Source organism: Bacillus sp. FSL W8-0183 (assembly GCF_038006825.1).
GTDB lineage: Bacteria > Bacillota > Bacilli > Bacillales > Bacillaceae > Bacillus > Bacillus altitudinis.
Genome location: NZ_JBBOVY010000001.1, coordinates 921,070 through 977,909, shown reverse-complemented (window position 1 = coordinate 977,909; position 56,840 = coordinate 921,070). Strand labels below are relative to the sequence as shown.

56 protein-coding genes, 16 tRNA genes, 3 rRNA genes, 1 pseudogene and 2 CRISPR repeat arrays (2 of these 78 only partly in view) are annotated in these 56,840 nt (G+C 42.0%); of the genes and pseudogenes, 15 read left to right on the top strand and 61 right to left on the bottom strand.

The features are described from left to right. From NSQ64_RS05100 to NSQ64_RS04985, 24 genes are all read right to left on the bottom strand, one after another. Positions 1-157: the 5' end (the start) of a hypothetical protein gene (locus NSQ64_RS05100; RefSeq protein ID WP_125589207.1), read on the bottom strand. 548 nt of this gene lie to the left of the window's left edge; only the first 157 of its 705 coding nucleotides appear in the window; it begins with the start codon at positions 155-157; its stop codon lies beyond the left edge, outside the window. Between the two features lie 119 nt (positions 158-276). Further along, positions 277-1,071 (bottom strand): phosphotransferase, encoded by a 795-nt coding sequence (locus NSQ64_RS05095; protein ID WP_341015391.1) that lies wholly within the window; start codon positions 1,069-1,071, stop codon positions 277-279. A 428-nt stretch (positions 1,072-1,499) separates the two neighbouring features. Continuing rightward, complete coding sequence (locus NSQ64_RS05090) at positions 1,500-1,925, bottom strand: hypothetical protein (RefSeq protein WP_048001794.1); 426 nt, start codon at positions 1,923-1,925, stop codon at positions 1,500-1,502. Positions 1,926-2,587: 662 nt separating this feature from the next. Beyond that, positions 2,588-3,058 (bottom strand): GNAT family N-acetyltransferase, encoded by a 471-nt coding sequence (locus NSQ64_RS05085; protein WP_024719919.1) that lies wholly within the window; start codon positions 3,056-3,058, stop codon positions 2,588-2,590. Positions 3,059-3,204: 146 nt separating this feature from the next. Beyond that, positions 3,205-3,286 (bottom strand) — tRNA-Leu (locus NSQ64_RS05080). Positions 3,287-3,324: 38 nt separating this feature from the next. Further along, a tRNA-Leu gene (locus NSQ64_RS05075) sits at positions 3,325-3,413 on the bottom strand. 14 nt (positions 3,414-3,427) lie between these two features. Next, positions 3,428-3,498 (bottom strand) — tRNA-Cys (locus NSQ64_RS05070). A 5-nt stretch (positions 3,499-3,503) separates the two neighbouring features. After that, a tRNA-Gly gene (locus NSQ64_RS05065) sits at positions 3,504-3,578 on the bottom strand. Positions 3,579-3,585: 7 nt separating this feature from the next. Continuing rightward, positions 3,586-3,657 (bottom strand) — tRNA-Gln (locus tag NSQ64_RS05060). A 9-nt stretch (positions 3,658-3,666) separates the two neighbouring features. Then, positions 3,667-3,742, bottom strand: a tRNA-His gene (locus NSQ64_RS05055). A gap of 24 nt (positions 3,743-3,766) precedes the next feature. Then, positions 3,767-3,840 (bottom strand) — tRNA-Trp (locus NSQ64_RS05050). Positions 3,841-3,853: 13 nt separating this feature from the next. After that, positions 3,854-3,938: transfer RNA gene (locus tag NSQ64_RS05045), tRNA-Tyr, on the bottom strand. A 15-nt stretch (positions 3,939-3,953) separates the two neighbouring features. Next, positions 3,954-4,026, bottom strand: a tRNA-Thr gene (locus tag NSQ64_RS05040). A gap of 6 nt (positions 4,027-4,032) precedes the next feature. Beyond that, positions 4,033-4,108, bottom strand: a tRNA-Phe gene (locus NSQ64_RS05035). 19 nt (positions 4,109-4,127) lie between these two features. Further along, positions 4,128-4,204, bottom strand: a tRNA-Asp gene (locus NSQ64_RS05030). 14 nt (positions 4,205-4,218) lie between these two features. Beyond that, a tRNA-Met gene (locus NSQ64_RS05025) sits at positions 4,219-4,295 on the bottom strand. Between the two features lie 15 nt (positions 4,296-4,310). Next, positions 4,311-4,386 (bottom strand) — tRNA-Val (locus tag NSQ64_RS05020). 32 nt (positions 4,387-4,418) lie between these two features. Then, positions 4,419-4,493 (bottom strand) — tRNA-Glu (locus NSQ64_RS05015). Between the two features lie 17 nt (positions 4,494-4,510). Continuing rightward, a tRNA-Ser gene (locus NSQ64_RS05010) sits at positions 4,511-4,601 on the bottom strand. A 4-nt stretch (positions 4,602-4,605) separates the two neighbouring features. Further along, positions 4,606-4,680: transfer RNA gene (locus tag NSQ64_RS05005), tRNA-Asn, on the bottom strand. A gap of 9 nt (positions 4,681-4,689) precedes the next feature. Then, positions 4,690-4,805: ribosomal RNA gene (gene rrf / locus NSQ64_RS05000) — 5S ribosomal RNA — on the bottom strand. A 109-nt stretch (positions 4,806-4,914) separates the two neighbouring features. Beyond that, positions 4,915-7,845: ribosomal RNA gene (locus NSQ64_RS04995) — 23S ribosomal RNA — on the bottom strand. 183 nt (positions 7,846-8,028) lie between these two features. Next, positions 8,029-9,577 (bottom strand): 16S ribosomal RNA (locus NSQ64_RS04990). Together the 16S, 23S and 5S rRNA genes with 16 tRNA genes alongside form the textbook arrangement of a ribosomal RNA operon. Before the next feature lie 316 nt (positions 9,578-9,893). Then, entirely contained in the window at positions 9,894-10,772 is an 879-nt protein-coding gene (locus NSQ64_RS04985; RefSeq protein WP_025206981.1) for a nucleotidyltransferase-like protein, read from the bottom strand. 189 nt (positions 10,773-10,961) lie between these two features. Between NSQ64_RS04985 and NSQ64_RS04980 the strand changes: the two genes are divergently transcribed. Further along, positions 10,962-11,309, top strand: coding sequence for a YgzB family protein (locus tag NSQ64_RS04980; protein ID WP_007496750.1), 348 nt, complete (start codon positions 10,962-10,964; stop codon positions 11,307-11,309). A gap of 35 nt (positions 11,310-11,344) precedes the next feature. Here the strand turns inward: NSQ64_RS04980 and perR are convergent, their stop codons facing one another. Continuing rightward, on the bottom strand, positions 11,345-11,782 hold the full coding sequence (gene perR / locus NSQ64_RS04975; RefSeq protein ID WP_003217782.1) for a peroxide-responsive transcriptional repressor PerR: 438 nt from the start codon (positions 11,780-11,782) through the stop codon (positions 11,345-11,347). A gap of 159 nt (positions 11,783-11,941) precedes the next feature. After that, on the bottom strand, positions 11,942-12,409 hold the full coding sequence (gene bcp, locus NSQ64_RS04970) for a thioredoxin-dependent thiol peroxidase (protein ID WP_007496746.1): 468 nt from the start codon (positions 12,407-12,409) through the stop codon (positions 11,942-11,944). Positions 12,410-12,538: 129 nt separating this feature from the next. Here bcp and NSQ64_RS04965 point away from each other — a divergent pair, with 129 nt between their 5' ends. Then, positions 12,539-13,834 carry a glutamate-1-semialdehyde 2,1-aminomutase gene (locus NSQ64_RS04965; RefSeq protein ID WP_008341922.1) on the top strand — a complete coding sequence of 432 codons (1,296 nt, stop codon included), beginning with the start codon at positions 12,539-12,541 and terminating at the stop codon, positions 13,832-13,834. Between the two features lie 247 nt (positions 13,835-14,081). Then, on the top strand, positions 14,082-15,155 hold the full coding sequence (locus NSQ64_RS04960) for an FUSC family protein (protein WP_025206980.1): 1,074 nt from the start codon (positions 14,082-14,084) through the stop codon (positions 15,153-15,155). A 226-nt stretch (positions 15,156-15,381) separates the two neighbouring features. Here NSQ64_RS04960 and NSQ64_RS04955 read toward each other — a convergent pair whose 3' ends face one another. The 10 genes and pseudogenes from NSQ64_RS04955 to fabL form a co-directional block, all read right to left on the bottom strand. Continuing rightward, entirely contained in the window at positions 15,382-16,278 is an 897-nt protein-coding gene (locus NSQ64_RS04955; RefSeq protein WP_008341942.1) for an ABC transporter permease, read from the bottom strand. Positions 16,279-16,296: 18 nt separating this feature from the next. After that, positions 16,297-17,298 carry an ABC transporter permease gene (locus NSQ64_RS04950; RefSeq protein WP_007496737.1) on the bottom strand — a complete coding sequence of 334 codons (1,002 nt, stop codon included), beginning with the start codon at positions 17,296-17,298 and terminating at the stop codon, positions 16,297-16,299. Positions 17,299-17,359: 61 nt separating this feature from the next. Continuing rightward, positions 17,360-18,946 (bottom strand): ABC transporter substrate-binding protein, encoded by a 1,587-nt coding sequence (locus tag NSQ64_RS04945; protein ID WP_017358851.1) that lies wholly within the window; start codon positions 18,944-18,946, stop codon positions 17,360-17,362. After that, positions 18,921-19,898 carry an ABC transporter ATP-binding protein gene (locus NSQ64_RS04940; RefSeq protein WP_082181635.1) on the bottom strand — a complete coding sequence of 326 codons (978 nt, stop codon included), beginning with the start codon at positions 19,896-19,898 and terminating at the stop codon, positions 18,921-18,923. The genes NSQ64_RS04945 and NSQ64_RS04940 overlap by 26 nt, the downstream gene beginning before the upstream one ends. Continuing rightward, on the bottom strand, positions 19,867-20,889 hold the full coding sequence (locus NSQ64_RS04935) for an ABC transporter ATP-binding protein (RefSeq protein ID WP_341015383.1): 1,023 nt from the start codon (positions 20,887-20,889) through the stop codon (positions 19,867-19,869). The genes NSQ64_RS04940 and NSQ64_RS04935 overlap by 32 nt, the downstream gene beginning before the upstream one ends. A gap of 112 nt (positions 20,890-21,001) precedes the next feature. Continuing rightward, positions 21,002-22,744 (bottom strand): ABC transporter ATP-binding protein, encoded by a 1,743-nt coding sequence (locus NSQ64_RS04930; RefSeq protein ID WP_008341950.1) that lies wholly within the window; start codon positions 22,742-22,744, stop codon positions 21,002-21,004. 95 nt (positions 22,745-22,839) lie between these two features. Further along, the gene (ntdP, locus tag NSQ64_RS04925) at positions 22,840-23,370 is read right to left on the bottom strand and encodes a nucleoside tri-diphosphate phosphatase (protein WP_008341956.1); all 531 of its coding nucleotides are present in this window, start codon (positions 23,368-23,370) and stop codon (positions 22,840-22,842) included. Between the two features lie 147 nt (positions 23,371-23,517). Next, a complete protein-coding gene (locus NSQ64_RS04920; protein WP_045034510.1) occupies positions 23,518-23,778 on the bottom strand; it encodes a YgaB family protein in 261 nt (86 codons plus the stop codon). Positions 23,779-23,952: 174 nt separating this feature from the next. Further along, positions 23,953-24,102: pseudogene (locus tag NSQ64_RS04915) on the bottom strand (gamma-type small acid-soluble spore protein); the annotation flags it as partial. Between the two features lie 75 nt (positions 24,103-24,177). Then, positions 24,178-24,930 (bottom strand): enoyl-[acyl-carrier-protein] reductase FabL, encoded by a 753-nt coding sequence (gene fabL, locus NSQ64_RS04910; protein ID WP_007496726.1) that lies wholly within the window; start codon positions 24,928-24,930, stop codon positions 24,178-24,180. 81 nt (positions 24,931-25,011) lie between these two features. On the opposite strand from fabL, the gene NSQ64_RS04905 reads away from it, so the two are divergent. Then, complete coding sequence (locus NSQ64_RS04905; RefSeq protein WP_008341962.1) at positions 25,012-25,236, top strand: hypothetical protein; 225 nt, start codon at positions 25,012-25,014, stop codon at positions 25,234-25,236. Here NSQ64_RS04905 and mutY read toward each other — a convergent pair. Next, positions 25,223-26,323, bottom strand: a complete 1,101-nt coding sequence (gene mutY, locus NSQ64_RS04900; protein ID WP_039167932.1) for an A/G-specific adenine glycosylase — start codon at positions 26,321-26,323, stop codon at positions 25,223-25,225. The two genes, NSQ64_RS04905 and mutY, sit on opposite strands and share 14 nt — an antisense overlap. Before the next feature lie 191 nt (positions 26,324-26,514). Here mutY and NSQ64_RS04895 point away from each other — a divergent pair, with 191 nt between their 5' ends. Then, positions 26,515-27,495, top strand: a complete 981-nt coding sequence (locus tag NSQ64_RS04895) for a metal-dependent hydrolase (protein ID WP_039167934.1) — start codon at positions 26,515-26,517, stop codon at positions 27,493-27,495. Positions 27,496-27,592: 97 nt separating this feature from the next. On the opposite strand, the gene NSQ64_RS04890 is transcribed toward NSQ64_RS04895, so the two are convergent. The 10 genes from NSQ64_RS04890 to NSQ64_RS04845 all read right to left on the bottom strand — a co-directional run bounded on the left by NSQ64_RS04890 (position 27,593) and on the right by NSQ64_RS04845 (position 37,920). Next, positions 27,593-27,790 carry a hypothetical protein gene (locus NSQ64_RS04890; RefSeq protein ID WP_341015375.1) on the bottom strand — a complete coding sequence of 66 codons (198 nt, stop codon included), beginning with the start codon at positions 27,788-27,790 and terminating at the stop codon, positions 27,593-27,595. Positions 27,791-28,168: 378 nt separating this feature from the next. Beyond that, positions 28,169-28,664: direct repeats of the CRISPR family, unit length 33 nt; unit sequence ATTTCAATCCACGCACTCATATAGAGTGCGACT. A 174-nt stretch (positions 28,665-28,838) separates the two neighbouring features. Continuing rightward, positions 28,839-29,612: a type III-B CRISPR module RAMP protein Cmr6 gene (gene cmr6 / locus NSQ64_RS04885; RefSeq protein ID WP_253718714.1), complete on the bottom strand. Its 774-nt coding sequence runs from the start codon at positions 29,610-29,612 to the stop codon at positions 28,839-28,841. Then, positions 29,609-29,977: a type III-B CRISPR module-associated protein Cmr5 gene (cmr5, locus tag NSQ64_RS04880; RefSeq protein WP_041106375.1), complete on the bottom strand. Its 369-nt coding sequence runs from the start codon at positions 29,975-29,977 to the stop codon at positions 29,609-29,611. The genes cmr6 and cmr5 overlap by 4 nt, the downstream gene beginning before the upstream one ends. Continuing rightward, positions 29,974-30,843 (bottom strand): type III-B CRISPR module RAMP protein Cmr4, encoded by an 870-nt coding sequence (gene cmr4 / locus NSQ64_RS04875; RefSeq protein WP_341015372.1) that lies wholly within the window; start codon positions 30,841-30,843, stop codon positions 29,974-29,976. Before cmr4 ends, cmr5 begins: the two co-directional genes overlap by 4 nt. 13 nt (positions 30,844-30,856) lie before the next feature. Next, on the bottom strand, positions 30,857-32,089 hold the full coding sequence (gene cmr3 / locus NSQ64_RS04870) for a type III-B CRISPR module-associated protein Cmr3 (RefSeq protein WP_341015370.1): 1,233 nt from the start codon (positions 32,087-32,089) through the stop codon (positions 30,857-30,859). Further along, on the bottom strand, positions 32,082-33,893 hold the full coding sequence (gene cas10 / locus NSQ64_RS04865; protein WP_268373698.1) for a type III-B CRISPR-associated protein Cas10/Cmr2: 1,812 nt from the start codon (positions 33,891-33,893) through the stop codon (positions 32,082-32,084). Before cas10 ends, cmr3 begins: the two co-directional genes overlap by 8 nt. Next, on the bottom strand, positions 33,863-35,158 hold the full coding sequence (gene cmr1 / locus NSQ64_RS04860; protein ID WP_341015366.1) for a type III-B CRISPR module RAMP protein Cmr1: 1,296 nt from the start codon (positions 35,156-35,158) through the stop codon (positions 33,863-33,865). Before cmr1 ends, cas10 begins: the two co-directional genes overlap by 31 nt. A gap of 57 nt (positions 35,159-35,215) precedes the next feature. Next, positions 35,216-36,097, bottom strand: coding sequence for a DUF6602 domain-containing protein (locus NSQ64_RS04855; RefSeq protein WP_034284196.1), 882 nt, complete (start codon positions 36,095-36,097; stop codon positions 35,216-35,218). A 308-nt stretch (positions 36,098-36,405) separates the two neighbouring features. Continuing rightward, positions 36,406-36,967: direct repeats of the CRISPR family, unit length 32 nt; unit sequence ATTTCAATCCACGCACTCATGTAGAGTGCGAC. A gap of 181 nt (positions 36,968-37,148) precedes the next feature. Next, a complete protein-coding gene (gene rsoA / locus NSQ64_RS04850) occupies positions 37,149-37,370 on the bottom strand; it encodes a sigma-O factor regulator RsoA (protein ID WP_061418431.1) in 222 nt (73 codons plus the stop codon). After that, on the bottom strand, positions 37,318-37,920 hold the full coding sequence (locus NSQ64_RS04845; RefSeq protein WP_341015359.1) for a sigma-70 family RNA polymerase sigma factor: 603 nt from the start codon (positions 37,918-37,920) through the stop codon (positions 37,318-37,320). The genes rsoA and NSQ64_RS04845 overlap by 53 nt, the downstream gene beginning before the upstream one ends. Positions 37,921-38,086: 166 nt before the next feature. Between NSQ64_RS04845 and NSQ64_RS04840 the strand changes: the two genes are divergently transcribed. From NSQ64_RS04840 to NSQ64_RS04830, 3 genes are all read left to right on the top strand, one after another. Beyond that, the gene (locus NSQ64_RS04840; RefSeq protein WP_341015356.1) at positions 38,087-38,251 is read left to right on the top strand and encodes a YvrJ family protein; all 165 of its coding nucleotides are present in this window, start codon (positions 38,087-38,089) and stop codon (positions 38,249-38,251) included. 94 nt (positions 38,252-38,345) lie between these two features. Then, a complete protein-coding gene (locus NSQ64_RS04835) occupies positions 38,346-39,509 on the top strand; it encodes an oxalate decarboxylase family bicupin (protein ID WP_034664992.1) in 1,164 nt (387 codons plus the stop codon). Positions 39,510-39,576: 67 nt separating this feature from the next. After that, positions 39,577-39,999, top strand: coding sequence for a regulatory YrvL family protein (locus NSQ64_RS04830; RefSeq protein ID WP_341015353.1), 423 nt, complete (start codon positions 39,577-39,579; stop codon positions 39,997-39,999). Between the two features lie 2 nt (positions 40,000-40,001). Here the strand turns inward: NSQ64_RS04830 and NSQ64_RS04825 are convergent, their stop codons facing one another. The 4 genes from NSQ64_RS04825 to NSQ64_RS04810 form a co-directional block, all read right to left on the bottom strand. Next, positions 40,002-40,475 (bottom strand): DinB family protein, encoded by a 474-nt coding sequence (locus tag NSQ64_RS04825; protein WP_039167943.1) that lies wholly within the window; start codon positions 40,473-40,475, stop codon positions 40,002-40,004. A gap of 61 nt (positions 40,476-40,536) precedes the next feature. Next, positions 40,537-43,131 carry a YfhO family protein gene (locus NSQ64_RS04820; RefSeq protein WP_341015351.1) on the bottom strand — a complete coding sequence of 865 codons (2,595 nt, stop codon included), beginning with the start codon at positions 43,129-43,131 and terminating at the stop codon, positions 40,537-40,539. Positions 43,132-43,218: 87 nt separating this feature from the next. Continuing rightward, on the bottom strand, positions 43,219-44,202 hold the full coding sequence (locus NSQ64_RS04815) for a glycosyltransferase family 2 protein (protein ID WP_008341983.1): 984 nt from the start codon (positions 44,200-44,202) through the stop codon (positions 43,219-43,221). Between the two features lie 301 nt (positions 44,203-44,503). Further along, positions 44,504-44,776, bottom strand: a complete 273-nt coding sequence (locus NSQ64_RS04810; protein ID WP_017366871.1) for a YfhJ family protein — start codon at positions 44,774-44,776, stop codon at positions 44,504-44,506. A 116-nt stretch (positions 44,777-44,892) separates the two neighbouring features. Here NSQ64_RS04810 and NSQ64_RS04805 point away from each other — a divergent pair, with 116 nt between their 5' ends. After that, complete coding sequence (locus NSQ64_RS04805) at positions 44,893-45,042, top strand: small, acid-soluble spore protein K (RefSeq protein ID WP_003217849.1); 150 nt, start codon at positions 44,893-44,895, stop codon at positions 45,040-45,042. A 25-nt stretch (positions 45,043-45,067) separates the two neighbouring features. Then, positions 45,068-45,241: a YpzG family protein gene (locus tag NSQ64_RS04800; protein ID WP_341015348.1), complete on the top strand. Its 174-nt coding sequence runs from the start codon at positions 45,068-45,070 to the stop codon at positions 45,239-45,241. A gap of 23 nt (positions 45,242-45,264) precedes the next feature. Here the strand turns inward: NSQ64_RS04800 and NSQ64_RS04795 are convergent, their stop codons facing one another. After that, positions 45,265-45,579 carry a YfhH family protein gene (locus tag NSQ64_RS04795; protein WP_008341991.1) on the bottom strand — a complete coding sequence of 105 codons (315 nt, stop codon included), beginning with the start codon at positions 45,577-45,579 and terminating at the stop codon, positions 45,265-45,267. Between the two features lie 3 nt (positions 45,580-45,582). Further along, on the bottom strand, positions 45,583-46,374 hold the full coding sequence (recX, locus tag NSQ64_RS04790) for a recombination regulator RecX (RefSeq protein WP_058336507.1): 792 nt from the start codon (positions 46,372-46,374) through the stop codon (positions 45,583-45,585). Between the two features lie 95 nt (positions 46,375-46,469). Here recX and NSQ64_RS04785 point away from each other — a divergent pair, with 95 nt between their 5' ends. From NSQ64_RS04785 to NSQ64_RS04775, 3 genes are all read left to right on the top strand, one after another. Next, positions 46,470-47,366: a TIGR01777 family oxidoreductase gene (locus NSQ64_RS04785; protein WP_341015345.1), complete on the top strand. Its 897-nt coding sequence runs from the start codon at positions 46,470-46,472 to the stop codon at positions 47,364-47,366. Positions 47,367-47,418: 52 nt separating this feature from the next. Beyond that, on the top strand, positions 47,419-47,529 hold the full coding sequence (locus NSQ64_RS04780) for a YfhE family protein (protein WP_017358836.1): 111 nt from the start codon (positions 47,419-47,421) through the stop codon (positions 47,527-47,529). A gap of 61 nt (positions 47,530-47,590) precedes the next feature. Then, entirely contained in the window at positions 47,591-47,746 is a 156-nt protein-coding gene (locus tag NSQ64_RS04775; RefSeq protein ID WP_008341997.1) for a YfhD family protein, read from the top strand. Positions 47,747-47,780: 34 nt separating this feature from the next. Here the strand turns inward: NSQ64_RS04775 and NSQ64_RS04770 are convergent, their stop codons facing one another. Beyond that, positions 47,781-48,368 (bottom strand): nitroreductase family protein, encoded by a 588-nt coding sequence (locus NSQ64_RS04770; RefSeq protein WP_024720283.1) that lies wholly within the window; start codon positions 48,366-48,368, stop codon positions 47,781-47,783. Positions 48,369-48,638: 270 nt separating this feature from the next. Here NSQ64_RS04770 and NSQ64_RS04765 point away from each other — a divergent pair, with 270 nt between their 5' ends. Further along, positions 48,639-49,895, top strand: a complete 1,257-nt coding sequence (locus NSQ64_RS04765; protein ID WP_008341668.1) for a transcriptional regulator — start codon at positions 48,639-48,641, stop codon at positions 49,893-49,895. 35 nt (positions 49,896-49,930) lie between these two features. On the opposite strand, the gene NSQ64_RS04760 is transcribed toward NSQ64_RS04765, so the two are convergent. The 3 genes from NSQ64_RS04760 to mprF form a co-directional block, all read right to left on the bottom strand. Next, positions 49,931-50,398 (bottom strand): thiol-disulfide oxidoreductase DCC family protein, encoded by a 468-nt coding sequence (locus tag NSQ64_RS04760; protein WP_007496690.1) that lies wholly within the window; start codon positions 50,396-50,398, stop codon positions 49,931-49,933. A 338-nt stretch (positions 50,399-50,736) separates the two neighbouring features. Further along, on the bottom strand, positions 50,737-51,285 hold the full coding sequence (locus NSQ64_RS04755) for a thioredoxin family protein (RefSeq protein ID WP_008341670.1): 549 nt from the start codon (positions 51,283-51,285) through the stop codon (positions 50,737-50,739). Positions 51,286-51,378: 93 nt separating this feature from the next. Next, on the bottom strand, positions 51,379-53,949 hold the full coding sequence (gene mprF / locus NSQ64_RS04750; RefSeq protein ID WP_341015341.1) for a bifunctional lysylphosphatidylglycerol flippase/synthetase MprF: 2,571 nt from the start codon (positions 53,947-53,949) through the stop codon (positions 51,379-51,381). Between the two features lie 168 nt (positions 53,950-54,117). Here mprF and NSQ64_RS04745 point away from each other — a divergent pair, with 168 nt between their 5' ends. After that, positions 54,118-54,597, top strand: a complete 480-nt coding sequence (locus NSQ64_RS04745; RefSeq protein WP_008341672.1) for a MarR family transcriptional regulator — start codon at positions 54,118-54,120, stop codon at positions 54,595-54,597. Positions 54,598-54,614: 17 nt separating this feature from the next. Here the strand turns inward: NSQ64_RS04745 and NSQ64_RS04740 are convergent, their stop codons facing one another. The 4 genes from NSQ64_RS04740 to NSQ64_RS04725 all read right to left on the bottom strand — a co-directional run. Then, positions 54,615-54,899, bottom strand: a complete 285-nt coding sequence (locus NSQ64_RS04740) for a hypothetical protein (protein WP_041506577.1) — start codon at positions 54,897-54,899, stop codon at positions 54,615-54,617. A gap of 12 nt (positions 54,900-54,911) precedes the next feature. Then, entirely contained in the window at positions 54,912-55,439 is a 528-nt protein-coding gene (locus tag NSQ64_RS04735; protein ID WP_341015338.1) for a YfiT family bacillithiol transferase, read from the bottom strand. Between the two features lie 13 nt (positions 55,440-55,452). Next, positions 55,453-56,460: a zinc-binding alcohol dehydrogenase family protein gene (locus NSQ64_RS04730; protein ID WP_096881144.1), complete on the bottom strand. Its 1,008-nt coding sequence runs from the start codon at positions 56,458-56,460 to the stop codon at positions 55,453-55,455. A gap of 89 nt (positions 56,461-56,549) precedes the next feature. Further along, positions 56,550-56,840, bottom strand: the 3' portion of a protein-coding gene (locus tag NSQ64_RS04725; protein ID WP_024720278.1) for a hypothetical protein. The gene runs 207 nt beyond the window's last position; the window shows 291 of its 498 coding nt (coding positions 208-498); its start codon lies beyond the right edge, outside the window — the gene reads right to left on this strand; the stop codon is at positions 56,550-56,552.

Here is a 56,840-nt window from a genome sequence, read left to right as displayed (position 1 = left end):
ATTCGTTCTTATTCATCTCTTCAACAAAAGACTGAAGAACCTTTAACGCATCTTTACGCAGACCCTGTTCTTTCCTTACACAGTACTGTCTAAAAAGCGGATAATCATGTGAGCGCTCATCTTCAATCATAGTCTGTAATATCGTCTTCGTTTGCAAGATAACAACTCCGCCTCTTTACATTCATTCTATTGAACTATTATAACCAATTGTAACATCCACATGAAACTAGTAAAAAGATGAATTGTCCTTTGTCTTTTATAAAACCCTTGGCATCCTCAAATCCATTCTTTTCTGTGTTCATAAATGAATTGTATGTCTTTTTGATAATGTTCAAGGTGCCCCTCATGAATCATTTTTTGAAAGGCTCTATCCCCTTCATTCGCTTTTCGCTTCATGTATTGACATAAACCTTCTAAACGCAGCAACACCATGTCCACATAATCTTCTGGTATTTCCTCACCATAAGCTTCAAAAAACAGTTTGACTCTATACTTTATATGGGCTGCATGCTCTAATGAATGATAATTTACGACCTCCCCTGTTTCAGTACGAAAAAACCTACTGAGAGGGACACAAGTATAGAGAGTATATGCAATATCCCAAAGCTTTGGACCAGGGGCAGCTACATCAAAATCAATGATTCCCACTGGCTTTTGATCTTTGAAAATGATGTTGTACATCGCAAAATCATTATGGCACACAACCTCTATGTTGTTAGGCGTATTGTCCATTCGTTCCCAATCGTCTGAAATGGGAAAATCACTAACAGCATCATGATACAGTCTAAGCATTCTCGCTATTTCTTTCAAAACATTGTGAGAGCACATGTATTCTTTTAAGGGATCATGACCGGCCACACCTTCAATGAAGGACAAGATCTCTCTACCTTTTTCATCAACCCCTAAAAACTTTGGAGCATAGGAGAAATTCTTTTTTTCTAAATGCTTTAGCAGCTTTTGTATATTCATATTGTCTGACTTTACCTCTCTGCGAACCGTATCTCCCGAACGATATACGTTGGAGACATTTCCACCTGTCAATAACTCTTCATGATCATTTTGTTTTTTCATAAATTCTCCCCCAAACTGGGTCACAATAATGATGCCAACTAAAGATGCGTATGTACCCACAAATATTCATTTAGTTACACAAAGGTTGTTCACTGTTTTATGTGAATGCGCTACTCCATTTTGTTTCCTTATATGGTTAAATGTATCGTACCAAATGTTGCAAATCATCTAAAGTTTATTCTGTTAAAAGTAGTACATGCTCATTCTCTTCTAATAGGATTCTATTTTCATCTAAATAACTCATTTAAACCACAAAAAAACGTTTCACCACGAGGGTGAAACGTTGGGTTCACGGTAAAAACCGATCATGAAACTTTTAATATTAATAGATACCGGTGGCCGGAGTCGAACCGACACTCCGTGATAAATGATTCCAAAAAGGCAAGGTATACCCTCTGAAAGTAAAGCAGCCGTTAATGAAATAAGAATTAAAGTTCTTCTTGATATATTGCTGATTTTATCGGCTTTAAAGTCAAAGGAATTTTAAACTCATGAATACTTTCAATATGATTAAAAAAATGATCTATATCGTCATAATCCATTGACCATTCTTCTACCACCTTTAACTTTTTTAACTCGCTTGTTGGTTTAAATAAAAATTCACAGTGCAGTTGTTCCATGTGAGAATAATCATCTTCTTCATAAATTGTAAACTGACGTACAAAATCAAGATGAAATAGTTCCTCTCCCGTAAAATCATAGACACCACACTGAAATAAAATTTCTTTATCTTCTTCGCCCTCAACGGTCTCCTTTGAAAAAGCCTTAAATGTTTCCCAAACCTTTTTTATCTCATCGGTCTCTTCACCGATGCTATCTTTAAGATAACTTTCAGCATTTTTAACCGTAATCATTACAACACCTCCTATGTACAATTGATCCAATCCATCTTCAATTGTCCTGCCCCTTTAGTTTAATCATAAGGTAACCATCATTAAAGTAAAAGTCAATCTCCTTTGAACACAATTTGAAGTAATTTTTTCGTGTGAAAAATCAGCTAAACAACAAATAAAAAACGCCCTCCTACAATTTGTAGAAAGACGTTTTAAACGTTAATATTCCTTAATTCTTCTGTAATTGACGATAATAAAGAATATCTTAAACTCGATACCGGTGGCAGGGGTCGAACCGACACTCCAGAGGAACACGATTTTGAGTCGTACGAACGTCTGAACCATTGGTATTATGCTATTTATTCAACATTTCTTAAAATAAAGATGCTAACAAATTAGATTTTTGCATAGCATATTCCTTCTTTATACACTAATACATCCGATGCATTACATGTTACTCGTTTCCCTTGTATATCCCAAGAATGAGATATTTCATCACGAACATACTCATAAGCAAGTTTTGTCTTTTCAATTTCAGTTTGAGCCGGAATAAAAAGTTCATCTGCATTAGACCTAATAATAGGATTAGTATAACTGACTTGGTTTAATTCAAGCAAATAATCTTATGTTTTTTCACTTTCACATATCAAATGCATGAAATTTACCCTCCAATCGATAATTTTTTAACCAAGTTTTTTCATCATTGAAACAATTTTTATACTTAAACCATTTGGCTTATGTACAACTTCCTCATCGTAGATGCTATACCCCACTGAACTATACAATTTTATGTTTCTAATCACGGTCATACGAACTTTGCAAAATATACTAGTTAATTCTTCTTGTACTGCATAATTTTCTAAAAAACTTAATAATTTTTTGGCAATACCATGACCCTGCATTTCTGGAATTACTGATAGTCTATAAAAATATAAACTATCTTCTTTTATTTTAAATCGAACCATTCCAACTGGCTGATTATCAATATAACAAATTAAACTCCTCTCTCCTTCTTTTAAGGCAATTAAAACGGATTGCACAGTTTCCTCCAAAGCACTTGAAGGTGGCACTTCGTCCTTATACTCCATAAATGCCTTTATCATTAAATCATGTATTATCGATGTATCTGATAAATTAGCAAACCTTATCTCCAAATATATGTCCCTCCTTTAACATTCTTGTTTAATGACAGGTACGTACACGATATTTTTATAAGAATCGTATTGAAGATAAATAAAAAACGTTCCTTACAAAGTGTAAGAAACGTTGATTTCATCGTATTTACTACCGATGATATAGATACCGGTGGCCGGGGTCGAACCGGCACTCCGTGAGGAACACGATTTTGAGTCGTGCGCGTCTGCCAATTCCGCCACACCGGCATGATCATTAAAGAGCGCAACTTATAATAAATAAAAAATGGTGCCGAGGGCCGGACTTGAACCGGCACGGTAGTCACCTACCGCAGGATTTTAAGTCCTGTGTGTCTGCCAATTCCACCACCCCGGCAGTCTTTTCAAAAAAGGCGACACCCGGATTTGAACCGGGGATAAAGGTTTTGCAGACCTCTGCCTTACCACTTGGCTATGCCGCCATAATTGGAGCGGAAGACGGGATTCGAACCCGCGACCCCCACCTTGGCAAGGTGGTGTTCTACCACTGAACTACTTCCGCATATCAACTGGGCTAGCTGGATTCGAACCAACGCATGACGGAGTCAAAGTCCGTTGCCTTACCGCTTGGCTATAGCCCAATAATAAAATGGGGCGATTGATGGGAATCGAACCCACGAGTGCCAGAGCCACAATCTGGTGCGTTAACCACTTCGCCACAACCGCCATAGATGTTATGAATCATATAATTGGCAGGGGCAGTAGGAATCGAACCCACACCGGAGGTTTTGGAGACCTCTGTTCTACCGTTAAACTATGCCCCTATGAAAATAAAAATGGTGGAGGGGGGCGGATTCGAACCGCCGAACCCGGAGGGAGCGGATTTACAGTCCGCCGCGTTTAGCCACTTCGCTACCCCTCCACATTTGAAAAACAGTGCCGGCAAGAGGACTTGAACCCCCAACCTACTGATTACAAGTCAGTTGCTCTACCAATTGAGCTACACCGGCAAATAGTGGTGGCTCGGGACGGAATCGAACCGCCGACACACGGATTTTCAGTCCGTTGCTCTACCAACTGAGCTACCGAGCCAAGTATTCTTTTTAAAAAATGGCGGTCCGGACGGGACTCGAACCCGCGACCTCCTGCGTGACAGGCAGGCATTCTAACCAACTGAACTACCGGACCAATAAAGATAAATTTGGTTGCGGGGGCAGGATTTGAACCTGCGACCTTCGGGTTATGAGCCCGACGAGCTACCGAACTGCTCCACCCCGCGACGATATAAAAGATATGGTGGAGGATGACGGGCTCGAACCGCCGACCCTCTGCTTGTAAGGCAGATGCTCTCCCAGCTGAGCTAATCCTCCGAATAAAATGCTGGTATGTATTTCTATAAAAATGGTGACCCGTACGGGATTCGAACCCGTGTTACCGCCGTGAAAGGGCGGTGTCTTAACCGCTTGACCAACGGGCCCTTTATTATGTAAATTGTGGCGGAGAGCAAGGGATTCGAACCCTTGAGACGGGGTTACCGCCTACACGATTTCCAATCGTGCTCCTTCGGCCACTCGGACAGCTCTCCAAATTGGCTCCGCAGGTAGGATTCGAACCTACGACCGATCGGTTAACAGCCGATAGCTCTACCACTGAGCTACTGCGGAATGAAGAAAGCCTGGCGATGTCCTACTCTCACAGGGGGAAACCCCCAACTACCATCGGCGCTGAAGAGCTTAACTTCCGTGTTCGGTATGGGAACGGGTGTGACCTCTTCGCCATCATCACCAGACAATTTAGTGACAAAAGATATTATACTATGTATTACAAATAAATCAAGAGATTTTTGAAAAATGTTCTCTCAAAACTAGATAACAATGTTCATGCTTCACATTAGAATATAGGTTAAGTCCTCGATCTATTAGTATCTGTCAGCTCCACGTGTCACCACGCTTCCACCTCAGACCTATCAACCTGATCATCTTTCAGGGATCTTACTTCCTTGCGGAATGGGAAATCTCATCTTGAGGGGGGCTTCATGCTTAGATGCTTTCAGCACTTATCCCGTCCGCACATAGCTACCCAGCGATGCCCTTGGCAGAACAACTGGTACACCAGCGGTGCGTCCATCCCGGTCCTCTCGTACTAAGGACAGCTCCTCTCAAATTTCCTGCGCCCGCGACGGATAGGGACCGAACTGTCTCACGACGTTCTGAACCCAGCTCGCGTACCGCTTTAATGGGCGAACAGCCCAACCCTTGGGACCGACTACAGCCCCAGGATGCGATGAGCCGACATCGAGGTGCCAAACCTCCCCGTCGATGTGGACTCTTGGGGGAGATAAGCCTGTTATCCCCGGGGTAGCTTTTATCCGTTGAGCGATGGCCCTTCCATGCGGAACCACCGGATCACTAAGCCCGACTTTCGTCCCTGCTCGACTTGTAGGTCTCGCAGTCAAGCTCCCTTGTGCCTTTACACTCTGCGAATGATTTCCAACCATTCTGAGGGAACCTTTGGGCGCCTCCGTTACATTTTAGGAGGCGACCGCCCCAGTCAAACTGCCCACCTGACACTGTCTCCCTGCCCGATAAGGGCAGCGGGTTAGAAGGTCAATACAGCCAGGGTAGTATCCCACCGATGCCTCCACCGAAGCTAGCGCTCCGGTTTCCAAGGCTCCTACCTATCCTGTACAAGCTGTACCAACATTCAATATCAGGCTGCAGTAAAGCTCCACGGGGTCTTTCCGTCCTGTCGCGGGTAACCTGCATCTTCACAGGTACTATAATTTCACCGAGTCTCTCGTTGAGACAGTGCCCAGATCGTTGCGCCTTTCGTGCGGGTCGGAACTTACCCGACAAGGAATTTCGCTACCTTAGGACCGTTATAGTTACGGCCGCCGTTTACTGGGGCTTCAATTCGCACCTTCGCTTACGCTAAGCGCTCCTCTTAACCTTCCAGCACCGGGCAGGCGTCAGCCCCTATACTTCGCCTTACGGCTTCGCAGAGACCTGTGTTTTTGCTAAACAGTCGCCTGGGCCTATTCACTGCGGCTTCTCGGGGCTTTAACACCCTAAGAAGCACCCCTTCTCCCGAAGTTACGGGGTCATTTTGCCGAGTTCCTTAACGAGAGTTCTCTCGATCACCTTAGGATTCTCTCCTCGCCTACCTGTGTCGGTTTGCGGTACGGGCACCTCTCACCTCGCTAGAGGCTTTTCTTGGCAGTGTGGAATCAGGAACTTCGCTACTAAATTTCGCTCGCCATCACAGCTCAGCCTTCACGGGAAACGGATTTGCCTATTTCCCAGCCTAACTGCTTGGACGCGGATATCCAATACCGCGCTTACCCTATCCTCCTGCGTCCCCCCATTGCTCAAATGGTGAGGAGGTGGTACAGGAATATCAACCTGTTGTCCATCGCCTACGCCTTTCGGCCTCGGCTTAGGTCCCGACTAACCCTGAGCGGACGAGCCTTCCTCAGGAAACCTTAGGCATTCGGTGGACGGGATTCTCACCCGTCTTTCGCTACTCATACCGGCATTCTCACTTCTAAGCGCTCCACCAGTCCTTCCGGTCTGACTTCACTGCACTTAGAACGCTCTCCTACCACTGTTCGTAAGAACAGTCCGCAGCTTCGGTGATACGTTTAGCCCCGGTACATTTTCGGCGCAGAGTCACTCGACCAGTGAGCTATTACGCACTCTTTAAATGGTGGCTGCTTCTAAGCCAACATCCTGGTTGTCTAAGCAACTCCACATCCTTTTCCACTTAACGTATACTTTGGGACCTTAGCTGGCGGTCTGGGCTGTTTCCCTTTCGACTACGGATCTTATCACTCGCAGTCTGACTCCCAAGGATAAGTCATCGGCATTCGGAGTTTGACTGAATTCGGTAACCCGGTAGGGGCCCCTAGTCCAATCAGTGCTCTACCTCCGAGACTCTTACCTTGAGGCTAGCCCTAAAGCTATTTCGGAGAGAACCAGCTATCTCCAGGTTCGATTGGCATTTCACCCCTACCCACACCTCATCCCCGCACTTTTCAACGTGCGTGGGTTCGGGCCTCCATTCAGTGTTACCTGAACTTCACCCTGGACATGGGTAGATCACCTGGTTTCGGGTCTACGACCACGTACTCATGCGCCCTATTCAGACTCGCTTTCGCTGCGGCTCCGCATCTTCTGCTTAACCTTGCACGGGATCGTAACTCGCCGGTTCATTCTACAAAAGGCACGCCATCACCCGTTAACGGGCTCTGACTACTTGTAGGCACACGGTTTCAGGATCTATTTCACTCCCCTTCCGGGGTGCTTTTCACCTTTCCCTCACGGTACTGGTTCACTATCGGTCACTAGGGAGTATTTAGCCTTGGGAGATGGTCCTCCCGGATTCCGACGGAATTTCACGTGTTCCGCCGTACTCAGGATCCACTCTGGAGAGAACAACATTTCAGTTACAGGGCTGTTACCTTCTTTGGCGGGCCTTTCCAGACCTCTTCGCTTATATCGTTCCTTTGTAACTCCGTATAGAGTGTCCTACAACCCCAAGAGGCAAGCCTCTTGGTTTGGGCTGTTCCCGTTTCGCTCGCCGCTACTCAGGGAATCGCATTTGCTTTCTCTTCCTCCGGGTACTTAGATGTTTCAGTTCCCCGGGTATGCCTTCTCATACTCTATGTATTCAAGTATGGATACTACTCCATTACGAGCAGTGGGTTTCCCCATTCGGAAATCTCCGGATCAAAGCTTGCTTACAGCTCCCCGAAGCATATCGGTGTTCGTCCCGTCCTTCATCGGCTCCTAGTGCCAAGGCATCCACCGTGCGCCCTTTCTAACTTAACCATTTCTTACTTTAGAAAGAATCACTATGTGTGATGAACTTTGCATTGCATTCAATGTGAATGTATTACTTATTGTTATCTAGTTTTCAAAGAACAATCCTGTCTCGCTAGAGACATGTTTTGAAGGAATGATCCTTCAAAACTAAACAAGACGAAAAACGTACGCTGCTCCATATATCCTTAGAAAGGAGGTGATCCAGCCGCACCTTCCGATACGGCTACCTTGTTACGACTTCACCCCAATCATCTGCCCCACCTTCGGCGGCTGGCTCCATAAAGGTTACCTCACCGACTTCGGGTGTTGCAAACTCTCGTGGTGTGACGGGCGGTGTGTACAAGGCCCGGGAACGTATTCACCGCGGCATGCTGATCCGCGATTACTAGCGATTCCAGCTTCACGCAGTCGAGTTGCAGACTGCGATCCGAACTGAGAACAGATTTGTGGGATTGGCTAAACCTTGCGGTCTCGCAGCCCTTTGTTCTGTCCATTGTAGCACGTGTGTAGCCCAGGTCATAAGGGGCATGATGATTTGACGTCATCCCCACCTTCCTCCGGTTTGTCACCGGCAGTCACCTTAGAGTGCCCAACTGAATGCTGGCAACTAAGATCAAGGGTTGCGCTCGTTGCGGGACTTAACCCAACATCTCACGACACGAGCTGACGACAACCATGCACCACCTGTCACTCTGTCCCCGAAGGGAAAGCCCTATCTCTAGGGTTGTCAGAGGATGTCAAGACCTGGTAAGGTTCTTCGCGTTGCTTCGAATTAAACCACATGCTCCACCGCTTGTGCGGGCCCCCGTCAATTCCTTTGAGTTTCAGTCTTGCGACCGTACTCCCCAGGCGGAGTGCTTAATGCGTTAGCTGCAGCACTAAGGGGCGGAAACCCCCTAACACTTAGCACTCATCGTTTACGGCGTGGACTACCAGGGTATCTAATCCTGTTCGCTCCCCACGCTTTCGCTCCTCAGCGTCAGTTACAGACCAGAGAGTCGCCTTCGCCACTGGTGTTCCTCCACATCTCTACGCATTTCACCGCTACACGTGGAATTCCACTCTCCTCTTCTGCACTCAAGTTTCCCAGTTTCCAATGACCCTCCCCGGTTGAGCCGGGGGCTTTCACATCAGACTTAAGAAACCGCCTGCGAGCCCTTTACGCCCAATAATTCCGGACAACGCTTGCCACCTACGTATTACCGCGGCTGCTGGCACGTAGTTAGCCGTGGCTTTCTGGTTAGGTACCGTCAAGGTGCAAGCAGTTACTCTTGCACTTGTTCTTCCCTAACAACAGAGCTTTACGATCCGAAAACCTTCATCACTCACGCGGCGTTGCTCCGTCAGACTTTCGTCCATTGCGGAAGATTCCCTACTGCTGCCTCCCGTAGGAGTCTGGGCCGTGTCTCAGTCCCAGTGTGGCCGATCACCCTCTCAGGTCGGCTACGCATCGTCGCCTTGGTGAGCCGTTACCTCACCAACTAGCTAATGCGCCGCGGGTCCATCTGTAAGTGACAGCCGAAACCGTCTTTCATCCTTGAACCATGCGGTTCAAGGAACTATCCGGTATTAGCTCCGGTTTCCCGGAGTTATCCCAGTCTTACAGGCAGGTTACCCACGTGTTACTCACCCGTCCGCCGCTAACATCCGGGAGCAAGCTCCCTTCTGTCCGCTCGACTTGCATGTATTAGGCACGCCGCCAGCGTTCGTCCTGAGCCAGGATCAAACTCTCCGAGGTATGCAGGATGCATATCACACATGCGTTGCTACACGATGTAGCGAACTTAGCATGTGATCATTTCCTGCCTCGTCAGTCTGACTGACTACCTATGATGTATCATAGGATTTTTTTATAAAAACTCGAATTAACAGGTACGTTTTGTCTTGTTTAGTTTTCAAAGATCATCTTCGTTATCGCTCAGAGGCGACTTTCTTAATATAACATTTGAGCACCGTGTGCGTCAAGTGTTTTTCTGAATTTCTTTTTGTCCGCTTTTCTTTCAAAGCAACTCAGTTACTCATTAGCGACGTTTAATAATATACCATCATAATATTCATACGTCAATATCTTTTTTAACAAAATATCCTCGATGATAGATTTTTTGCCCCTTCGTCTCAATTGGCTCTACTAGCACAATTCCTTTTTCCACAAAGAAATCAATCATCACACTAAGATCAGGTGTGAAATGTTTGAGATCAGGATGTGCAAGAAGCTCGCCAAACAGCCAAATATCCTGCTGTTCCATGACATGACGCAAATGAGCCGCACCAATTTCTGCTTTTGAATGAATCAAGAAATCATTCGCTAGGAATAAAAGTTCTAACCGTTTATGAAGACTTTCGTGGCTTTCAATCAACTCTGAATAAAGTTTATATACTTCCGGTTCCATATGACGTACTTGGTTCCAAACGGTCACTTCTGGGTGGAAGCCTTTATCAATCACTTCAATACGCGCAAGATGATGCAGGGCATGCACAATGGAATTATATGCATCGAGGAATTGATTTGATTCAAAAAATGCTTTTCCTTCTATATATCTGCGAATGAGCTTGCCATATTCTAAACCAATTTTGAGCTTACGGTTAGAAAACGGGAATGTACTCAGTTCATCAATCAAGTTGAAAATATATTCATTTCGATCAAACAGGACTTTTCCGTTTAAAATCCAATCAATAATCCGCCTGTTGGTACCTAAGGTAATCCATTCCTTCAACTGATCATCTGTGACAACATTTAAAGAAGCTGTCTGGTGATCGGATTCATAGTGCTTAATAAATAACGGTTCTTCCGCATCCTTTACGATGACTAGAAGCGCTGCATCAAAGTTATCCGTCTCAGAAGATACTTTATGCCTTCTTTCTACTATAATCACAGCTAATGTATCTGGATGACTTGCTCTCTCTTGATAAATAGGACGGAGAAGATTTTCCATAGTGATTCCTCCAATACTCGGGTGTAAGGTTCTTCTCTAATGCTATGTATTTCTCCTCATAGAATCAAAATTCCTTCAATACATGAAAAAAGATCGTTGAATCATTATAAGCAATTTATTCACAAAACTCTATAACTAATTCAAACAGAAAGGTAAAATGTGCTATATTGGAGATAAGGGGGACTAGGGATGGCGAAATACTCCAGTAAGATTAATAAAATCAGAACATTTGCACTTAGTTTGGTTTTTGTTGGTTTTTTGATCATGTATATCGGTGTGTTCTTCAAGGAATCGGTCTGGCTGTCGACCTTCTTTATGCTACTCGGCGTGTTATCGATTGGATTGAGTACAGCCGTTTACTTTTGGATCGGTATGCTTTCTACGAAGGCAGTCCGTGTCGTATGTCCAGGCTGTGAGAAGGAAACAAAAGTGCTTGGGCGGGTGGACATGTGCATGCATTGCAGAGAGCCACTTACACTCGATCCAGCATTAGAAGGAAAAGAGTTTGATGAATCCTACAATCGAAAAAAGTCATAAAAATAAGCTGACCATTCAACTGGTCAGCTTTTTCATTAATGATTTTCTTTTTTTGCACATTCTTGACAAGTGCCATAGATCTCCAAGCGATGATGACTTACTGTAAAACCTGTCACATGGGATGCAAGCTGTTCTACTTCATCAAGGCCAGGATAGTGAAAGTCAACAATCTTTCCGCAGTTTTCACAAATCGCATGGTAATGGTCAGATGTCGCAAAATCAAATCGGCTTGAGGAATCCCCATACGTTAATTCTTTTACTAATCCAGATTCCCGGAAGACTCGTAAATTGTTGTAAACCGTTGCTACACTCATATTAGGAAATTTCCCTTCAAGTGCCTTATATATATCGTCCGCGGTTGGGTGTGTCATAGAATTTACGAGAAACTCCAAGATGGCATGGCGCTGCGGAGTAATTCGAACACCGGTTTCTTTTAGAGCGTCTAAAGCATCTTTTAGTTCGTGAGCAGCCATTTCATCATGCACCTCTCTTTTCAAAAATATTCTTATATTATAATCTTTATAAATAGTGTACCCCCAGAGCCGAAACTTTGTCAATTACAATCCTCTTTTTTACCTATTCTTCTATACAAAAAAGACCGGCACGACTGCCGATCTCATCTCGTCAACATATTAAGCGTGAGCTTTCAGTTCCTCAAGCGCTTCTTCTACATGATCTTTCACCTTTACTTTACGCCACTCTTTCACAAGCTTTCCTTCTTTATTAATAAGAAACGTTGAGCGTTCAATTCCCATGTATTCCTTACCAAAGTTCTTTTTCAGCTTCCATACACCGAAAGCTTCAGACAATTTTTGTTCGTCATCTACAAGAAGCAGGAAAGGTAAGTCATGTTTTTCTTTAAACTTTTGGTGCTTGTCTTGACCGTCTGGGCTTACGCCGATAATCACAGCATCTAATTCCGCAAAGCTTTGATGGCGGTCACGAAAATCACAGGCTTCCGTTGTGCAGCCCGGCGTCATATCTTTTGGATAAAAATAAAGGACAATGTGTTTCCCTTTAAAATCAGAGAGCTTTACTTTCTCTCCATTATCACCAAGTAATTCAATATCAGGTACTTGCTGCCCCACTTCGATTGTCATGATACAATCCCTCCAACCTATTTTTTCATTAGCCTATCCAATTTCGAGAAGATATTCAACTAAGGACGCTTGCATCGGCATGTTAAAATAATGATAGACGACGTGATACGTTGAGATAGGAGGCTATTTATGAAATTCACCGAATCAGAAAAATTACATCAAGAGGCGCTGGAGCATATTGTTGGAGGGGTTAACAGCCCATCTCGTTCATATAAAGCAGTGGGCGGCGGGTCACCTGTTGCAATGGAAAAAGGCGAAGGCGCTTATTTTTGGGATGTTGACGGAAACCGTTATATCGACTATTTAGCAGCATACGGCCCAATTATTACGGGACATGCTCATCCTCATATTACAAAAGCCATCACGAAAGCAGCCGAGACGGGTGTCCTTTACGGAACACCAACGAAGCATGAAGTCACTTTTGCTAAGATGCTGAAGGAAGCGATGCCTGCTTTGGACAAAGTTCGTTTTGTCAATTCAGGTACAGAAGCTGTGATGACGACAATCCGTGTCGCTCGCGCTTATACAGGCAGAACAAAGATCATTAAGTTTGCCGGATGTTACCACGGCCATTCTGATCTTGTGCTAGTTGCGGCCGGCTCTGGACCTTCCACTTTAGGAACACCAGATTCAGCGGGCGTGCCTAAAAGTATTGCAAATGAAGTCATTACCGTTCCATTCAACGATATAGACAGCTACAAAGAAGCATTAGACCGCTGGGGTGATGAAGTAGCAGCTGTTCTTGTTGAGCCAATTGTCGGGAACTTTGGCATAGTAGAGCCTAAAGACGGTTTCCTGCAGCAGGTTAATGACCTGACTCATGAAAAAGGGGCTCTAGTCATCTATGATGAAGTCATTACAGCTTTCCGCTTTATGTATGGTGGTGCACAGGACTTGCTTCAAGTAAAACCTGACCTCACTGCATTAGGTAAAATTATCGGCGGCGGTCTTCCAATCGGCGCTTACGGCGGCAAAAAAGAAATTATGGAGCAAGTCGCCCCGCTTGGACCAGCCTACCAAGCTGGTACGATGGCAGGTAATCCCGCCTCCATCCTTTCTGGTATTGCATGCTTGGAAGTGTTAAAAGAAGACGGGGTGTACGAACGTCTTGATCAGCTCGGGGCCATGTTAGAAGAGGGAATTTTAGCCCACGCAAAAAAACATCAAGTAGATATTACAGTGAATCGTTTAAAAGGTGCTCTCACCATTTATTTTACAAAAGAAACGATTGTGAACTACGAGCAGGCTGAAAATACGGATGGTGAAATGTTCGCCCGTTTCTTTAAATTCATGCTCGCACAAGGTATTAACCTCGCGCCTTCTAAATATGAAGCTTGGTTCTTAACCATTGCACATACTGAAAATGATATTTCTGAAACGCTCAAAGCAGTAGATCACGCGTTTGAACAACTGAAACAATCATAATGAAGAGAAAAACAGACGTAAATTCATGCGTCTGTTTTTTTATTTACCAGCTCTTGATTGTCAAAAGCGAGTGAATCTGTTACATTTTTTCTCAATACCTTCTTTTGATGTTTTCATGAACTTTCAAAAATCACTTGAATATTTCGGAAGACCGCTGTATATTACTTAGTTGTTTCATCAAAATATTTATGATATATGACAAGTGGTCATCTATTATCGAAAAGAAAGGAATGCAGGGACAAAACCAATGAAACTTGGAGCCCGTATTTTAAAAACTGGTATTGCCATTGTACTCGCGCTTTACCTGGCAACATGGCTTGGGTTGCCGACACCCGTCTTCGCGGGAATTGCAGCTGTATTTGCTATCCAGCCATCTATTTATCGATCATTTTTAACGATTGTTGATCAAGTGCAAGCCAATATTATTGGAGCAGCACTTGCCATTACGTTCGGTCTGCTTTTTGGCACAGGACCAGTCATCATCGGCTTAACTGCCGTCATGGTCATTGCGATTAATTTAAAGCTGAAGATTGAACACACGATTCCGATTGCACTCGTAACCGTCATCGCGATTTTAGAAAGTGCAGGGGATCATTTCCTTTCCTTTGCCTTAATTCGAACAGCAACTGTGGTGTTAGGCGTACTTTCTTCATTTTTAGTGAATTTGATTTTCCTGCCGCCAAAGTATGAAACAAAGCTTGTTCATCACATTATGGAAAATACGGAGGAGATTTTAAAATGGATCCGTCTAAGCTCCAGACAGTCAACTGATCATTCCACTTTAAAGGATGACATCGATCAAATAAAAGAACGTATGATCAAATTAGATCACATTTACTTGTTATACAAAGAAGAACGAAGCTATTTAAAGAAAACAACTTATGTCAAATCTAGAAAGCTTGTTTTATTCAGACAGGCAATCATGACGTCTAATCGAGCACTGTACTTGCTGAAAAAGCTTCATAAGTTAGAAAATGAAATTCATTTGATGCCAGAGCATTTCAGAGAGAGCTTAACAGATGAGATTGATTATTTACTTTATTGGCATGAACGTACCTTGATGAAGTTTGTTGGAAAAATGAAACCGCAGGACGATGATTTTCAGAATGAATGCTCTCTTCGTCTTGAAGCATTAACGAAATCATTTATTCAGCACCAGCAAAATCAAGAAAACGACTTGCTGGATTACAATATGCTGAATGTGATGTCGAGTATTATTGAATACCGTGATGAATTGGAGCATCTAGATACTTTGATTACAAGCTTCCAAACGTATCACCCAAAAGATAGTGAGATTGAGACAGAAGAAAAAGAAGCTTAAATAGAAAAGCCCGATTCTAAGAATCGGGCTTACATTTTTGACAAAGGGCTAAAATGATCTTTATTTTAGCCCTTTGTCTTCTTTTCAGCGTAGTTGAAAACCCTTGAAATCAAGGAAGGACGAGTACCGGAGCGGAGCGAATGCCATATTCGTGAGCACCAGCACGCAGGACTGATAAAGAATGCGGGGTTTGTCTACACGCTGTGACCGATTGTTAGAATCGGTCTTATTTTATTTTCTTCATTTTAGGATCAAGGGTGTCTCTTAATCCATCTCCCATCAAGTTAAAGCCAAGAACCGTCAGCATGATCGCAATCCCTGGGAAAAATAAAGTCCATGGCGCTTGTACGAGATAAGGTCTCGCATCTGCAAGCATTTTCCCCCACTCTGGACTTGGCGCTTGTGCACCTAATCCTAAAAATCCTAAAGCCGCCGCTTCAATAATGGCAGTACCAATCGCAAGCGTCGCTTGAACGATGACCGGCACCATACTATTTGGCAGTATGTGACGAAGAACGATGCGGCGGTGTGACATCCCGACTGCCTTTGCTGCTAAGACGTATTCTTCTTGCTTAATGCTCAGCACCTTTGAACGAACCAGCCGGCCAAATGTGGGGACGTTAATAATCGCTATGGCAATAAGGGCATTTTGTAAGGAAGGTCCTAAGATGGAAACGATCGCAATCGCTAATAGAATGCTAGGAAAAGCGAGTAAAATATCAAATAGTCTTGAGATGACAGCATCCAGTAATCTACCGCCGTAACCTGCCATCAACCCAAGCAATGTCCCTAAAATAACCGACCCGAGAACGGAGAAGAAACCCACCCATAATGAAATCCGAGCTCCATGCACGACTCTAGAAAATATGTCTCTCCCGAAATCATCCGTACCAAACCAATGCGCAGCTGAAGGGGCACTAAATCGTTCGCCTAGTGACTGCTCGTTGATTCCATAAGGAGCAATGAGCGGTGCAAAGATTGCTAGGATCAGAAATAAAAAGACAATCACAGTGCCAATGACCGCCAGCTTGTGCTGAAAGAACAGTTTCATCGATTCAAGAATCAGTGATTGAGAGCGTTCTTCCTTTTGTTCAGGTGCTTGAAGCTCTTTTTGCGCTTCCATGTCGTCACTCTCCCTTCTCTAGTATTTAATCCTCGGATCAATGACTGCATACAAGATATCCACAATGAAATTGATCAGCACAAATATGAGCGCAACAACAAGAATGCCAGTTTGAATAACAGGATAATCACGATAGCTAATGGCATCGTAAATATACCGCCCAATTCCCGGCCAAGCAAAGATCGTTTCTGTTAAAATGGCTCCGCCTAGCAAGAGACCTGTTTGAAGACCAATAATCGTTAAAATCGGAATGAGCGCATTTTTCAGCCCATGCTGATAAATGATGAAAAATGAACGTACCCCTTTTGCTTTTGCTGTTCGAATAAAATCTGAATGAAGGACTTCCAACATACTTGCCCTCGTAATCCTTGCAATAATCGCAGCAGGAATCGTTGCGAGAGCGGTACTTGGTAAAATTAAATGCTTGATGCTGTCAAAGAATTGATCAAATCGCCCTTGCAAAAGCGTGTCCAGCGTATGAATATAGGTGATCGACTCTACCGGATTTCTGACGTTTTCTCGTCCTGTAGTCGGCAAAATACCTAATTCAATCGAGAATAGCCACTGTCCCATTAAGCCTAACCAGAAAATCGGCATGGACACCCCAATGAGCGCAATAAACATGGCCACATAATCAAAGAAAGAATGTTTAAACCACGCACTAATGATTCCGGCATTCACACCGACAATAATCGCCAGCAACATAGCGAAGAAAGTCAATTCTAATGTAGCGAATAAGTAAGGCTTCATTTCCTGGGCAATAGCCGCTCCTGTTCGTATGGAAGTCCCTAGATCACCTTTTAAAAGCCCCAGCATGTAGTGACCATATTGTACGTACCACGGCTGATCTAAACCAAGCTGAATCGTCAATTGCTCTACTGCTTCTTTCGTTGCCCGCTGTCCTAAGATGACCTGCGCCGGATTTCCAGGGATAAACCGAATAATAGAAAATACAACTAAGGTCATTCCGATCAGTACTGGAATGAGCATTCCTGCTCGCTTCATACAATAAGCAAACAAACAGCTTTCACCGCCTTTTCATTGTTTGGATAAGGGAGATCGAACGATCTCCCTTATTTGCTTATTCGAAATATACGTCAGTCAATGCTTCGGAACCAGTCGGATGCGGCTGGTAGCCTTTTAAATCTTTAGATGCGGCGAGCATTGGAATTGAATGGACTAATGGGATCCAAGGCGCTTCATCATGAATGATTTCTTGAGCTTCTTGATATAATTCATTTCGCTTCTTTTGATCCGTATCGGTCTGCGCTTCAATGAGGATGTCATGCATTTTATCGTTTTGGAAGAATGTATAGTTGTTACCGCCAATACTGTCTTTATCTAATAATGTGTAGATGAAATTATCAGGATCGCCATTGTCCCCTGTCCATCCTAATAAGAACACATCTGCTTCGCCCTTACTTGCTTTATCTAAATAAGTCGCCCAATCATATGTGACGATTTCGGCTTTGACACCAACTTTTTCAAAGTTTGACTGAATGACTTCAGCTACCTTCATCCCGTCTGGCATATATGGACGCGGCACAGGCATTGCCCAAAGCTTGATGCGAAAACCGTCAGGGAAGCCTGCCTCTTTCAATAGTTCTTTTGCTTTTTCCGGATCATATGGATATGGCTCAATCTCGTCATTGTAGCCTTCTAATGACGGAGGAAGTGGATTTTTTGCTGGTTCAGCAAGCCCTCCATAAAACGACTCGATGATTGATTCTTTATCAACTGCATAATTGAGTGCCTGACGAACCAACTTGTTATCAAGCGGCTTTCTAGTCACTGTCAGCCCGATATAACCTACGTTCATGGATGGTCTTTCAATCAGCTGGAGCGCTTTGTCTGTTTTAATGCCATCTAAATCGGACGGATTGACGCCATCCATCAAGTCGATTTCGCCTGTTTTAAGCGCATTTAAACGAGCAGAGTTTTCAGGAATAGAGCGGAAGATGATTTGTTTCAGTTTTGGTTTATCTTTTTGCCAGTAATCTTCGTTCTTTTCTAAGACAATACGGTCGTTTTGCTTCCATTCTTTAAACTTAAATGGTCCTGTGCCCACTGGGTTTTCTCTAAATGAATCACCGCTTTTTTCAACTGCTGCAGGACTAGCGATACCAAATGGTGACATGGCGATGTTTTTCAGAAATGTTGCTTGCGGGCGTTTGAGTTGAAATTCAATTTCATGCTCTCCTTTGACGATGATGTCTTTAATGACATGCCCTTTATCTTTTTTATAGCCGCCAAACATGCCGTAGTAAGGAAATTTTTCGGCATCTCCATTCATCCAGCGGTCAAAGTTGAATTTCACTGCTTCTGCATTAAAATCTGTGCCATCGTGAAATTTCACACCTTCTCTTAAGTAGAACGTGTACGATTTTCCGTCCTTGGCAACATCCCATTCTGTTGCGAGGCCTGGATGGATGGTCGTGTCTTTTTCACCGTAATTCAAAAGCTTTTCAAACATATTCTCTGTGACCTTGAAGGTTTCGCCTTCTGTTGTTGTAATCGGATCAAGTGACGTAGAGTCCCCTCCTCTGCCGAATACGAGAGTGTCTTTTGTGGCTTTTTCTTCTGATGTTGATGAAGATGAACAGCCCCCTAAAAATAACGCAAGTGCCAGCACAAAAATGAAACTACTGAATAACCATGTCTTCTTCATTGTGTTCCTCCTTTTGATATAAATAGCACGCAGCTGCATGGCCTGTTTCCTCCTCATACAAAGGCGGAACATCTTGCAAGCATTGCGCCCACCTTTTTGGACATCTTTTATAGAAAGGACAGCCATCTTCTGACACCAGGGTGGATTCTTCCGCTGACACATCCTGCGTTTCCAGCACGTGATCCATATGTGGAATGGATTTCAGAAGAAGCGATGTATAAGGATGAAGCGGCTTGTGAAATACGTCCTCCGCAGGACCCATTTCTACAATACGGCCAGCGTACATCACTGCAATTCGGTCGCTCATATACTTGACAACGCCTAGATCGTGAGAAATAAACAAGTACGTCAGAGAAAGCGTCTTTTGCAATTCGAGCATTAAATTCAATATTTGCGCTTGAACCGATACATCTAAAGCGGAAACTGGCTCATCGGCAATCACAAGACTTGGATGAGTAATCAGCGCCCTAGCAATTCCAATACGCTGCCTCTGACCGCCGCTGAATTGGTGCGCATAACGGTCTCCATAGGATGGGTCAAACCCAACAATGTGCAGCATCTCTTTTACCCGCTTTTGTCTTTCTGCTTTTGTTCCATGTTTATGAACAATGAGCGGTTCTTCTAAAATGTCTTTGATTTTCATTCGTGGATTTAAGGAAGCGTATGGATCTTGGAAAATCATTTGAATGTCTTTTCTGAAGGAACGCATGTCTCGTTCTTTCAGAAGCGTCACTTCTTTTCCTTTCATTTGGATTGAGCCAGAAGTCGGTTCGATTAATCTCATTAAGCTTTTGCCAAGGGTTGATTTCCCGCAGCCAGATTCGCCCACAATGCCGAGCGTCTCCCCTTCTTTCACGTGAAAGGACACTTGATTTAAAGCCAAAGTCGTCTGTTTGTGTTTAGAAAAAAATGCTGATGTGTCATAACGCTTCGTCAGTTGATTCACTTGCAACAGTGGGTGATTCAGTGTCTTCTCCTCCTTCCATTAGAAAACATGCGACGCGGTGATTGTGTGAAATGGTTTGTAAAGATGGGTCTTTTTCAAGACATTGCGTCATTTGATATGGACAGCGTGGTGCAAATTGACAGCCGGACCGAATAGCTCCTGGCTTAGGTACATGACCCGCAATAGACATGAGTTTTTCTTTTTTCTCTTTAAATGATGGAACAGAGGCGAAAAGACCTTTCGTGTAGGGATGGAGAGGTTTTTGGAAAATACGGTCAACGGTTCCTTCTTCTACGATTCGACCGGCATACATAATCATGACACGCTGGCATATTTGCCGCACGACGCCTAAATCATGAGTAATAAATAATATAGCGGTATCCATCTCTTCATTTAACTTTTTGAGCAAACGAAGAATTTGTGCTTGGATGGTGACATCAAGTGCAGTCGTTGGTTCATCTGCAATCATGAGCTTTGGGTGACACAGCATCGCCATCGCAATCATCACACGCTGACGCATGCCGCCCGATAGTTCATGTGGATATTTTTTGAGTAATGACGCTGCTTGTTTCAGGCCAACCGTTTGAAGCAAATCTACCGCCTTCACTTTTGCTTCTTTTTGGTCGATAGTCTGATGTGTGAAAAGGGCTTCTGTCATTTGCTTGCCGATGGTCATGAGTGGATTGAGAGAAGTCATGGGTTCCTGGAAAATCATTGAGATGTCATTCCCTCTGACCTCTCGCCATTGTTTCTCCGACAGTGACAGCAGGTTTTGACCTTCAAATTGTATGTGACCTGTTGTTTCTGTTTGGTGATTCAGCCCCATTAAAGACATCGATGTGATGCTTTTCCCGCAGCCAGATTCGCCCACAATACCTAAGGTTTCTCCTTTTTGAATAGAGAATGAGATGTCATGGACGATCGGCACTCTCTGCTTTTTTTGCTGAAAGGCAATGGACAGCTGTTTGACATCTAGCAATACTTCTTGTTCTTTCACATCTTCACCACCCCGTCATACTTTTTAAAATTGTATTGAGACAAGCTGGGAAATATGTCATGTTTTTGACAAGTATAAAAAAGCCTATCCGCTAGAATCGGATAGGCTTCTACTAATTTAATGTTTGAATGGTAAATAGATGGCGATAGTGGCTGTCTCGGTTCATTAATTCCTCATGTGTTCCTTTTTCCACAATCTCGCCTTGTTCCATGACCACAATGAGGTCCGCATGTGTAATCGTTGATAAACGGTGCGCAACAATAAAAGTTGTGCGATCTTTTGCCAGCTTTTGCATCGCTTCTTGAATGTAATGTTCACTTTCTAAATCAAGTGCAGACGTCGCTTCGTCTAAAATAAGCAGCGGTGGATTTTTAAGAAATACCCTCGCAATTGAAATTCGTTGTTTTTGACCGCCTGATAGCTTTACGCCACGTTCTCCTACCTTTGTGTCATATCCTTCGGGAAGAGACATGATGAACTCATGGGCATTAGCCGCTTTGGCCGCCGACACAATTTTCTCAAAGGATGCTTCTGGGTCTCCCACAGCGATATTTTCTTTAATGGTGTCACTGAATAAGAATGTATCTTGGAGCACCATCCCGACTTGATTCCGCAGGCTTCTTGCCTTGTACTCTTTAATATCAATGCCATCAATTTCGAGTGATCCGCTTGTGACATCATAAAATCTTGGAATTAAGCTGACGAGCGTCGACTTCCCTCCGCCGCTCATTCCTACAAGCGCAACGGTTTGACCTTTTTCTACTTTCAAGGAGATATTGTGTAAAATCTCTTCCTGTGTATGTTCGTAACGGAACGACACATCTTTAAATTCTACCTCTCCTTTTAAGTGATTGGCTTCTTTTGCATTCGGCTTGTCTGTTACTTCATACGGTTCATCAATAAACTCAAAAATACGATCCATTGATGCTACTGACTGAGTTAAAGTCGTCGATGAGTTAATGAGACGGCGAATCGGGTTGTACATCCGATCAATGTAGCCGACAAAGGCAATCATTGTCCCAATTGAAAGCGACCCGTTAATGACGGTATAACCAGCAAAAGCAATGATGAGCAGCGGCGCAATGTCTGTGATCGTATTGACGACAGCGAATGTTTTGGCATTCCAATTCGTATGATTGATCGCTTTGTTTAAGAAATTTTTATTTTCATCGTGAAAATTCTCTTGTTCGTATTCTTCAATCGCAAAGCTGCGAATGACAGGCATTCCTTGTACTCGCTCATGCAGGTGCCCTTGTACCTCAGCCAGTGCCTGCGACCGCTCTTTTGTCAGCTTGCGAAGCCGTCCGTAAAAATACTTTACTGCTAACGCATACAGCGGAAAAATAATGACAGACACAATGGTGAGTTTAAGATCCAGTGTACACATAATGGCTATCACAATCAGGACGGTCATCAAATCAAGCCAAATGTTCATAAGCCCTGTGATGACAAATTCCTTTGTTTGCTCCACATCGTTGATGACCCTTGAAATAATTTCCCCTGTTCTCGTGTTGGCGTAATAACGAAGGCTCAACTTTTGAATGTGCGAGAACAATTTTTCCCGAATATCAAATAATACCTTACTGCCTGTCCACTGCGCATAGTATTGTCTGTAGTACTCAACAGGCGGTCTCATCACTAAAAATAATACAAGCATGATTCCCATAATAATAAAGAGAGTGGATGTTTTTTCTTCAGCCGATCCAGAGCCTTGAATCACATCATCAATGACATACTTTAAAAGCAGAGGCAATGTTAAGGGAATCGAGAACTTAATCATTCCGATCACCATTGTCAATGCAATCTGTTTTTTATACGGTGTTACAAAAGCCATGTAACGTTTTATGACCCCCATGTAAATCTCCTTCCCAATCTATCAGTGCCTCTTATCCGTACGCAATCAAAAACCTGTTGGCTTTGAAAAGCCAAACAGGTTTTAGCTGCTGTTACTTATTTTGTATAACGCAAAAAACGTTCATACCACATATCCACAAATTCTGGAGCAAACGGTCCCTTCCGCTGGTGAATCCAATGCAGTAATGTATTTAGATGCTCTCGTAAGATACTATCGATTTCTTTTGGATAATTCATCTGCCTCTTATGATCTGCATATTCATCCTCATCCAAAATATTATACGTCATGTCCGGAAAGACTTTGACATCTAAGTCGTAATCAATATACTTAATCGCCTCTTCATCTGTCGCAAAAGGAGAGCTGATGTTGCAGTAATAATACACCCCATCATCTCGAAGCATCCCAATGACATTAAACCATTGTTTTGCATGAAAATAGCAAATAGCCGGTTCTCTTGTCATCCATGTTCGGCCATCGGATTCAGTCACCATTGTTCGATCGTTTGCACCAATGATACACAATTCCGTTGCTTTCAGAATGGTGGTTTCATTCCAAATCCTGTGGATCAAGCCATTATGTTTATAGCTTTGAATTTGGATGGTTTCTCCTTCCTTGGGATAGCCCATATTTTCTCCCCTACTTTCTATAACAAACAAACCTAACAGTCCAAAGACCTAATTTCCCAACTAAACATGTCTCTATTATATTATACCGTTACATCATTAAAAAATGAAATGAAAAAGCCATTCAACCCAATTGAACGGCACACTCTTTTACATCACGGTTGAGCTCTTCTCCATTTGCTTATACGAATTGATGACTTGTTTAGTCTGTTTTGTAAATAGTGTTTGGACTTTTTGCAGTTCCTCTCGTTTCTGTTTGATTTGATCATGAAGCTTATGCCGCTCTTCCTTTTTTTCACCTTGCAGCAATCGTTTTTCTGTCTCTAAGTACAGATCAAGTTCTCCTTGTACATCGAGCAGCTGATCCATAAGCTGCATTTGTTCTTTGACAAGCTGATCGAAATCAGACATCTAACTCCTCCCTTTCCTTCGATTCCACTTTTTGTATCTATACCATTTCTTGAAAGAAGGAAGAAGTCCTTTGACTGTTTATGTAGAGGTTTTACAGGTTTTGTCGGATGGTGGGGAGAGGCAAAAAGAAAAGCACTTCATTCGTAGATGAAGTGCTTCCCTTTGTTTCAGTGATTAGCTGTTTTGTTGTTTGTTTTGCTCAGCTTTTTGGTTGTATTTTTTTACGTGCTGTGCGTCAGTCTCGCTAGCAAATTCAGTGCCATATTGACCGCCTTGTGCAGCAGCTTGGTTTTGTTTTTTCACTTGTTGTGCGTTTGTTTTGTTTTGTTGTTTATCCATCATTATCACCTCCACGCACATTAATTTGTGCAGAAGGTGTACATCTTATTCATGTTTTTTTTAAACAAGCAAAGAACGTCCGCCATCGACGATAATCGTCTGTCCTCTAATCATATCTGCTTTGCCTGATACAAGGAATTCTACACTGTCGACCATGTCTTTAATTTCCACCATACGGCCTGCTGGTGTATTTTTCTTAGCGTCTTCTAATAGCTCTTCACGATTTGGGAAGTGCTTGAGTGCATCTGTATCAATGGCGCCGCCTGATACGGCATTCACGACGATATTTTTTTGTGACAACTCAACGGATAGATAGCGTGTCAAAGCTTCTAGTGCTGCTTTAGATACACCGACCACCGTGTAGTTTTCAAGGTATCGGATGGAGCCTAGTGAGCTAATGCTGACGATATGTCCGCCGCCGTTTTTCTCCATTAATTTGGCTGCTTCTTGTCCGCAGAATAACAAGGCCTTCGCATTGATATTCATGGTCCAGTCCCAATGATTTTCTTCAAGATCCATGATTGGGCGCTGAACGCCAGATGCCGCATTGTTCACAAATACGTCTAAACGGCCAAACGTTTCGTCAATTTGCTGGAACATGTCTTTGATTTTCTCTGGCTGACCAACGTTGGCTTTGACAACTAAAGTTTTAACACCCATCGCTTCAATTTCTTCAGCTGTTTCAAGTGCTGCTTTTTTGCTTCTTGCATAGTTAATGACAATGTCATATCCTTTTTCAGCCAGGCGAAGGGCTACTTCTTTCCCGACACCTCTACTGCTGCCTGTAATTAGTGCACATTTACGCTTGTTCATTATGGTTCATCTCCTGATTTGAATAGTTTTCGTCCATTCGCTTCACACTAATAGGAAAGTTCCTATTAGGAGGTTACATTCATGTATGTCGGACGCGATTTAAGCCAGCTTGGCATGATGTCAAAGGATCAATGGAAAGATACTGAGCTTGCTTTTTTTCATCATGCTTTCCAACAAATTTTACCTTATTTAAACGAAGAAGGGCAATCTAAGTATCGAGAAATCATTTCTGAAATTGAAAACCGCGGGGGTCTGCACCGAAATGAAGCCGATTATACCCATGGTACAACGGTTAAATATGACTAGGCTGTTCAAGAGCCATCTTCCATATTTTTTGATGTGAGACTGGCAAAGCATATGCCTCAAATTCTTCTGTTGTGACTTTTTTCAGCATCGTGTCATCAGATACAGAGGTCACACGTCCAAAGAAAACAGAAATATTCCAGATGAGGTGGGTAAATACATGTTGAATGGTGCCTTCTAAATCACCAAGTTCTGCTTGTACACCCGCTTCCTCTTTTAAGAAATCAATCAGCTGCTCTTTTTCCGTTTTTCTTCCCTTCATTGTTTCCATGTTTGGGAACTCCCATAAATTCGCAAGCAGACCTGTACTTGGACGCTTATGAATATAGAGGTGGCCTGCATCATCAAATAACACCACTGCTGCCATTGATTTCGCAGTCGGCTTTTTCTTTTTACTTTTCACCGGCAGCTCATGCTGAACGCCTTCCTCAAGTGCCGAGCAATGCATGTTTACAGGACAAATGAGGCATGCAGGAGAGGTTGGGGTGCAAATAAGTGCACCTAGCTCCATTAGCCCTTGATTGAATTCTGACGGCTTTTCCCGGGAAATGAGCTGATCAACCGCAAATTCGAAAATGTTTCTCGTTTTTGGTTTTGCAATATCATCCCATATGGACAAGATACGGGAAATGACCCTCATCACGTTGCCGTCTACCGCAGGGTATGGCTTGTTATAGGCGATACTCAGCACTGCGCCGCTCGTATACGGGCCTACACCTTTCAGTTTTGAAAATTGTTCTTTCGTATCAGGGACAACGCCCCCGTAGGATTCATAGACTTCTTTCACAGCTGCCTGTAAATTACGCACTCGTGAGTAGTAGCCAAGACCTTCCCATGCTTTCATGACCTTTTCTTCATCAGCTAAAGCAAGATCCTTCACCGTCGGGAATTGCTCCATAAACCGATTGAAGTACGGAATGACCGTATCCACTCTCGTTTGCTGGAGCATCACTTCTGATACCCAGACGCGGTATGGATCTTGATTTTCACGCCATGGAAGTGTACGTTGTTCTTTTTCATACCAATCGATTAAATCATGCTGAAAGCCCGCAATATCTTTGCGGTCCAGCTTTTCTTGAATGTCTTTCATATCTATACTCCTTCTCATTGGACCGAGGGCTAACGTTCTGAAAAGAACCTTATTTGTTGTATACTGTTTGTAGATACGTTAACATGTTACATTAAATCGGGATAAAGCAAAAGTGATTTTGCACATAGTCTTGATGAGAGACGTATACTTTGTATGATTGTTCCTAAGCATGACAACTAGGAGGTAATCAATTGGATACTGGTACTCATGTAGTAATGGGCATTTCTCTTGGGGGACTTGCGCTTTTAGATCCAGCCGTCAGCGCAGATCCACACATGGCACACGCCGTGATGATCGCGACCATCGCCGGCTCCCAAGCACCAGACATTGATACTGTGCTAAAACTAAAAAATAATGCAGTTTATATAAGAAATCACCGGGGATTTACTCATTCCATTCCGGCTGTACTGTTTTGGTCATTGCTAATTCCGGCTGTGATTTTCCCATTTGTGCCGGGGGCAAATTTACTTCACCTTTGGTTATGGACACTATTAGCCGTCGTGCTTCATGTGTTTGTCGATATTTTCAATGCTTACGGCACGCAGGCCATTCGTCCATTTTCAAAGAAATGGGTAGCGCTTGGGATCATTAACACGTTTGATCCGTTTATCTTTTTTACACATCTTGTCGCCATTGTCGTATGGGCGATTGGCGGGCATCCCGGCTATACGTTCATTACGCTGTATGCCGTGATTTTCTGTTACTATATCGTCAGGGTCATCATGCAGCTTCAGATTAAACGTCAGCTTCGTGAACGATTCGATGAGATTGAGGAAATAATCATTTCGCCTACAATGAAGTTTAGACAATGGCGTATTGCTGTGAAATGTAAATCCTCTTTCCATGTTGGACGCAGTATGAATGGTGAGATCATCATTTTAGACACCTTTAACCGTGTGCCGGTCCCTGATACAGAGATTATGAAAATTGCCAAACAGGATGAAAACATTTCAGCCTTTCTCTCCTTCTCCCCTGTCTACCGGTGGGAAGTAGATAAATACAAGGATCATTATGAGGTACGGTTCATTGATTTGCGCTACCGCAGCAAAGGTCACTATCCTTTTGTTGCGATCTGCCATATCGACATGGACCACCAAATCAAAAATTCCTATACCGGCTGGATTTTCAGTGAAGAAAAACTGCAAAAAAAATTAAGACTCGGCTCTGTGTGAGCGAGTCTTTTTTTGTTGTGTAGGGCTTGGATTATTCATATGTGTAGATTTTGAACTGGATAGTACTTGAATTTGTATAAAACGCAGAAACTGTGATCTATGCACTCATGGAGAGTGCGACAATTCTTTTTGGTAAACCAGTTTTACCGATTGAAATTTCAATCCACGCACTCATGTAGAGTGCGACAGAGGACCAACTATTGAAATGGAGCAGTACTGTAATTTCAATCCACGCACTCATGGAGAGTGCGACAACACCTTGATCACTTCTTTCAGCATCAACCTCATATTTCAATCCACGCACTCATGTAGAGTGCGACTGCGATTTTCGCCCTAATTATAACATTTTTTAGGGAATGATCGTCAAAACCCTTAAGTTTCTATATAGAACTTTGTTTTCACTCCTAAAAAATATACATTTTTTCTCATTTTTGTCGAATGAAACGGTGCGAATGTTCCAGGGATTTTATGTTCACCTCACATTCGCACCGAATTTTTCTAGTCTGAAATCTATTTGAATCTTGATAATCATATTTATTATTTCAGCAACAACTTTGAATTTAATTAAATACATGACTACTGAGAGGCAGAGTTATGTTTTTCGCAATTATTAATCTACACACTCATGTAAAGTGCGACACTGGACATACCGTCATTTCTTTAAGGACGATCAATTTCAATCCACGCACTTATATAGAGTGCGACAAAAATGTTTTAACAATTGTTCCTAGAGAGTTGATTTCAATCCACGCACTCATATAGAGTGCGACGTCATTGCGTAAAACACTCATCCCTTTTGAAACAAATTTCAATCCACGCACTCATATAGAGTGCGACTATCTTTGTAACTACTCCTTCAGTTGCCTTAAATATTTCAATCCACGCACTCATATAGAGTGCGACTATCTTTGTAACTACTCCTTCAGTTGCCTTAAATATTTCAATCCACGCACTCATATAGAGTGCGACTAAAAAAGGGCCTGATTCGGTTCAATATGGCGAGATTTCAATCCACGCACTCATATAGAGTGCGACTCTATTTGAGTCGTTTATCAAAATGGCCGAATCTATTTCAATCCACGCACTCATATAGAGTGCGACTTGGCGTCCATTGGAAATCAAGTGTCAGCATTTTGATTTCAATCCACGCACTCATATAGAGTGCGACTGCGATTTCCGCCCTAATTATAACATTTTTTAGGAAATGATCGTCAAAATCCTCAAGTTTCTATATAGAATTTTGTTTTCCTCTCTAAAAAATATACATTATTTACCATTTTCGTCGAATGAAACGGTGCGAATGTTCCAGGGATTTTATGTTCACCTCACATTCGCACTTAGTCTTAGATGACGTCGTCCATTTTAAGTCTTCCATAACCTGCATTTGTTTTAGCACCGATTCCTTCGTGTTCTAAAGCGCCTAGTAAGATGGTTTTGGCGAGTTCGAGCCATTCCGCATCTTCTGATAGATTCTTTTTTGTTTTCAATAGAAGTTGAAAGCGGCTGTTGACCACCGTTAAGAAATGAATCGGTGTTGGTGAGTCATCGTCTCGAGGGGCTGGAACACTTCCCCCTTTGTTCATCTTATCTAGCTTGACGCTGTTGTAGTCTGAATGATGTGGTGTCATCACATCCACTTTGAATGCTTCTCCTACCGTCTCAGGCATCATGAGCGCATCATGAAATTCAATCATGCCAGCACGTTCGTTTGTTCCAAACAATGTGGTGTAATCACTACCACCTTGTTTTAGTTCTTGAAAGTTTTCACCTAATACAGAATGGGCATAATGAGAGGCTACACCTTTTAAAGCGGTTCCTGGTAAATAAGGAATGCCGTATATCGGGTGTAATAACAATCCCGTTTCAAGTACACCCTCTCCTCCATGTCCAATGACTAACGGCGATATGGACTTGACTAGGCATGTGGGGTTCGTATCGGTATAATATTGCTCCACAAATCTTTCATACAAAAAGCGATTTTCCCCCCACTGTTTTCGATGTAGACGAATTACATTTTCATAAAATGACTGCTTCTCCGCACTGTCATTTATGATGTCCGACAATGTAGAACCACCAATCTCCCATTTGCTTTTGTTTAAGGTTAATGACAGATTCATTGGATGTCCTCCACATTTTCCGCCCCTTGTTCCACCTTTAAAATAGATTCCGCATATCTTTTTAACCAAACAGATGCACTTAAAGCTTGTCTTGATTTGATTAAGTAATTTCGATTAGAAGCTGACCAATCTCCTTGTATATCTAGTGTTTCTTTTATATCCTGAACGAATTGTTGATAAGCATTTCCTTTTTTTGATTTTGCTTCAAAAAATGTAATGGTGAGCCTTAATCCATTTGTTAAGATCATTGAGGCGAATCTGTGACAGAGTTGTCCATATTGATTTGAGAAATTCTCCTCATTCGTTTTGGCATTCATCACATGTTGATACGCTTTCTCAGCATAATGATGTTGAATGAGTTTCATGATCTCTCCCCTCCTGTCATACGCCAGGATACTCTTCCTTTACCTACGTTTGTGTTTCCACCTAATTGAAGATACATCTGTTTTTCTAGTTGATTTAAAAGTTGGTGTCTAACAGATAAATCATTTCTTCCATCGACACGATCACACCACATGAACCCATAAAATATGGCTTCTGCTGGTACATACTCTTCATACCAGAGAGCACCTTTACTAACTGTTTGGGTTTCATGATCAATTCTAATACGAGGTGTCACTTCAGAATTCATAGTGACAATGTATTGAAAAACGTCATCACTTACAATCACAAATCGTTCTATCCAAAGAGTTTGTGATTGTTTATCGTCGAATAAAAGTTTGGCCATCTTTTTAGCAAAATCGGTTAGTTGTTGAGATTTTTTCGCAGTCCCTTGGAATTCACCTAGATATAATTCGTCATTCTCTACTAATTTAGAATTCATGGTGACTAGTGTGCTTGATTCTTCTATGAGATCAGGGATATCCAGTGATACGCCTAATGCTTTTGCATCGCGGGCTAATCTTTTCAATATGAGTGGACTTGCCACATATCCAAATGTACCGTATCTACTCGCCACCGGGAATGAAAATAACCGGCCATCTGTCATGACGACTGCTCCTGCGCTTCCATCTTGATCTCCTTGTGTACCAAATACTTGTTGTACGAATGTGTCTTGTCCTTTCGTGCGATAATGTTCACGCTGCACACCTTTGATACTGCTTCCAGGTATAATCGGCCATTCTGTGACTTTTTCTCGTTGAATGGGCATATCAATCACGCCAACTCCTTCACCCGCTCCAATATGAAGGGGGGATAAACAATGTATCCAAAACCAACGGCTTGCTTCCATCATCTCACTCCTCTTATTCATTCGGTTTCCATGTTCCCCAAAGTGCTAACCCGCAGCCATCTTCACGATCAAACGCTTCTTTGCGCCGGTTACGATCGGATACTGATTGAAGCCACATTTTTTCGGCCAATTCTGCTGGATCTCCTTCTTCTACTGTAAAGAAGTAAACACTACCCGCGGGGACTAAGCGGCGTATTGCTTTTTCACGCCCTTTGTCTTTATTTGCTAAACTCCATCCAGAGATTGGCTGCCAATGTGGAACAGAGGCCCAAACCAATTTGAGTCGTACATTTGTATCAAATAGTGGTTTTGACATGAGCTGTTCATCCAGCCATCCGGGCTGCCACCCTTTACTGAAATAAGCGGGTGTCGCCAATATCATGCGAACATACGGCTTGTTTTTGAGCGATTCTTTAATAGCATCCGGACATGTCCAATCTTGTTGGTATACATGTGGCCGGTCTTCTATATGAGCCAGCCGCCGTTCACCACCGATTGGGTGAATGCCTGAGAAAGGCTTTAATTCTTCTGACTCTTCAGTAGATAAATCTATTCCTGCCTCCAGTTTAAAGTCATCTGGGAATAAGAGCGATTCAGTTGAAAATAGATGCTGATCTTTTGCCTTTTTACTGCCAGTCTCCACCTCAATTTGTGTTCGTTCCTGACGCTGTAATGCTGGAATAAATGCCGGTGGTGTTTCCTTTTTGAAAGAATGATTTTCCTTCTGCATGTGTTGGTATTCAGTCAAGGCTTCCTTCACATGACTCTCATCCACTGCGTCTGTCAGCCAGTTCACCATCCACTTTAGTGATACAAAAGCAGGCGGCGATTTCATTTTTTTACGAGCACCAGCTCCAATTGGTGGCCATAATGCCTCACTAAAACGGCCTGTTTTTCCTGTACCAAAAAAGCCCTGTCCTTCCGACATCATTGACTTTGGTCTCACTTGATACATGCCATACTCATCATCAAATAACTCAAGGTCATGAGGCATTGGCACATATAAATGATCATGCCAGCGATATAAAGGACCTCGCACAAGAGATTTTGCATAATAAGAAAGTGGCGTCGTGTGTTTTATTGATTGTCGTTTCTTCGCTAGAGCTGTACGAAGTGTTCCTGCGACCACACTTGGCGGAACATCGTTTAATGAACGCGCCCTTATACCCGGTACACTTTGAAATGGGCGTGCATCACGAATAAGCAGCGGATCAAGCGGTTGAATGTAAAACCATCTTTCAGGCATGTCCACTTACCTCCTCTAGTTGAAGAGCAATGATCATACATTCAGCGATTGTATGTAATTCTTCTAATGTATTCTTCTTCGGTATATACTTCGCAATCAATTGATCGATCCACTCTTTCGTTTCTTGCTCTGTTTTTGCTTCCGTTTTCTTTTTGAATGCAAGACGTCTTATCTCTAGTGGAATGAGTTCATCTAAAATTGCTGGCTGTTTTTTAAATGAAGACTGTTCGTATGTTTGATACAACTCTCGTAAGCCATATGCAAAGCCAGATGTGAAATAAGACTGCTTTAACCACGCCGTCATCTCTTGGATAGAGGCCACTGGATCTATTTGAAATGAGACTGAGATATTCATTGTGTCTCCTCCGCCTCGCTTTTGGAATTGAATCGCTAATGAATTTCGCTCTTGTTTTGCATATTGTTCAGCCTGACGTGCCATGCTTCTTACTTCTTCAAGAGGCTCAAGCATATGAACGATGGCGATGCCAATTGAAATCGAAGGAGGTGTCTCACTATGTTGATGAGCCTTCATCGTTGAAACAAATTCACTTTGTAATTTCCCAGCTGCTTCTAAGCATTGGTGCACCGGTACATAAGCCATGACATCATCTCCACCACCATAAATCAATGTACCTTCACATTTGGAAATAATCTCACTTGCCTTTGAAGCAAAAGTTGAGAGCGTTTTAGAAAATGCAATATGACTTTCTACATGCTGTATATTTCGCAGTTGGCTGCCCATCTTATCTCCATCCGCCATGAGAAAGGCATAGTAAGGTGAAGGTGCTGGTGGTTTGATCGGCTGGCCGTGATGTTTGCTGTATTCACCTTTGAAATATTTTTCGAGCAGCTGTGTGATGTCATTTTTCGCTTCTGTTCGTGCTATTCCAACAAGTCCACATTGTTCAAGATAATCTTCTATTCTTCTTTCATAAAAAAGCGATGCCTCACTCCAATCAATAGGAGCTACTTTTAGATTCATATTCTCAAGATATGTTTCTACATCTTTCACATATTTTATGGCTGCTTGCTTCATCTGTTCATTTTGGTCCAACATATTTTGAAAGGGAGCAAAAGCTTTATCGCAGACAGATGGAAATGTCTTGCTCGGATGCTTATGTAAGGACAATCGTTTGATCACTGAAATCGCATCTAATGATTCATGTTCACCAATTCCCCATCTCGCTAGTTGCGCCACTTGCTGTGGTGTTTTTTGCTTTTGGAAAACAGACTCTCGTCCACCGTCAAGTGATGATTTTGGTTCACCGAATAACGCCCCTGGTTCATTTTGTTTAAAATCTCTTAAAGTCTTCCGTGCCGCCATTAAACCTTCGACTTCTTGAAGAGCCAAATGATATGGACTTGCGGACGCATTTGCCGCTTCCTCTTGAGTTTGCATCTCAGTCCACACAGCATAAAATTCCAATAAATCATCTACTTGTCGATTCCATGTGCCTATTTGAATATAAGGATCCACAATCCCTCTTACAAAGTCTGCATATTCTTTCCATTTGTTATATACTGCTTTTTTTACTTGTCTTGCAATGGATGAAGGCTGTTCGTGTGAGATTTCCCCCAATATTTTATTTGGTGCGTTGTTTGGTTCTGCAGAGGATTCGTTGAACACAGGGAAAATAAGCGTTCCACCCAGTTCCTGAAATTTCTTCGCACCTGCTTTACTTAATTCAGATAGAAGAAAAGAGCCAAACCATAAATCACGCGTCCGCCGTGCTTGCGCAATAAATTCTTGAACAGGTCCTATAGAAAATAGCATCAATGTTTGTTTTTGTAATCCTTCTGACAAAATGTTTGCACCTCCTTGCTATGTAAAAAGGCTTGAATCGCCGATGAGTGCGTACGGCCACTCTCGTCTTGTAATGGGTTGTTTGAGTAGGTGGCTGTTGGGTAGATACTTTGTTCATCTGTCACATCGGGCAAAGGCTTTCCTTTTCCTAAAAGCGATAAAGCTTCGATCTGTGGTTGCTGCAACACCATCACCATGCCTACCGATTCCTTTTGATTAATAGCTAACGGTTTTAAGATGAGTGGTGAAGCCAAACGATTTTTATTTCGCGGGACTAAAGTCTTTGTATTAGGCTCCTTTTGAAACCATTTTCTTTTTGCTATTTCTTCTTTGCTTCGCTTCTTATCTTTTTTCGATTCCTTTTTAAAATTAAAAACAATCGGCATACCAAATTGCGCCCTAGGAAAAGCGATATATCTCTTTGGTTTATTTGAAGGATACGGTAATTGATGATCAGGATGTGACATATTCGCTAGATGACGTATGGAATCTGCCTCAGGCCAATAACTTCTCCCAACCTCCCCATTTTGGATATTATGTTTTTTACGAAATTCAATGTATGTATCCATTGTTCTCGTCCAGGATACATGCGTTTGAGAACCTTTATTTTGTAATCTAAACTCCCAGCTTAGCGTTGCCCATTCACGAGGCACTTCGGGAATAGAGATAGCATATTGACATATCTTCTCTTTAAACCATTGATCAAATCGCTCCTTACTGACTTCTTGCTCTTTAGGAGAAAATGTTTCACAGTATAAACTCCCACAACCACGTCTCGTTCTTGCACCAAGTCCCCCAAAATTGATCCACGCCCATAGTGCAGCTTCGATTTCATTGCCTAACTTCTTTTTGTCTTGTGAAGTCATTGAAGCACTCTCGGTCAAATAAACATTCATTTTGAAATATCCCATCAACATTTTATTTGGTGTTTTTTGAAAAATAAATTTTGGAGGGAATTTGATTTGTTTTTGTTCTTTAAATATTTCTTCAACGATTACTTTAATTAAGCTGCTTTTTTCTGTATGACCAAATATCTCTGCTTCTCGTTTAGATAATTCATTTGCGTTTTTGCAAGCAGCACCTCGAGTTGCACGCCACCAGAAACGAAGATGACCACGAATTGCACTTTCTCGAATCGGTCTGTCTTGATCAATTGAGTTTGATTGGGGCCCTCCCCCAAACATTGGCGTAACCAAATGAATAGTAAGCGGCTCTTTAAAAAGTTTTTGGTCTTCATGAATGTTTGTGTCGATCGCATGTTTCACATCATGCCAATTCGTTTTGGGTTTTCTAGATTCCCTTGTCATGTCGCTCTCCTTTCTTCACTTTGTTATCTGTTTCTGAAATAGCTCGGCATATGCATAGTGAGGGAAAAACATGGGATTATTGATGAGCATCAGCAATTGATTTAATTGGAAGTTTAGCGTTAACAGCTCATTGTGATCAATACGTAATTCACTGAGTTTGTTCAAAATCACTTTGTCTTCACTATCATCTTCATTATTTTCTTTCTTTTCTTCATCCTCTTGTTCCCTAGACCTTTCTGGATCATAACAATTTAATTCATTAGCCCACCATCCTAGGTGTTTATCTTCATTAGGAGCTCTTAAATGAAATACACTCTTTTGTTTCATAAGTATAAAGTCAAATGCTTTGTCTAATATTTCAAACATCTTTGAAGATGAATTTGCTGTTTGCCTTTTTAAATTACTTGCTAAAATTAAAATAGGACGTGTTCGTTTCTGTGTATCATTTTCAACCATGACAACCCCTTGGGCGGCCATCCTAGCTATTCCTTTTGTTTTCGGTACTAATTTTTTTATATTGTCAGACCAAACTTTTAAATTATCAACATCGAAATTTGAACTTTTACATTCTATAGCAACCGCAACCGCCTCAATCGGTATAAACTTCAACGAATTGTGTTGGAACACATACGGCGTATACTGCTCATCAAAAACGGCAATATCGACTTCGTTAGAATGATTTCCTTCTGAGTCAATAATGATGACACCTTGTGCTAATGAATATTTTTTAGGAATGATTTTCCGAAAAAACTCCAACCACATCACTTCTCTAGAATCTCCTGTCAGCCCGCCATGATTAGAAGCAAAGTCGACTTCTTCGGATATCATGCTGTTTAATCTTTGATAATTCTCTAAGATCAGCTGCTCAACTTTACCGGTTCGCTCCGTTTCACCCAAACCAATTCCTCCTTCACCACATTACGAATGGATAAAATTTGAATCTAAATGACTACTTTTCATTTCGACTTATTTTGAGATTTTTTAAGGTTTATTTAGGAAAAAGAAGAAGAAAAAAACATGACTGCAAGGAGTCATGTTTTCACTGTACAAATGAACAGTATATTTGATGGCTATTTGAAAGAGGATGTTGTAAGAAGATGATCTTTAAGGTAGTCATAACCGTTTAAGACACAATCATTGAAAACCATGCGCACCTCATATATGGGTGCGACAAATACTATGAAGATTTAACAGACGAAGAAATCATTTCAATCCACGCACTCATGTAGAGTGCGACTGATACAATTTTCAATAAAATAACTGTTTTAAATTTCAATCCACGCACTCATGTAGAGTGCGACGATCCTGCATAGCCGCCTTCTTTAAAATATAGGCATTTCGATCCACGCACTCATGTAGAGTGCGACGTCACAGCCTTCTAAAAAGCCTTCTAAACCATCAGGATTTCAATCCACGCACTCATGTAGAGTGCGACTTTCGACAGACCGTGACGAGCAAATAAGTTCTAAGATTTCAATCCACGCACTCATGTAGAGTGCGACATGCTGCGGTTGATGAACGAAAGCAATTGATAGAATTTCAATCCACGCACTCATGTAGAGTGCGACTGATGGTAAGATTTCATGCCCTAAAACGATCGATGATTTCAATCCACGCACTCATGTAGAGTGCGACCTGACTTCGTTACTCGGACGAATCTATGGTCGTATTTCAATCCACGCACTCATGTAGAGTGCGACATGGCTGCATTAAAAGGCGTAAAGACGCTCGATATATTTCAATCCACGCACTCATGTAGAGTGCGACTGCGATTTCTGCCCTAATTGTAACATTTTTTAGGAAATGATAGGTAAAATCCTCAACTTTCAATAAAGAATTTTGTTTTCTCCTTCATGAAATATACATTTTTACCCAATTTTGTCGAATAAAAAGGTGCGAATGTTCCAGGGATTTTATGTTCACCTGACATTCGCACCATCAGTTCCTCTTACATCTTCGTCATATATTCCACAATAAACTCCCAAAAGCCAGGTCCTTCTTGGTAAATCAGCCGGTCTATTTTTTCGATGAGTTTGATGTAGAGTTCTTGTTCGAGGTCTTCTCTTTCTTGATATGCCGTGTTTTGTAGTTTCTTTTTGATCATGGGTGTGAAGGTTTCAATGAGTTCTTCCATTTCTCCATTGGTCATTTTGTCTTCTTGCACGGACATCTCCCCCTGTTTCTTCTTTTAGTTTGTTGAGCGCTTTTTTGTGGATGTTTGAGATGTTTTGTCTTGATTCACCCAGCCGATCGGCTATTTCCTTCATCGTTTGACCATCGACATAGATTTGGGTTAGAACCATTTTTTGTTTTTCTGTGAGCTGCTGATAGGCCTTGTACAATCTTGGGTCTTGCAGGTGCTCCCCTAAGTCTTGTTGGTTAAAGAGCACAGCTTCATACGTATCTGTTTGAACAGGGTCTTTCACTTCTTGCGTATCAGGATGATCGAGTATGAGCGGAAAACGTTGCTGCTTTTTTTTCACTCGTTTGTCAAAGTCGACTGAAAAAATGCGGATCATTGTGGAAATATACTTGATGATGCGGATTTTTTGATAAAACTGCTTGAACTCGGAATCTAGTTTTTTCGCATTTTCTTCGTTTGGCTCTTCCATGACTTGCCGGAGCAGCTGCTGGTTTTTAGGATTGCTTAAAAATTGCTGAATGAGCGGGTGATCAACGATTTCCTTCCATTTTGCTTTCAATAACAGCCGATAATCCATGTGCATCCTCCCCTTTGTTCTCTCTACTTGCATTAAGTGGACAAAAGTTAAAAAAAGTAAACTTTGTGAAACGGGTCTAATGGTTCATTTTCTCCCCCTTTGATTTCCTATTTCTTCTTTCATACCACTTATAGAGAAGACGAGCATCCGCTGGGAGGTGAGACAAATGGAGACCTTTTTTTCGGAGGAATGGCTGAAGCAGCTCGGTCAGGCTGGCTTTCCTGCCATTTTGACAGTTTACTTGCTGACACGTTTTGAACGAAAGTTTGATGAATTAAGCAAACTCATCCAACGATTGGTCGCTGTTCAAAAAAATGATGAAGCAGATTGACATCTTCTTGATTCGTTTCACCTTATGAAAACGAGGGCGAAATGAAAGGCCTTTTGTCACCTCACACAATACGATGTTGAAAGGGGATTTTATCATGAGTGAAAAGCAAAATGGTGTACCGCAGCCGATTCGAGGAGAAAAAGGCGCAACGGTCAAAATTCCACGTAATCTCGAGCGAGACAGACAAAACCCAGATATGCTCACGCCACCAGAAACCGATCATGGAACGGTTCCCAACATGAAATATTCTTTTTCTGATACGCACAACCGTTTAGAAAAAGGCGGTTACGCAAGAGAAGTCACGGTACGTGAACTGCCAATCTCTAAAAGTCTTGCCTCTGTGAACATGCGGCTAAAACCTGGTGCAATTCGCGAGCTGCACTGGCATAAGGAAGCGGAATGGGCGTACATGATTTATGGGGAAGCCCGAATTACATCGGTTGATGCAGAGGGACGGAATTTTACAGAGGATGTGACTGAGGGAGATTTATGGTACTTCCCTTCTGGCTTGCCGCACTCTATTCAAGCACTTGAACCGGGAGCTGAATTCTTGCTTGTGTTTGATGATGGGTCTTTCTCTGAAAATAGTACGTTCCAAGTGACTGATTGGCTTGCGCATACCCCAGAGGAAGTCGTTCTCCAAAACTTTGGAATGACAAAGGAGCAATTTGAGAAGCTGCCAGAGAAAGAGAAGTATATTTTCCAAAAAGGAATTCCTGGTTCCCTTGAGTGTGACAAGGTGAAAACAGAGCAAGGAGAAGTCCCGAACTCCTTTAAATATGAGCTGTTAAAGCAAGAGCCGATTACGTCAAGCGGCGGACAAGTGTGGATTGCGGATTCTACCAATTTCAAAGCGTCTAAAACGATTGCATCCGCTCTTGTGAAAGTTGATCCAGGTGCCATCCGTGAGCTGCACTGGCATCCAAATACGGATGAATGGCAATATTTCATTTCTGGAAAAGCTCGAATGACGGTCTTTGCTTCTGATGGACATGCGAGAACCTTCAACTATCAGGCGGGAGACGTTGGCTATGTGCCATTTGCGATGGGGCATTATGTAGAAAATACAGGCGACGAACCGCTCTATTTCTTAGAAATCTTTAAGAGCGATCATTATGCAGACATTTCACTCAATCAGTGGCTTGCGGTCACACCGAAACAGCTTGTTTTGGATCATTTAGATCAAGGCGAAGATTTCTTAAAACTGCTTGATACAGAAAAACACCCTGTCATCGCTGCCCCTAAAAAAGAGGATTAATTCCACCTTCCTGCAAAAAGGCTGTCCTTTTTGCAGGTATCTTCATGTAAAGGAGTGTTGTTTACCCATGCAACAATCTGTTCACGCTTTATGGCAAGGGCTGAAATGGCTCATGGCGCTATCAGCTGTCTGTTACATATTTTTGTTGTTTTGTGTGCTGTTCTTTCATTTGACCGGTGCTTTTTACCAATCGATTTTATCGCTGCTACTGTTTATGGGCATCTATGTTGTACTTGGGATCTCTTTTGAACATCTGGAACACGTGCTCATGCGGTTTGTTCGTAAGTGTCGATCCAAAAAACGATCTATCGTTTTCTATGCCGTTTTATTTCACCTTTTGTTTATTTGGGGTGCTGTCTATGTATCAGACGAATTGGTTGACGGCATTTTGCTGACTACTTCTGAAGAAATTCTCTTTGCGCTAAGTCTTTGGCTATTTCATTTTTTGTTTGATTATGCGACGTTTCCATTTGAGAAAGAAGCTTCATGACTCTACTCTCTTTCTGACGAGAGTGCTTCTTTGATTTGCTTCATATGATGGGTATCGTGTTCGATCAGTCCTTGGAAATAACTTAATAACGTCAGCTTGGTTTGACCAATAAAAAAAGGTTCATTCCAGCGAGATGGTTCAATTTTCTTCATTTCTTGAAGTAATTCTGTTCTGACAGCAATAAATCGAACGATCGTCTCGCTTTTCTTTTCCTTTCTCGCTCTTTCAGCTGACTGCTGATTCATTTTGTGCACATCAGGAGCTTGAGGTAATGGCCGATCGTTCCAAAATTCCTTTAGTCGAGCCTTTAAAATAAATTCATCCCATGGAACGAAATGGGCGATGATTTCAGCGGTGCTCCATTTTCCATCAGCGATCGCTCTGCGCCATTCTTTGTCTGTTAATTCCGTTAGTGACTGTACCCATTCAATGGAGTGTTCAAAATGAGCAATAGTGGACTCTTTGTTTAACGTCAAATGGTCTCCCCCATTCACATGCTTTTATGTAGATTGTATCAATGATGAGAAAAAACACCACTTATGCTGAAAAGTGGTGTTTCTTGTGTTTTCTCCGTGCATATAAAATCGCAACGATCAAACTGACGAGTGAAATCAATGCGAGAATTCTGATATAAGGCGGATAGTAGGTTAGCACGATCTCGTTTTTGCCTTTTTCTATTGGAAAACCGATAAACGCATAATTGGCTTGTTCAATCTCGGTTTGATGGCCGTTCACAGTGAGCTCCCAGCCTTTTTCATATGGAACAGGCAGAATCATATAATCATCTCCGCGCTTGTTCTCATAAGAAATCGTAAAGCGGTTATTTTTAAGCTTCACCTGCTGGCTGCCATCATCCTGTTTTTCTTTTTCATATGCCCGCGCAAGGGTGCGGTAAGGCTCATGATACAGCTTTAATTGACTCAGCTCATACGTCCCTTTTGGAACTCGTATGGAAAGGATTTTTTCCGCAGGGACTCTGATCGTCACGTCATTAACGCCTGTTTTGTAGATAGACGTATTGCTTTTGCGTGATGTGACGTAGTCATCCACAGATAACTGAAACCCTTCGTTACGGTCGGTCCGCTTCACATAAAAGCTCACATACACATCCCCCACGCGAGCGATATCATCTGGAAGGGTGATATTCAGCCCACCCGTTTTCCCGTATACATCAAGCACGCCATTTTCGTATACCGCTTGTTCAGTATGAATGTTTGTATCCTTTATTCGATCAGGCGATTGGTCGATTTCAGCATTTCCTTTTTTGTTTAAGATCACACCTTGCAACATCGCATGTTCTTTATCAAGTGCTGACGCATGCTCTAGTGAATTTTCTGAATAGACGGTACTCGTTGTTCTTGCAAATGGGAGCGGGCGTGTATTTTCATACACTTCATAATGTTCGCTTTCCAATATGGGCTTAAAATAAACCGGTGGTGAGAAAGACATCGATTTGTCTCTCATATAATACTTCCCGTAGGTCAGACTGTATAAATTCGCTCTGTCCCCCATTGTTGCATACCGGCTGACACTTTCCCGTCCCATATCAATTTGCAGGTCATTCCAGTAGAAATGGAGCAGATGCTGATTCAATATACTTGAATACGCACTCATGCCTTGAAAGCCTTCAAATAACGGGGTGTTGTTGCGCACGCCGTTCATCCAATCAATCCGGGCAAGCGGATCTTCTTTTGAGCGGCTTTGAATCTGCTGAATGAGCTTCATTTGCTCATGTCCAGCATACGCCTCACTATTCAGATACGTATCTGATACGCTCTTAATATTGCTTCTTTCAAATAAGTAGCCCTGCTGATACACGCCTGCTGTCAGTAAGCTCACAACGATGAGCACAGCTGACAAGAGATGAAGGTGCAGACGTTTCCCCGCATGTATCGAGAGGAAGAACAAGCTGATCACAAGCAGTCCTATTCCGGTAAATACAACAACATCCATATTTCCCTTTGCTCGTTCTGAAAGGGCGACTGCGAGAAGGAATACAATCCAAGCGCCTAAAACCGCACGTGTTTTCCACTTCCACTCCATTTGCGAGAAATGCTTGATGGTGATGGCTATGACTGCTCCAACTGTAAAAGCAAGAAAATATTCAAATCTGTACTGCGGTGCAGAAAAACCATTAAACACGCTCGCCATCTTTGGACTGTAGTGAAAAATGATCAGCAGAACACTGATCGATGTGAACATGAAAAACCATCTGTTCCGGTATAGCGGAACGAGGAACAGACAAATCAGAAAGATGACCGGCAATAAGTACACCCTGCTTGTAAACAGCAGATGATCATGCAGCGCAAACCAAGGAATCGCCTGTTCATACGGCGGTCTTACATTATTAAGAAAGCCGTAAACAGACGGGATAAAAAAGGCAGCACTGATCCCAAACGATAACAACGTAGAGATCGCAAGGGTCCAGAACACCTTCCAGCCTCGCTCCTCGCTTTGAAGCTTAATCATATATCTGAAGACGAGATAAATGGCTAAAAAGATAAAGTGAATGTAAGCAAAGTAAAAATTATTGATCAGCATGAGACTGCAAGCCGCAATAAACCAAGCCGGCTTGCCTGTTTTAAAAATCCGTTCAACCCCGAGCACAAGCAGCGGAAGCCACATCATGCTGTCGGTGAAAAACTCCCAAAACGTTTGATGCCGAAAGTACACAATAGACAGTCCGTAAATACCGGCTCCTGTCAGCGCCCCCAGCCTATGCTGCACAATCGAAAGGAGCACACGATATGCGATGAACAGAATGACTGTCAGCTTGATCACACTCAGCCAAATAACAGCATTTGCCCAAAAGTGAATGTCTGTTGACTGTATAAGGTGAAGCGCATTTAACAGCCAGACAACAGCGACTGTGACCATAAAGACCATCGACGTTGTAAAATAATAACCTAATTGCGTATATGTACCACCGCCTAGACCAAATTGATAGGAATAAAAGAAGTTTCCTTTGACGTATTCGTCATACAGCAGCTTTTTAAACGGGAGCATTTGCGAAATGCCATCTCCATCTCCCGTCATATATCGGCCTTGCGTATATTCATATAAGAAAAAGGAGTGTCCTAATAAAGCAAGAATGAGGCACATTCCAATGAGTATCCATCTACGTTTCATCATCTAAATCCTTTCTCCAAAAGATCCACTTTTCATTGAAACAAAACAACCCAGCAAGCGATTCGTGCTTGCCGGTTATTTGACTCCACGTTATTTAAATAACTGCGTTAACACTCGGTCTTGTTCTTTTGAGCTTGTCTCTTGTTCCATGACATTTGATTCTTGAATTAAGTAATGCGGCCTCTTTTTCGTTTCATAGTAAATCCGGCCAATGTATTCTCCGATCACACCTAGACTCAAGAGCTGGACACCACCGAGGAAAAGCACAGCTGAGATTAAAGTGAAATAACCCGGTACCATGATGCCCGTTCTGACGATTTGAATAAAGGTCGCCACGATGTAAATCAAAGAGAGAAATAAGATCAAAATACCCGTATAAAAACAAATACGCAGCGGGCGGTTGTTAAAGGAAATGACCCCATCAATCCCGTAGTTAAATAATTTCTTCAGTGACCATTTTGTATCACCGTGCTGTCTTTCCACATTTTCATAATAGATGACCTTTTCTTCAAAGCCAATCCAGCAAAAAAGGCCTTTTGAAAAACGATTTCCCTCTTTCAGCTGAAGCAATGCGTCGATCGCTTGACGGGAAATTAAGCGGAAATCTCCTACACCATCACGCAAGTCCACTTCGACCACCTTGTTCATCACTTTATAATACATCGATGATAGGTAAGAACGAAGCTTGCTGTCCCCTTTACGGTTTCGTTTGGCAATGACTTGATGATAACCTTCTTCGTAGCCTCTAACAAAATCCTGAATCAAATACGTTGGGTGCTGCAGGTCGGCGTCCATAATGATCGCAGCTTCCCCTTTTGCATGCTCAAGACCTGCTAAAATTGCAGCTTCTTTCCCAAAGTTACGAGAAAAGGAAATGTATTTGACTTTTGCACTTTTGTGAGAGAGCTCTCTCATGTATTGAAGCGTATTGTCTTTGCTTCCATCATTCACAAAGATGATTTCAAAGTCATAATGAAAATCGCGAAACTCTTCCTCGAGTGCCTCAAAGATTCGTCTGATGTTTTCACCTTCATTGTAAGAAGGAATTATAACAGAGAGCAGTTCCCGTTCCATATCGCACCTTCTCTTCACTTTTTTCACATAGTCTGTTATGTTCATTATTCCTTTTTTGTCAGAAAACGAAACCCTTTTTTATTATCCATAAATTTCATGTATCCTTAATCGTTACATTATATCAGAGTTTTATTTCCAGTGATTTTCACCAACATGAATTTAATGTAATTTTAAGTTTATCCATTGTAAAAAGCCTGTAATTTTGATCACAGACTGGGTATTGTTTCATAAAATTGTTTGGTCAATTATATATTTTCCTGTTTGTTGAAAAAGATGAGTGGAAGTGAAAAGGGCAACCCTTTTAATGCAGCAGCCCTTTGTCGTTTTGTTGCAGATGCTCATTTGCCTTCGATTGTTTATTTTGAAATAAATGCAGCTGAGCGCCGTAGCTTTCGATCCATTCTCGGACAATCCGTTCAGTCGTTTCTTGTCCTTTATACTTGCGGCCAGCCTTTGCATAGGTTGTTTCAAAATCACTCCAAAGGAGCTCTACCCATGTACGTGCTTCTTCATATGTGAGCATATTGTTTTTTTCCATTAGTTGTTCGGTTAATCGCTCAAAATATTGTTCCATACTGGTTCCTCCTTCATCTAGCAGAAAGTGCCTTTTTAAAAAAATCTCTTTTTTCATATACTACCCTTACGTCTTCAAAAGACGCAAATGATTTGTATTGTTTGGAGGGAATCAGTATGCGTAATAAAGCAAAGGGCTTTCCAAATCAAGTGAATCACAAGTTTGAAGGCGAACCAGGGGCCACAGATGCTTATGCGTCTAAAAGGCCGAACGGTGAGACGAATACACGTCCACAGGAACGTATGAGGGCATCAGGGAAACGCTAATTTTTCCAAAGGGAGTGCTTGAGATATGAGTTCAAATGGGAAATCGTATATGGAAGACTTTGTTCAATTAAGAACAACCACTTACCCTCAACCATGGGCGAATGCTAAACATTCTGCCTCTCAGGTCAACGGAGAAACGCAGCAAACGCAGCACGACATCGTACTTCAGAACAACGTCCGTAAACAACGTTCGAAGTAAAGAAAAGGACTGATCTCTAGGGATCAGTCCTTTTGCGTAAGCATTGAAATCGGCAGGGCATCTTCTTTATTTGGCGCTGATACTCTGTAGCCCCAAGCAAAAACACCATTTAAATACTCCACATAAAACTGCTCGTCTGTATCTTTGATGTGATAAGTCGTTTTGGTTTGAATAGCAGCTGGATCTAATAAATAGGCTTTCGCCATGTCAATTTTCCGCTCCAACACGGCATATTCATTCACAATGCCTAGCTGCTCAGCTTTTCTTGCTTTTTCAGAAAGAGCGGCAATCTCCTGCTTTAATTCGTATTCTGTCATTTCACTATAGCGTTTTTCCATCTGTCATTCCCCTTTGTCTAAAACGTGATCAATTGTATCAAGATCAAATCCTTTTCGGTAAAGGAATTGCTTCACTTTCATTTTTTTCTCAAATGATCCGTCATAACCTACCTTGCGTTTTGCCTTCTCAAGCATATAGTGAAGGGCTTCTTCTTCCTTTTCCTCTTCTTGTCCATCATAGGATTCTTGAAGGGCTTTATCAATGATATCAAATGAAAATCCTTTTCGCTGAAGCTGCAATTTGATACGCTGTTCAATTTCTTTTGCGGACCGGTTTTTCTCTTTCTTAACCAGCTTTAGCACTTGTTTCACTGCTTCCTCTAGCTGCAAATCATTCGGATATTGCGATAGTGCTTGTTCGATGGTGTCATCGTCTATGCCTTTCAGCTTTAACTCTTTTTTTAGCACTGACGGGCCTTTGCTATTCGTTTTTCGGTGGGTGCTTACATACGCTTCTGCAAATTCAAGATCATTTACATACTTATAATGTTTTAATTTGTGTATAATTTCACTAATAGCAGGTGCTGGTATGTCTTTTTTCGTCAAATAATCGGTGACTTCTTTCACTGATCTCATCCGATACGATAAATAATCGACGGCCTGCTGAAATCCTTTTTTTACTGCATCACCGAATTGAATCTCTATGATATCGGCTTCGTCCAGCTCTTTTCCCTTTTTCAAATCATGCTGGACGAGCACATCTAGATCAACGCTAAAAGCGTACTTTTCATCAAGAAAGATGTTCACGCGTTCTGTATTGTTTTTCTGAGCAGAGATTTTCGTAATATAGGGCATCCTGTGATCACTCCTTTTTTCAAACAGTCAGGATGTTTCTTCTGATTCAAAATCGTGAAAGATATAGGTATGTATATGAGAGGAGAAGATGTCAATTGAATATCGCCATTACCGGAGGAACCGGGTTTATCGGCCAGCATGTCACAAAGGTGCTCGCAGCTGAAGGACATCATCTATATATTCTAACAAGAAATCCAAAGGAATCCGAACAAAATCATTTACATTACGTGCAGTGGCTGACAGAAGGCGCTAAGCCTGAACATGAATTGCCTGCGATTGATGTATGGATTAACCTTGCTGGAAAATCCATTTTCACACGCTGGACGGACAAAGCAAAAAAAGGCATTCTCTCCAGCCGTATTCAATCCACACAAGAAGTGAGACGCATTATAGAAGCGCAGGAATCGAAACCATCTGTGCTCATTCAAGCAAGTGCTGTCGGTATCTACGGCACTTCCAAGACAGAAGACTTTACGGAGGAAGCCCCTCCAGCCGATACAGACTTTTTAAGTCATACGTCAAAACTTTGGGAAGCTGAAGGGCAAAAAATTGAGGCGCTCGGTATTCGCACAGTTTATACACGCTTTGGGGTAGTGCTAGGAGAAAAAGGCACACTTCCTCTTATGACCTTGCCATACAAGCTGTTTGCCGGTGGAACGATTGGCTCTGGCTCGCAATGGGTATCTTGGGTTCACGTGGAGGATGTAGCACATCTCATTGCGTATGCCATTGAGCATGAACACATATCAGGTCCACTCAATGTCACATCTCCAAATCCTGTTCAAATGAAGCAGCTGGGACAAACTATTGCATCTAGCCTTCATCGCCCTCACTGGCTGAAGGTGCCGTCCTTTGTCATCAAAACCGCACTTGGCGACATGTCATTGCTTGTATTAGAAGGTCAACGTGCTCTGCCGAAAAAGGCACTGCTGTCTTCTTATGAATTTTTACACCCTGAGCTAAAAGAAGCGATTTTGCATTCAGAGGAATAAATTTTGTCAAAAACACCCATCCTATTAAAAATGAGATGAGGGGGCGATTTTGATGAAGAAAAAAGAACACCAGCCGACTTCAAAACTGAAGAAAACCCAGGAAGTTCTGTATCAGCAGGAATTCAAAAAAGCGGAAAGAGCAGCAGAAAAAAGAAACAAATAAAACGGATATTCCTCTTTTACAAGCACATAACTAAAGTGATCTTGTAAAGGAGGGAAAAGCTTTGAAAAAAGACCAACACAAAAAATCCAACCACCAGCTTGCGGCACAAGAGACGGATGGCGAATATGTTGAATTTTCCAAAGAACTTGCAGATCCGAATGACGTAAAAGCGATGGCACGTATGAAAGCAGCCGATCAGCGTGCCAAAAAACAATAAGTAAAAAAAACAGACCCTATCAAAAGGTCTGTTTTTATTTGATTTCAGTTAGCAGGCTTGATGCCTTCTGACGTGACTTTTCCTCAGGCACCTCTTCTGGATAACCGATGTGAAGAATCGCGGCAAAGCGTTCGTTTTCCTTTAATCCCATATCCTGTTGAAACCCTTTGTCGTATAAAATACGGCCGCTCTTCCATACCATACCGATTCCTTGATCCCAAGCCAGCAGCTGGAAGTTTTGAATGAGCGCACTCACAGCGGCAAAATCATCATTTCTCACAACTGGATTTTCGTCTTCTTTTAGAACAACAAGTAAAAGTGCTGGTACTTTAGAAAAATAATCTCTGTACTGATTGATCTTTTCTTCTTTTGCGTCTGGATTGTTGCGTTTAAAGAAAGCAATAAACCGCTCAACAAATACCTCTTTCGCTTCATCCGTCACTGCATATAAAAAACGCCAAGGTTCCGTGATTTTATGATTGGGTGCATAGACTGCATCCTCTAATAATGGCTGAAGCTGTTCAATGCTCACCGGCGTTTCTTTGAATTTTCGAATCGATCGTCTATATCTGACAGCGTCTCGAACCGTTAACGCTTCTGTTTGTTGTTTTGTTTCTGGCATATATGTCATCCTTTCAATCAACCTTAATTGAAATTGATTCTCATTCACATTATAAACATGATCATGTGCTGTTTGCAAATAAGACCTCACCTCTCTGCTAAAAAGTTGTTTGACTTTTTCAAGTAATGTTACAATCATATTACGTTTTAAACAAATTTTGAGAAAAAAGCCAAGATGATGAAATGGTTTCAGGTATTTCCACTTTGTTAAATGCGGCTATTTTTTCAAAAAGCTTTCAACCCATGATTGGAAGGGAGGCTTCTGAATGGAATGAAAATCAATATTGGGCAAATCATCAAACTCTATCGTTATAAACAAAATATGACCCAATCGGAGTTGGCAGAAGGAATTTGTTCTGTCTCTCATTTAAGTAAAATTGAAAATGGCTCAAAAGAGGCCAATCAAGATACGATCAATCTTTTGCTTGAACGGCTTGGAATTAGTCAAGAAACGCTGTCGCAAAAGGCGCGTCATCTGTTGTCATTGCTCGATGAGTTTCAGATGAACATGTATTTCTATGCGCTCGATCAAGCAGAGCAAAATGCAGAAATGATCATTCATCACGAGGAACAGTTCTTTTCGCTAGATTTAGGGATTCAGTATCATTTGTCCTTATTTCAATTTTATTTATTAACAGAAAAACAACAGCTTGCCTTAAAAACGCACCGCGTGCTTAAGAAGTTTGAAAAAACCTTTATTGACACAGAAAAAGAAACGTTTGAATATCTAGATGGCATCCACCAGATTAAAATCGGTCAACTCGAAGAAGGATTGAAAAGACTTGAAAGCTGCTTTTCTTACGCTTCTGTTGAACAGAGCGACCTGTATTATCACTATGCAAAAGCACTTGGAGCCATGGGACATCTCGGTGATGCGCTTGAGGCCACACATCAAGCAATGGATTTGTATAGACAAAAAAATAATTTCAAGCGGGTCATTCATTGTACACTCATTCATGGGGTCATCTCACTGGAATTAAAGGCCTTTCAAACAGCTAAAAGATATTTAAAAGAAGTGATTTTACACACATCGCTTCACCCTGATGCTTATATTAAGATGACAGCTTATTTTTATTACGGGGTTCTCTTAAAACGCCAAGGCGATTTCTCATCCGCTGTGCCTTATTTACTAGATTCACTCAATTATTTTAATCAAGAACAGATAGAAGATCGTTACTGTGAAACGCTTTATGAAATCGCGACATTGTATGCGGAATATGATCGCAAAAAGGCGCTTCCATATATACACGAGCTGCTCAAACAGCCTCGTATTCAACCAAACTGTTTATATATGATTAAAATCTATAAATTGATGATTGAAGAGAATCCTCATGATTTGAAAACTTATTTAGTAGAAGCAGCGATTCCTTACTTTGAACACAATCAGCTCCACAATGAGTACTTGTTTGCTCTTAGAACCTTGCTTTCCTATGCGGCTTCTGAGCTTGATAAGCGTGCATATATGTCTTACACAACGAAGCTGCTTGATCACTTAGCATCATATATCCCGTATTATAAAAAAGCATGACCTTCTGCCGATCGAAGGTCATGCTTTTTCTATGATTAGATGGTCTTTTGTTGATCTGTATCGGGACGGGTGACTTGTTCGACAGAATGAATGTACCGTTTTCTCGCAAAATAATCGTAAGCATGCTGCCCAAAGCCAAGCCAAATGCTGAGTACAATGAATGGGACCGTTCCCCATAATGCAGGGATGTGACAAGCCATTCTCAGCCACGTATAAATCCCTGAGTTTTTTTGATTTTTCGCTAAGGAAATAGACACGATTCGTTTCTCTGCCTTCTCTTCACTAATTTTGTTCAGTCTCAGCAGCTGTGAGTGTCTAAATGATTCAAAGTGAATTCGATTTTTCCAATCGAGTGATTTCAACAGGTCAATCGCTTTTGCACATGAAGGACTTTGTCCGTCATAAAACACAAGCAGTCTGAGTGATTTGATGGAACGCTGTTCTCTTTTCTTTGATTCAGCGAGCTTCTTTTTTTCTTGATCGAGATAGATGATTTTTTTCATAAATTGATCGCCAGCCCTTTTCCTTCATTTATTTTTTTTAGTTCGTTCAAAGGAGATTACAACTAGATTACTATAGTTGCTGGGCCTCTTGTATTGGGAAAAAGCCATCCGACGTGCGTTATATGAGCCTTTAGATAAGGGCAAAATAGCTGATTTCATGGCATATATGAGGTTTTTCAACTAAAAGTGGTTGGGAAAATCGTGATGCTTTGCGGTTTTCTGCGGTATTTGATAGAATTCTGCGGTTTTTCTACATCTTTATGCGGTGTTTTGTAGGTAAAACGCAAAAACAAGATAAAAAAAGACTACTTCCCATTGCGGCGAAGTAGTCTTTTGGTTTATATTTTTGCCAAAACTTCTACTATTTCTTTCTCAATATCTTTCCATAAGTAACGATCTGTCGTATAGTGATGTGCGGCTTCTTTCGCAAACACTTTAAATGCTTCCTCAAAATCGGGTGCATCTTTATCCGGCTTTTTCTCGTCGACAAAGCGCTGAGCTTCTGCTGAGCGAGGTCCCCATTTCCCCACTTCTTTCCCGTCCTGATCAATGATGACGATAATCGGAATCGATCTTGCGGTCCCGTTCGTTAAATACTGATCCATCAGGTCTAGGTGCTCGTCCCGAATGAAATAGCGCGCATCAATCAGTGCTTCATTTGCAATACGCATGAAAATAGGTACATTAACCATCGCATCACCGCACCAATCTGCCGTGATCACAAGCGCTCTGAGCTTTTTCTTTTGAAGTTTTTGAAGCAGCTCTTTTTCCTTTTGATGAATTGCGTACTGGTTGTACACCGTGAGTAAGTTTTCACGGTTTTTCTCCATGTTGTGTACATATGTACGTTCAGCTAATCCCTTTGTAAACCATTCATTTAGTGTCATGTGAACATCCCCCTTACCCTTCAACTTTACCACTTTTGCTATTCTTTTGTCTAAAAAAACCTTCACCTAGTGAAAGGTAAAGGTTCTTTGGACTTATGGACGCCGTTTTCGATTTGGGTCCATTCCTATCAGCTTAGTGACGAGCACCATTGTGACAGGCAGTGATGTATTCTTTTTATACGCTAAATATTTTCCGCGCCATTCTGGTTTATATTTCTGTTTAAACGACCGTAAGCCGCTGAAACTATACATATATCTGACGTTATTGAAGATGACACTCGCCAAACGTTCTGTCAGAAAGGACTGGTGGAACGTGCCTACATTCGATAATGGCGCCATTCCCATGTTAAAGGATGTGTAGCCTTTTTCTTTCGCCCATTGAAACAGGTGGATAAAGAGTGCATCCATCATCCCGTTCGGTGCATCATGCATATGACGCATGAGGTCGATGGATATCTCTCCTTTTTGATACATCGGCATTAAGGACACAAAAGATATGATCTTCCCTTGTTCATCCTTTAAAATCGCAATCGGTGCTTTTTGAATGTAGTCTTCATTGAAATAGCCTAATGAAAATCCTTTTTCTTTTTTCTTGCCCAGCCAGCTGTCAGAGATTTGTTTTAAGGTTGAAATCAATTCCTCAGAAAAGGGCGGCTCCAGCATTTCAAACGTATAGCCTTCTCGTTCAAATTTATTTGCGACAGCCCGTAAGTTTGATTTTTTCTTTCCTGACAAAGAAAACGTTTCTAAATCGACCATGGCTTCTTCCCCAAGCTTAAAGAAGTGAAAACCTAGGTCATGATAAAGCGCCATTCCTTCACGTTCTACTTGATAAAAAGCGACACGATAGCCTGCTTTTTCTGTCTGCTCCAAAAATTCTTCCAGTACAAGCGGATAAGAGGCTTTACGCCCAGAAGGATCTCCAAGCACAATAACGCAACGGCCAATCCGGCCAAACTGAAGCATCGCCTCTCCATCACTTGAGAAAAACAATTTTTTGTCTCCCAAAAAACCTAGATGACTAAGAGCATTTCCTCCCTTTTCTTCGAGAAAAGTTTTTAATTTTTCTTCATCGGCTTCTTCGCCGATTGGAACTGCTTTTTTATTAAAAATCAATTTGCTAATGAAAAAGAAAAGAGGAACACCAATTAAAGCAATCATACTGGTCATCGTGATATGCCGTTCATTATGAACCAAATAGTCCTTGCTTAGGAAATGACCAATTTTCATCCAAATGAAGTTCCCAATGACATTATAGTTAAACAACACGAGTAAATATCCGGCGGCGGCCGCCACAAACTGATTCAAAGAATAAGGGGCCTGCTGCTTCACAAATTGATTTCGAAGCGAGAAAAATACCACCATGATGACCGGCAATATAAAGATCAAACTCAGGTTAAACCCTTTTAGTAAAGTAAACACAAAGCCGCCTGCTAGGGCAATCATTGTCAATAGATAAGACCGCTTCGTTCTTTTATACACTTCAATGGACAAAATCATTAAAATGATCCCGAACATTAAAGAAAGACCATTAAATCCTGATAACAAAAAGCGTGGAATGGTTGTGATCACACCTAAACGATCAACAGGAAGCACAACTGAAGCCATAATGAGCAAACCGCTTCCAAACGTTAAAATGGACAAAGATCCGTACAATAAACGGATGAGCAGAGCTCGGTGCAACACAATTAAGACGTTTGTTGTTTCAATAGCAGGCGCCATTCTCGGATTGCCTTCAAGACGCCTGAGTGTTGTTCCAGTTAAATCGTATGCCGCTAGACAAAGTCCAAGAATAAACGGGAAAATGGAGTAAACGAAGCGGTACAATACAAGCGCTGTCAGCACCATCTCTTTATCAAACCCAATGTATTGCATACTGAGTAAAAAGATCAGATCAAACGAACCAAATCCGCCCGGAACCATACTAATTAAACCGCCGATTGACGCAATCGCAAAGACACCTAATACAATACGGACATCAACGTTCATCCCCATAGAGACAACAGCCATGTACATGACAAGACCAGCTGCCAGCCACTCTAAAAACGATGCACCAATGTAAGCATAGATCGGGTGCTTTAGTCCGTTTTCACCGCTCTCAATCGAGCTTTTTCGAATGGACGCCATGATGATGTAAATGGGCACAATACAAGCAAAAATAATGACAAATGCCCATAACCACGGCTCCTGACTAATAATACTTTCAACTGGCAAGACCCTAACTAAAATCAAATCACTGAAAATAGATAAGCCCAGCAGAACAGAGGATGTTAAAAGGGCAATGCCTTTCAGCAGTTTTTTCGTATCTGTTATGTATTCCTTGTATAGAAGCGTTCTAAGCCCTGCTCCTGATAAACCACCGAATCCAAGCACACTATTAAAGGAGTTGGCGATCCAAGAAATACGGATCGTTTTCCAGCCGCTGATGGGCATATTAAGGCTTTTTCTTAAAATAAAATCATATAAGGACATGGATAAAACAGCGACAAGTCCAAGAAAGACAAGAATAAACAAGTCCATTCGATTCAAGCTGTCAATAATATAAAACGTCTTTTTAATGGAAAGGCCGCTCAGCTCCTGCTTGGCGACAAAAATTAAGACAAGGATGATCACGATCGGAAAGAGCATTTTTAAGATCGTCATACCCGTTTTTTTGTTCCACATGTTTTTCCCAACTTTCTAAGTTGCTTCATTAATTTCAACTGACCATTATTATACAACAAATACCACTTAATTCATGCAGTTTAACATTCAAAAGCTTCATGATACTTTCAATTAGAAGTAAAAATCAGTAATATAAAGAAAAGAGCCGCTTAAAGGAAGTGAACAAGCGTGGAATATAATATTCATGACACCACCGTACTAAAAGAGGAAATCCTATCTCCTGAGGAAAAAAAGACATGGGTGCTGTATATGAAAGTGCTCACTGCTGCAGGACTTGGAGATGTTTCTGAATGGATGAAGCTGGATATGAGTATGCCTCAAATGAAGGTGCTCATGCTGCTCAATAACCATGGCTCTCTTAAGGTGTCCGAAATTGCTGAAAAAATGGGGGCTTCTTTGTCCAATATGACAGGGCTGCTTGATCGGTTAGAACAATCGAACTTTGTGGAACGAAAGCATTCTGAGCGTGATCGTCGAATCATTGTCGTAGAATTGACAGAGGAAGCGAAAAATATTTTCAGAAGTATTTATCAAAAAGGGCATGAAAAAATTAAAAATTCCCTGCAACGGCTCAATGATGAAGAAAAAGAAAAAGTCAATGAAGGTCTAGCTATTTTAGAAAAAGCACTTCGTCCTGAACGTGGCTAAAAAAGAAAAAAAGACGGTCACTTGAGGTCCGTCTTTTTTAATTCTTCTTTTCCTTGTTTATCTGGGGTGAAAAGATATTGACGAATGACTTCCCGGTCATCCCACAAGAGATAACCTAAACCGATAATGAGAAAAATGATGCTGATCCACGTACCGCCTGGGAGTATATCTTCCAGTTCCTCAATCGTTCTTTCTCCGCCTACATTTCCACCATAACGAATCTCAAACAAAACGAATTTTGCTATATAAAACAATGCCGCCGTGCAGATAAACATAGCGCCGACAATTCTTCTACTAGACATGTGTTAACTCCTTTACTTCCACTGATTTCTTTTGATTAATTCCGTGATATGGGCAAGATGATGCTGTGAATGCCAGACGTACATTCCTGTTGCATCATATAAGGACACCGTTTGTTGATCGGCTGGATGGTAATATGCAGCGTTGAAATCTTCCTCTGTCATCTCGCGAAGTAATGTGACCCACCTGCGATGCAGACTGCTGATTAACGGCAGTGATAGACTGATAGGCGCCTTGCTGTCAGGAAGTGAAGCAAATGCTTCTTGATCATATGGACGTATGTGCGGTGTTTCTTCTGTCAGCGCAAGTTTAAATCGCAAGTAGGCGTTCAGATGGCTGTCCGCTACGTGGTGAATGAGCTGACGAACGGTCCATCCTTCTGGCCGATATGGGGTATCCAGCTGATCATTTGTCAATGGGACAACTGCCTCTTCATACTTTTGAGGAATGAGTGCCAGCTCATCAATCCATGCCTCCAGCTGCTTTTTCGTTTGTTGGTCCACCGGTTCATATAAGCCAATCGGATATTGTAATGATGTCATCTGCTGCCCCTCCTTAAAATCCTTCTAGAACAAATTTACCTATCATCTTCCCTTGCTCAAGTGTTTGATGTGCCTGCTTCAAATTGGCGGCATTGATGGGGCTGAGCACCTTTGTTAATGTATGTTTTAACTTCTTCTCTTCAAATAATGTACTCGCTTCTTTTAAAAGCTCATGCTGCTTCATCATATCCGAGGTTTTGTACATCGGCCGTGTGAACATGAATTCCCATACAAATGCAGCACTTTTATTTTTGAGTAATTGAATGTCTAAATGGTGCTGATTTTCAACAATGGTACAGATCGTCCCTTGAGGTTTAATCGCTTCTGCCATCCCTTTGAAATGGCCATCTGTATCATTTAAGCATAAAATGTAATCCACTTCGCCAATCCCTTTTTCCTGAAGCTGCGCTAAGAGCGGCTGGTGATGGTCAATGATATGATCAGCCCCTAATGAGAGACACCATTCATTTGTTTCAGGTCTTGATGCAGTGGCGATCACAGTCGCCTTTGCTAATTTGGCGAGTTGAATGGCGATAGAGCCCACTCCGCCTGCTCCACCGATGATCAGCAAGGTCGAACCTTCTGCATTCCGCTTCATATGCATTCGGTCGAATAGCGCTTCATATGCCGTAATTGTTGTAAGAGGCATGGCAGCTGCTTCGGCAAAAGAGAGATTTGCAGGCTTTTTCGCCACAATTCTCTCATCCACAAGCTGGTATTCACTATTTGAGCCTTGTCGCGTGATATCTCCTGCGTAATAGACATGGTCACCCGGCTGAAACAACGTACACGCTTCGCCCACTTCCACCACCGTACCGCTTGCATCGTAGCCAAGAATTTTCAATTCATCTTCTTTCTGATTCTTCGGTGACCTCACCTTTGTATCCACTGGATTCACCGACACAGCCTCTACTTTCACCAAAATATCCCTGCCAGCTGCTTTGGGCTTTGCCACCTCCTGATCGATCAAGCTTTGTTCATGCTCAATTGGCAAATACTCAAATAATCCAACTGCTTTCACTCGCTCGCACTCCCTTTCTCCATGCTTCTTTTCCACATTTTATCATACATTTCTGATGCTGATGGATCAGTCAGCAAGCGATTGCACATTTAGGATTTCTTCAAAGCCCTTCGTTCCCTCACGATGTAAGAAGGACGAGCCTTTTGTAAAGAGAGGACATAGGTGAACCAGCCGCTCGATTTAAAAAAGTACTGAACATAATAAAACTGAATGTGCTGTAAGAAAACGACGATGAACAGAAAAATTGTGAATAATAGCGTCACAATGTCTCCCTGCATCCATCCACTGATCAATACCATCACAAAACCGAGCATCATAAGCTGTTCGAGCCTCTGCATGATCTGGACAACGAGGTGTCCCCGTTTGGTTAGGTCACCTGA

Coding starts and splice junctions, on each gene's coding strand:
- NSQ64_RS04955 (WP_008341942.1), bottom strand. CDS start 16,278: ATGGAAGCGCAAAAAGAGCTTCAAGCACCTGAACAAAAGGAAGAACGC.
- NSQ64_RS04795 (WP_008341991.1), bottom strand. CDS start 45,579: ATGGAAAAACGCTATAGTGAAATGACAGAATACGAATTAAAGCAGGAG.
- NSQ64_RS04765 (WP_008341668.1), top strand. CDS start 48,639: ATGAAAATCAATATTGGGCAAATCATCAAACTCTATCGTTATAAACAA.
- NSQ64_RS04755 (WP_008341670.1), bottom strand. CDS start 51,285: ATGACACTAAATGAATGGTTTACAAAGGGATTAGCTGAACGTACATAT.
- NSQ64_RS04740 (WP_041506577.1), bottom strand. CDS start 54,899: ATGTCTAGTAGAAGAATTGTCGGCGCTATGTTTATCTGCACGGCGGCA.
- NSQ64_RS04805 (WP_003217849.1), top strand. CDS start 44,893: ATGCGTAATAAAGCAAAGGGCTTTCCAAATCAAGTGAATCACAAGTTT.
- NSQ64_RS04930 (WP_008341950.1), bottom strand. CDS start 22,744: ATGGGGGTCATAAAACGTTACATGGCTTTTGTAACACCGTATAAAAAA.
- NSQ64_RS04965 (WP_008341922.1), top strand. CDS start 12,539: ATGAAATTCACCGAATCAGAAAAATTACATCAAGAGGCGCTGGAGCAT.
- ntdP (WP_008341956.1), bottom strand. CDS start 23,370: ATGGGCTATCCCAAGGAAGGAGAAACCATCCAAATTCAAAGCTATAAA.
- NSQ64_RS04820 (WP_341015351.1), bottom strand. CDS start 43,131: ATGATGAAACGTAGATGGATACTCATTGGAATGTGCCTCATTCTTGCT.
- NSQ64_RS04800 (WP_341015348.1), top strand. CDS start 45,068: ATGAGTTCAAATGGGAAATCGTATATGGAAGACTTTGTTCAATTAAGA.
- fabL (WP_007496726.1), bottom strand. CDS start 24,930: ATGAACAAGCGTAAATGTGCACTAATTACAGGCAGCAGTAGAGGTGTC.
- NSQ64_RS04815 (WP_008341983.1), bottom strand. CDS start 44,202: ATGGAACGGGAACTGCTCTCTGTTATAATTCCTTCTTACAATGAAGGT.
- mutY (WP_039167932.1), bottom strand. CDS start 26,323: ATGAAAGACATTCAAGAAAAGCTGGACCGCAAAGATATTGCGGGCTTT.
- NSQ64_RS04760 (WP_007496690.1), bottom strand. CDS start 50,398: ATGAAAAAAATCATCTATCTCGATCAAGAAAAAAAGAAGCTCGCTGAA.
- NSQ64_RS04845 (WP_341015359.1), bottom strand. CDS start 37,920: ATGGATTATCGGCTGTTATTGAAAGCAAAATGGAAGGAAATCGTTGAT.
- NSQ64_RS04835 (WP_034664992.1), top strand. CDS start 38,346: ATGAGTGAAAAGCAAAATGGTGTACCGCAGCCGATTCGAGGAGAAAAA.
- cmr6 (WP_253718714.1), bottom strand. CDS start 29,612: ATGAATCTGTCATTAACCTTAAACAAAAGCAAATGGGAGATTGGTGGT.
- NSQ64_RS04985 (WP_025206981.1), bottom strand. CDS start 10,772: ATGGAAAATCTTCTCCGTCCTATTTATCAAGAGAGAGCAAGTCATCCA.
- rsoA (WP_061418431.1), bottom strand. CDS start 37,370: ATGTCCGTGCAAGAAGACAAAATGACCAATGGAGAAATGGAAGAACTC.
- perR (WP_003217782.1), bottom strand. CDS start 11,782: ATGGCTGCTCACGAACTAAAAGATGCTTTAGACGCTCTAAAAGAAACC.
- NSQ64_RS05095 (WP_341015391.1), bottom strand. CDS start 1,071: ATGAAAAAACAAAATGATCATGAAGAGTTATTGACAGGTGGAAATGTC.
- NSQ64_RS04960 (WP_025206980.1), top strand. CDS start 14,082: ATGAAACTTGGAGCCCGTATTTTAAAAACTGGTATTGCCATTGTACTC.
- NSQ64_RS04830 (WP_341015353.1), top strand. CDS start 39,577: ATGCAACAATCTGTTCACGCTTTATGGCAAGGGCTGAAATGGCTCATG.
- NSQ64_RS04770 (WP_024720283.1), bottom strand. CDS start 48,368: ATGCCAGAAACAAAACAACAAACAGAAGCGTTAACGGTTCGAGACGCT.
- NSQ64_RS04945 (WP_017358851.1), bottom strand. CDS start 18,946: ATGAAGAAGACATGGTTATTCAGTAGTTTCATTTTTGTGCTGGCACTT.
- cmr5 (WP_041106375.1), bottom strand. CDS start 29,977: ATGAAACTCATTCAACATCATTATGCTGAGAAAGCGTATCAACATGTG.
- cmr3 (WP_341015370.1), bottom strand. CDS start 32,089: ATGCCTGAAAGATGGTTTTACATTCAACCGCTTGATCCGCTGCTTATT.
- NSQ64_RS04810 (WP_017366871.1), bottom strand. CDS start 44,776: ATGGAACAATATTTTGAGCGATTAACCGAACAACTAATGGAAAAAAAC.
- recX (WP_058336507.1), bottom strand. CDS start 46,374: ATGCCCTATATTACGAAAATCTCTGCTCAGAAAAACAATACAGAACGC.
- NSQ64_RS04735 (WP_341015338.1), bottom strand. CDS start 55,439: ATGACATCATTACAATATCCGATTGGCTTATATGAACCGGTGGACCAA.
- mprF (WP_341015341.1), bottom strand. CDS start 53,949: ATGTGGAACAAAAAAACGGGTATGACGATCTTAAAAATGCTCTTTCCG.
- cmr4 (WP_341015372.1), bottom strand. CDS start 30,843: ATGGAAGCAAGCCGTTGGTTTTGGATACATTGTTTATCCCCCCTTCAT.
- bcp (WP_007496746.1), bottom strand. CDS start 12,409: ATGACAATCGAAGTGGGGCAGCAAGTACCTGATATTGAATTACTTGGT.
- NSQ64_RS04780 (WP_017358836.1), top strand. CDS start 47,419: ATGAAGAAAAAAGAACACCAGCCGACTTCAAAACTGAAGAAAACCCAG.
- NSQ64_RS04905 (WP_008341962.1), top strand. CDS start 25,012: ATGTATGTCGGACGCGATTTAAGCCAGCTTGGCATGATGTCAAAGGAT.
- NSQ64_RS04980 (WP_007496750.1), top strand. CDS start 10,962: ATGGCGAAATACTCCAGTAAGATTAATAAAATCAGAACATTTGCACTT.
- NSQ64_RS04840 (WP_341015356.1), top strand. CDS start 38,087: ATGGAGACCTTTTTTTCGGAGGAATGGCTGAAGCAGCTCGGTCAGGCT.
- NSQ64_RS05090 (WP_048001794.1), bottom strand. CDS start 1,925: ATGATTACGGTTAAAAATGCTGAAAGTTATCTTAAAGATAGCATCGGT.
- NSQ64_RS04920 (WP_045034510.1), bottom strand. CDS start 23,778: ATGTCTGATTTCGATCAGCTTGTCAAAGAACAAATGCAGCTTATGGAT.